Raw genomic sequence first — 57,237 nt, 5'->3', positions numbered from 1 at the left:
TCCAGCACCAGCCCGGCGAGTGCGCTGGCGATGAAGGCCAGCGGCAGCGTCAACAGGAACGGCAGGCCGAGGCTGTTCATGGCCATCACGCACACGTAACCGCCCAGCATCGCGAAGGCGCCGTGCGCGAGGTTGACGAAGTTCATCAGCCCCATCGTGATGGACAGCCCGACGCTGATCAGGAACAGCAGGCTGCCGTAGGCCACGCCATCAAACAGGACACCAATGAAATGACTCAGCATGGAGGATTGCGCTTGCCCGGAGTAGGCGTTTGATGTTGAAACAGATTGTACGTATGATTAAAAGCTTGCTGGCCCTGCGCCAGCCATCCCATTCCCAAGGAGACCTTGAATGAGTTTGACGAAGCACCTGGTGGCAGCCGCGATGATGGCAGGTCTGATGACCTCGGTACAGGCGGCAGAGCCGCTGAAGATCGGATTGATCCTGCCGATGTCGGGGCCCTTCGCGGCGTATGGCAAGCAGATCGAGCACGGCGCCAAGCTCTACCTGCAACAGCACAACAACACACTGGGCGGGCGGCCGGTCGAGGTGGTTCTCAAAAATGACGATCCGGGCACCTCGGGCGAGATCGACAAGCGCCTGGCACAGGACCTGGTGATCCGCGACAAGGTGGACATCCTGGCCGGCTTTGCGCTGACGCCGTCGGGGCTCGCCGTGGCACCGATCGCAACCGAGGCGAAAAAGCCGATGGTCATCATGAATGCGGCCACCTCGATCATCACGACCAAGTCCGACAACATCGTGCGCGTGTCGATGACGCTGCCGCAGACCACGGCACCGATCGCAACCTGGGCCGCGAAGAACGGCATCAAGAAGGTCTATATGCTGGTGGCCGACTACGGCCCCGGCTACGACGCCGAGGCCCAGTTCAAGAAGACCTTCACGGCCGCAGGCGGCGAGATCATCGGCGATGTGCGCACCCCGGTGAAGAGCCCCGACCTGGCCCCGTACCTGCAGAAAATCAAGGACGCCAAGCCCGACGCCGTGTTCCTGTTCCTGCCGCCGGGCGAGCAGACCATCGCCTTCATGAAGGGCTTTGCCGAGCGCGGACTGGGCCAGGCCGGCATCAAGATCATCGCGACCGGCGACCTGACCGACGAGGACCTGCTCAATGCCATGGGCGACAACGCGCTGGGCATCATTACCTCCTTCCACTATGCCGAGGCGCACAAGTCGCCCGAGAACAAGGCCTATGTGTCGGCCTACTACAAGGCGTATCCGAAGGACCGGCCCAACTTCATGTCGGTGGGCGGCTATGACGGCATGTACCTGATCGACGCGGCGCTGAAGAAAACCGGCGGCAATGCCGACGCCGCCAAGTTCATCGACGCCGCCAAGGGCCTGAAGTGGGTCAGCCCGCGCGGCCCGGTCATGATCGACCCCGCCACGCGCGATATTGTGCAGACCCTGTACATCCGCAAGGTCGAAAAGGTGGACGGCAAGCTGCAGAACGTGGAGTTTGACAAGATCCCCGACTTCAAGGATCCGGGCAAGCCGTAACAGCGGCTATTAGCGGTTATTGCCAGCCCGCCTGCTTGCGCAGGATGAAGCCGTGCTCGGTGGGGTCGGGCACGTTCTTCCACACCCCCCGAATTTCCCGGCCGCACGAGCCCTCCACGATCTGGCCCGTCCAGGTGGCCGTGATGGTGTTTCCGTCAATCGATTCCTCAAGGGTGAAGACCCCGTTGTCCACATCGCCCGCCACCAGGGCTCGGGCGCCGTCGCGGGTGATCGTGCCGCCCAGGCTCTCGCTGAGTTCGGGGTTTCGCACCAGCGTCAACGTGGCCTGCCGGGGCGGGCTGCCAGGGCCTGCATCCACCTGCGCCTGCCACGAACCGAACAGGCGTGCATTGCTGACGTCGGCCGCTGCCGGGCACGTGACGGTGGCCGGTGCGTCGGCATTGTTTTGGGCTGTAGCGCCCGTCGCTATTGCGCAGGATGCTATAAAAAGCAGAGTAATTCGGGTGTGCATCATGATCCGGCCTGCGCGGCGGCCGCGGCCGAATCCAGCGCTTTTTTGGCGAACTCGGCGCGCAGCGCCCGGAGCTTCTCGCGCGGGTCTTCGCGCGTGGTGGTTTTGTCGAGCGCCATCTCGGCGATGAAGCGGCTGGGCTGCGCGGCGATCATCTCGCGGCCCTTCTTGCGGCGCCGGGTCCAGCTCACGGCCAGGCTGCGCTGCGCGCGTGTGATGCCCACGTACATCAGGCGCCGCTCTTCCTGCAGCCGCTCGAGCAGGCCCTCGGACATCGGACCGTCGGCGCGGCCGGTCGGGTTTGCGTCGTCGCCGAGCTTGAACGGCAGCAGGCCCTCGGTCACGCCGACCAGCATCACATGCGGCCACTCCAGGCCCTTGGCCGCGTGCAGGGTGGACAGCGTGACCACGTTCTGGTCGGTCTCGCGCTCGCTGATGGTGGAGAGCAGCGAGATGGTCTGCGCCACCTCGAGCAGGTTCTTGATGTCGCTGGCCGTGCCGGCGCCGCTCGCGTCGTCGATCTGCCCGCCGCAGCGCGCTGCCATCCAGTCGCAGAACTCCAGCACATTGGTCCAGCGCGCGGCCGCGAGTTTTTCGCTCTCCTCGCCGTCGTACAGGTGTTTTTCGTAATCGATGACTTTGAGCCACTCCAACAGAAAGGCGCGCGCGTCTTCAAAGCCGTTGGTACGGCGCGCGCGAAATTCAAGATCGTTCACATAGCGGCCGAATTCGTGCAGGCTGCCGACCGCGCGGCTTGAGAGCGCTGCACCCAGGCTGTTGGAAAACAGCGCCTCGAACAGGCTCAACTTGTACTGACCGGCGAAGGTGCCCAGGCTCGCCAGCGTGGTGTGGCCGATGCCGCGCTTGGGGCTGGTCACGGCGCGCAAAAACGCCGGGTCGTCATCGTTGTTGACCCACAGCCGGAACCAGGCGCACAGGTCCTTGATCTCGGCGCGGTCGAAAAAGCTCTGGCCGCCCGACACCTTGTACGGGATCTGCGCGCGGCGCAGCGCCTGCTCGAACACCCGGGCCTGGTGGTTCGCGCGGTACAGCACGGCGAAGTCGCGCAGCTCCTTGTGTGGCGAGTTCTCACGCAGGCTCTGGATGCGCGCCACCGTGCGCTCGGCCTCGTGCGCCTCGTTGTCGGCATCCACCACGCGCACCGGCTCGCCTTCGCCCAGGTCGCTCCACAGGTTTTTCGGGAACAGCTTGGGGTTCGGCCCGATCACGTTGTTGGCCGCGCGCAGGATGGCACCGGTGGAGCGGTAGTTCTGCTCGAGCTTGATGACCTTGAGCGTGGGGAAGTCGAGCGGGAGCTTTTTCAGGTTGTCCAGCGTTGCGCCGCGCCAGCCGTAGATGCTCTGGTCGTCGTCGCCAACGGCGGTGAAGCGCCCGCGCTCGCCTACCAGGTGCTTCAGCACCTCGTACTGCGTGGCGTTCGTGTCCTGGTACTCGTCCACCAGCACATGGCCCAGCAGCCCTTGCCACCTGGCCCTCACCTGCTCATGATTTTGGAGCAGCTTGAGCGGCAGGCCGATCAGGTCGTCGAAGTCCACGCTCTGGTAGGCGATCAGCCGCTCCTCGTAGCGCGCCATGATGCGTGCCGTGATGCGCTCATTGTCATCTTTGGCCTGGGCTTGCGCCTGCGCGGCATTCAGCCCCATGTTTTTCCACAGGCTGATGGCCCATTGCCACTGGCGCGCCGTGGCGGCATCGGTGCTGCCTCCGCAGTCCTTCAGGATGCTGGTCACGTCGTCGCTGTCGAGGATGCTGAACTGCGGTTTGAGGCCCAGCGCCGCGCCGTCCTGACGCAGCATGCGCACGCCCAGGGCATGGAAAGTGCAGACGACGACCTCTTTCGCAGCCCGGCCGATCAGCCCCTTCACGCGCTCGCGCATCTCGGTCGCGGCCTTGTTGGTGAAGGTGATGGCGGCAATCCGTTGGGGTTCCAGTCCGGCCTGGATCAGGCGGCCGATCTTGTGCGTGATCACGCGCGTCTTGCCGGAGCCCGCGCCGGCCAGCACCAGGCAGGGGCCGTGCAGGTAGTTGACGGCTTCTTGCTGGGCCAGGTTCAGGCCGGTGGACGGGGGGGCTGACATGCGGGGAGACTTCGGAACGGGACACAGGGCGAGCGGGCAATGATAACGGCCGGATCCGCGCAGATCGTTCCGTCGGATGTGGTAGTGCCGGCGGCGACAACTGCAGGGACAATACGCACCGTGCTTGACATCCTGCTGGTCACATTCCCGTTTTTCGCGCTGGTGCTGGCCGGCTACATCGCCGCACGCCGGCGCATGCTGCCGCTCGACGCCATTCCCGGGCTCAACAGCTTTGTGCTGTATTTCGCGCTGCCCTGCCTGCTGTACCGCTTTGGCTCGACCACGCCGCTGGCGCAGCTGCTCGACGCCAGCCTGTTCCTCACCTACCTGCTGTGCGCGCTCATCCTGGTGGGTTTCGTGGTGGCCGCCAGCATGAACCGGCGCATCGGCTGGAACGATGCGGCCTTCGGCGCGCTGGTGGCGGTGTTTCCCAATACCGGTTTCATGGGCGTGCCGCTGCTGGTGGCTTTGCTCGGGGCCGCCGCGGCTGGCCCCGTCATCGTCACGCTGGTGGTGGACCTGGTGATCACCTCATCGCTGTGCATCGCCCTGTCGCGGCTCGATGGGGCTGACGAACATGGCGTTGCCAGAGCCACCAAAAACGCGCTCATGGGCATGCTGGCCAACCCCATGCCGTGGGCCATCCTGCTCGGGGCGCTGGCCTCGGCCATCCAGCTCGTGCTGCCCAAGCCGGTGATGCAGACCATCGGCCTGCTGGCGGACGCCGCCTCGCCGGTGGCGCTGTTCACCATTGGCGCGGTGCTGGCGCGTTCGCAGATGCTCGCCGCCGCCCATGAGCATGCGCCGATTCCCCTGCGCGACTATGTGCCGGTGGCTTTCGCCAAGCTCATCCTGCACCCGCTGCTGGTGCTGCTGGTGGGCGCCGCGGCGATCGCCCTGGGGGCGCCGCTGGCCCCGTTTGCCTTGAAGGTCATGGTGCTGGTGGCGGCCCTGCCGAGTGCCAGCAACGTGGCCATGCTGGCCGAGCGCTTCGGCGCCGACAATGGCCGCATCGCACGCATCATCCTGGTGTCCACGGCGGCGGCGTTTTTTACCTTCTCGGGGGCGGTCGCGCTGCTGCACTGAGCCGGGCGACGCGGCTGATGCCCTCGGCCTCCTCCTGAAGCTTGTCATTCCCGCGCGGCCTGCCCCCGACTCCGATCGGGGGGGGGGCGGGAATCCATACGCCGCGAGTCCCAACCCTCTAAATCGCCAGCGGATCCACATCCACCGCCCAGCGGATCAGGCCTTTGCCCCCGGGCTGCTGCCGCGTCGCCTGCAGCACTGCGTGCCAGGCCGACAGGAAGCGCTGCAGCGCGGCGCGCGAGGGGCTCTCGATCAGCATTTGCGCGCGCTCCACATTGGCGATGCGCTGGATCGTCATCGGCACCGCCGGAAACAAGGTGACCTGCGCATAGCCTTCCAACGGCGGCTCCATCGCGCTGGCTGCGGCGCTGGCCGCATTCAAAAAACCCTGCGCCACCTCCTGCGTACGCGCCTCGGCCCGCACCAGCGCCGCGTAGCTGAAGGGCGGCAGACCGGCCTGCTCGCGCTCGCGCAGTTGCCCGGCCGCGAAGGCCGCATAGTCGTGGCGGCGCAGCGCGGCGAACATCGGGTGCTGCGGGTGCAGGGTCTGAATCCACATCTCGCTGGCCGCGCTCTGCGCCGCGTCGCGGCCGGCCCGGCCCGCCGCCTGCATCAGCAGGCTGAACAGCCGCTCGGGCGCGCGAAAGTCGGCGGAGAACAGCGCGCCATCCGGATTCACCGCGGCCACCAGCGTGATGCGCCGGAAGTCGTGGCCCTTGGCAATCATCTGCGTGCCGACCAGCACATCGACCTCGCCCGCATGCACCTGCGCAAGCTGGTATTCGAGCGCTCCCTTGTGCCGGGTAGTGTCGGCGTCGATGCGCGCAATGCACAGGGCCGTACCGTCGGGCCGCCGCACCCCGGTCAGCAGCTCGGCCAGATGTTCTTCGAGCCGCTCGGTGCCGCGCCCCAGCGGCGCAATGTCCACGTTGCCGCAGCTCGGGCAGGCGCGCGGCACACGTTCGGTAAAGCCGCAGTGGTGGCAGCGCAGCGTGCGGTCGATCTTGTGGAACACGCGGTAGGCGCTGCAGTGCGGGCATTCGCTCTTCCAGTCGCAGCTGCTGCAGGCCAGCACCGGGGCGTAGCCGCGCCGGTTCAAAAACACCATGGCCTGCTCGCCGCGCGCCACGCGCTCGGCGATCGCGCTCAAGAGCTGCGGCGAGAACACGGTGTTCTTGGGCTGCAGGTTCATGTCCACCAGGCGCACCCGGGGCAGGGTGCCGCCGGCGCCGATGCGCGAGGGCATCTCCAGCCGCTGGTAGCGCCCGCCCTCGGCCGCGGGGCGCGAATGGTGCCAGCTCTCCAGCGAGGGCGTGGCCGAGCCCAGCAGCACCTTGGCGCCCTCGAGCCGGCCGCGGTACACGGCCAGGTCGCGCGCCGAGTAGCGCGCGCCTTCCTGCTGCTTGTAGCTCGGGTCGTGCTCTTCGTCGACCACGATCAGGCGCAGCCGCGGCAGCGACGCCAGCACCGCCATGCGCGTGCCCAGCACGATGCGCGCCACGCCGCCGTGCGCGGCCAGCCAGCTCTTGAGGCGCTGCGGGTTCGTCATGCCGCTGTGCAGCGAGACCACGGCGGCCTCGCCATAGCGGCCGGCAAAGCGCGCGCGAAAAAGCGCCTCCAGTTGCGGCGTGAGGTTGATCTCGGGCACCATGACCAGCGCCTGCGCCGTGGCATCACGCTCCAGCAGCGCCTGCACGCAGCGCAGGTAGACCTCGGTCTTGCCGCTGCCGGTGGCGCCGAACAGCAGGAACGGCCCGGTTTCGGCATCAAATCGGGCAATGGCCCTTGTCTGTTCTTCGCTGAGCGCTATTAAATCAGGAGTATTGGTGATGTTGTCCGTTGCGCCGCTGGCCGGCCGCTTGAGCCGGCGCGCGAGCTGGGCCGCGCTCAGGTCGCGCAACTGCGGCGGCAGGGCGGCCAGCGCCACCTCGCCGAGCGAGCGCTGGTAGTAGCTGGCGGCAAAGTGCACCAGTTGCCGCCAGGCCTGTGTCAAGGGCGCAACACCCTCCAGCACGGCGGTAATCGCGCGGATTTCGCTCTCGGGCCGGTCCAGGCTGGCCGCGTCCAGGGTGTCCCAGACCACGCCCAAAACCTCGCGGGTGCCGAACGGCACGCGCACCAGGCTCCCCGCCGCGAGTGGAAGCTCACTCTGGTAGGTCAGCGGCCCCGCCACCGCGCTGTGTGCCGGGGTTTGGACCAGGACAGAGAGCCAATGGATCACATGAAACCTCTGGTTGTCATCGTTAGTTGATGTGAACTTGCGAAACAACGCTTAAGTTGTTGATTTGAAAACACTTTCAACGTCATCCCTAATTTCTGTGGATAACTTTGTTGATAGGTTGGCTCAACAGCCTGCGAGGCCTTGAAAATAAAGGCTTCGGCTGGATTGCCCTTAAAAATGGCATTCATTCAAATCCATACAAATCAATGACTTACGATCGCTATTGGTTTTGTAGCATCATTATTGGGGATGTCCCTTATTTTTTGCGCCGCACCAAATTTTTTGTGCATAAGTCGGGCTCCCATAGCCAGGTTTTGTGCTAAACAAAAAGCCAAAACAGGGGTTCAGCGCGGCGTGGGGCCGGCTTTGCACGACCTCGCGCGGCCTGCGGGGCCGCGTTGCGCGCCTTTTACCGCCGCATCTGGCGCGAACAGGCGTGCACTGCGTCCACCAGCACCGCCACGCTCTCGGGCGGCGTGTGCTGGCTGATGCCATGCCCCAGGTTGAAGATGTGCGTCGGGCCGACGACGGGCAGGCTGGTCGCCGGGTCGATGCGGTGCTCCGTGTGCGGCGCGCCAAAACTTTCCAGCACCTTCGCGACCTCGGCCCGGATCTGCGCCGGCGGCGCAAACAGCACGTTCGGGTCCAGGTTGCCCTGCAGGGCCTTGCCGGGGCCGCCCACGGCGCCCCCCACCTGCTGGCGCGCGCGCGCCAGGCTGGCGGTCCAGTCCAGGCCCAGCACTTCGCAATCGAGCCCGCCCATCTCGTCCAGCCACGGCGCGCCGCCCTTGGTGAACACGATGCGCGGAATGCGCTGGCCCTCGTGCTCGCGTTTGAGCTGCCCGAGTACCCGCGCCGTGTACGCCAGGCTGAATGGCTGGAACGCGCCGTCCGCCAGCACGCCGCCCCAGCTGTCGAAAATCATCACGGCCTGCGCGCCGGCCTCGATCTGCGCGTTCAGGTAGGCGGCCACCGCGTCGGCATTCACGGCGAGCATCCGGTGCATCAGGTCGGGGCGGGCATACAGCATCGTCTTGACGAGGCGGTAGTCGTTCGATCCCGCGCCCTCCACCATGTAGCAGGCCAGCGTCCAGGGGCTGCCCGAAAAGCCGATCAGCGGCACCCGGCCATTCAGGGCCTTGCGGATAGCGGTCACGGCGTCGAACACGTAGCGCAGCTTGTCGAGGTCGGGCACTTCGAGCCGGGCCACGGCGGCCTCGTCGCGCACTGGGTGCGCGAACTTCGGGCCTTCGCCCAGCGCGAACGACAGGCCCAGCCCCATCGCATCGGGCACGGTCAGGATGTCGGAAAACAGGATCGCGGCATCCAGCGGATAGCGCTCCAGTGGCTGCAGCGTGACCTCGGTCGCGTAGTCCACATTGGTGGCCAGCCCCATGAAGCTGCCGGCCAGATCGCGCGTGGCGCGGTATTCTGGCAGGTAGCGGCCGGCCTGGCGCATCAGCCAGACGGGGGTATGGTCGGTCGCCTGGCGCAGGCAGGCGCGGATGAAAGTGTCGTTTTGGAGCGGAGCAAACATGGGGGGATTGTCTCAGGTGCGCGGGTGTGGCCCCGCCGATTACCGGCCCTACCCGCTCGCGTGCTCCACCTTGAGGCACCGGTTCTGCACCACCAGCAGGCCGGCGGCCGCGGCCTTGGCGAGGGCATCGTCGTTCTCGATGCCGAGCTGCAGCCACAGCGCCTTGGCGCCGATGGCGATGGCCTCGTCGGCAATCGGTGGAATCTCTTCGCTGTGGCGGAACACGTTGACCAGCTCGATCTGCTCATGGCGCGCGGCCTCGGTGAGGCTGGCATAGGCCCTCTCGCCCAGCACCTCGCGCGCGTTCGGATTCACGGGCACGATGCGCCAGCCGTGCGCCTGCATGTAGCGCGCCACCTCATGGCTGGCGCGGTGTGGCTTGGGCGACAGGCCGACCACGGCGACGGTGCGGCAGCTGGCGAGGATCTCCTGAATGGATTCGGATTCGGTCATGGCGGCCAGTTTAGTGCCTGCGGCCCCGTTTCGCCGGCGTCAAGCGGCACGAAAGCGCAGGGTCACGACAAAGTGCCGGTCCACGCCCCAGCCAAAGCGCATGTCGCCCTGGTGCGCGCGCATGACTTCCTCGACGATGGACAAGCCCAGGCTGGCGCCCAGGCGGCTGCCGTCGCGTGCTGAAAACGGCTTGCGAATGCGCTCCCAGTCGGCCTCGGGAATGCCGGGACCATCGTCTTCGATCGCCAGTTCCCAATGGCTGGCGCTGCGCCGGATGGTCATGTGCAGCACGGTCTTCGCGCCGTATTTGAGCGCGTTGTCGAGCACGTTTTTCAGCGCCTCGCGCAGGCTGACCGGGTCGCCCAGGATCAGGCACGGGTGTTCCGGCACGTGCAGCGCGATGTCGAGGTGGCGCTGCGCGTGGTGCGAGAGCATGTCGGTCATTTGCTGACGCGCCAGGCTCGCCAGATCGATTGGCTCCAGCGCGGCCGAGTCGGCCCGGTGCTGCACCATCGCGTGGTTGATGAGCTGGTTCACCAGCTCGCCCAGGTGGTGCGTCAGCTCCTGCAGCCGCGCCTGGTGCAGTGCCCGGCCCGCATCATCGTGTTGCATGGACAGCAGCTCCATTTGCGACAGCAGCGCCGCCACGGGTGTGCGCAACTGATGCGCCGCATCCCCGATGACGCGGCGCATGAGTGCGCGGTGCACGCCCAGGCGGCGCATGAATTCGTTGATGGAAGCCACCAGCACATGAATCTCGGCCGGTACTTCCTGCGTCAGCGGCGACAGGTCGTTCAGGTCGCGGCGCTGGATGGCGGCACCGATCTCCTTGAGTGGCGCCAGCGCCTGATACAGCGTGAACAGCGCCGCGATCACCGTCAGCAGACCCATCACGGCAATCACCAGCGAGGCGTTGCTGCCCAGATTCCTGGCAAACGAGGTGCGCGCGTTGTTGGTCTGGGCCAGGATGACCACCGCCCAGGGATTGGGCCCCGCCACCGGCATGTGCCGGCCGACGAAGGCAATGCTGACCGGCAGGTCGAGGTACGTGCCCTGAACCACCACGGGCCCCTGGACCAGCTTCTGCCACGGGATGGCCGGCCGGAACTCCGGGTCGCCCGCGACCACGCGGCCCTCGGGGCCGAGCACGACGTAGAACACCTGGTCGTTGGCGGTCAGCATGGAAAAGGCCGACAGCGGCGCATCGACGTTGACCGTGCCGTTCTGGTACCAGGTGTTCTCGGCAATCTGCAGCGCGCTGCCCGTGAGGATGCGGTCGTAGGCGTCATTCGCCGCCAGCCGGGTCGAGAGCACGATGGCGATCAGCAGCACCAGCCCGCTGACTGCCAGCACCAGGCCGACGCGCAGCGCCAGCCGGGTGTAGAGCGAGCGCCCCAGCAGGGTCACGGCAGCACGACCTGGTAGCCCAGCCCGCGCAGGGTGCGGATCTCGAAATGCGCGCCCGAGAGCTTCTTGCGCAGGCGCGCGATGTACTGCTCCACCGTGTTGGCGTTCGGGTTGTCGTCCAGCGTGAACAGCTTGTCGAGCAGTTCGTCCTTGCCGTAAATGCGCCCGGGCCGCGAGATGATGATCTCCAGCAGCGTGACCTCGCGACGCGTGAGTTCCAGCGGCACATCATCGATGCGTACCGTGCGGCTCTTGCGGTCCAGCGTCAGGTTGGCGCAGCTGAGCAGGTTGGTCGAGTCGCCGCCGACGCGGCGCAGCAGCACGCGGATGCGCGCTTCGAGCTCGCGAAAGTCGAACGGCTTGATCAGGTAGTCGTCGGCGCCCAGGTCCAGCGCCTTCACGCGCTCCTCGATTTCGGCGCAGGCCGTGAGCATCAGCACCTGGGTGCGCAGTGGCACATTGCGCACGCGCTGCAGCAGCGCGTAGCCATCGAGTCCGGGCAGCATGACGTCCAGGACGATGAGGTCGTAATGGTCCGCCACCACCATCGCGGCGGCCTTGGTGCCGTCGGCCTCCCAGTCCACCGTGTGGCCCAGGCGCACCAGGTGCGCGCTGATGGCATGCGCCACGTCTACCGAGTCTTCGACCAGCAGCACGCGCATGGGGGAGGCCTTTGGGGGTTCAGGTTCATTACAGGTTCGCAGACTAGCATTGCCACGCAGACACAAGAGCAAAATTTTAGGAGACAAGCATGAGTCACGACGATCGCGCCGGCCCGGGCGCAGGGGCCGCCTTGAGCGCGCCCGCGCCGCTGCTGGAAATTGACAACGTCACCTTGCAGTACAAAACCAGCGAGCACCTGGTGACGGCAACCAAACAAGTCAGCTTCAAGGTCTATCCCTCGGACCGTTACATTCTGCTCGGCCCCTCGGGCTGCGGCAAGTCCACGCTGCTCAAGGCCATCGGCGGCTACATGGCGCCCGTGCATGGGTCCATCCGCCTCAAGGGCCAGACCGTCACGCAGCCGGGCCCGGACCGCATGATGGTGTTCCAGGAGTTCGACCAGCTGCTGCCCTGGAAGACGGTGCGCCAGAACGTCGAGTTCGCGCTGCACGCCAGCGGGCGCCTGAAGGGCAAGGAAGCCGCCGAGCGCGCCGCCTACTACATTGAAAAAGTCGGGCTGGCCGGATTCATCGACAGCTACCCGCACCAGCTCTCCGGCGGCATGAAGCAGCGCGTCTCGATCGCGCGTGGCATGGCCATGGAGCCCGATGTGCTGCTGATGGACGAGCCCTTTGCCGCGCTCGACGCGCTGACGCGCCGCAAGATGCAGGACGAGCTCTTGCGCTTGTGGGACGACACGCGTTTCACCGTGCTGTTCGTCACGCACTCCATCGAAGAAGCGATCCGCATCGGCAACCGCATCCTGCTGCTGTCGCCGCATCCGGGTCAGGTCAAGGCCGAGCTCAACAGCGTGCCCGCCGGCGAGATGGGCACGGCGAGCCAGGCCCAACTGGAAACCCGTATCAACGACATGCTGTTCGCGCACTGAGGCTTGACATGACCACATCTACCACTGCGACAACTGCCATCGAGCCCTTCGTTCGTCCCGAGTTCGTGCTTGACACCCAGCGTCCTGAGACGACGGAAGTTTTGCGCCCCCTGACGGTGTTCGAATCGCTGTACCGCCTGGGCTGGCTGCGCAAGGCCGTGATCCTGGCCGTGCTCGCCGTCATCTGGGAGATCTACGGCCGCTGGCTCAACAACCCGCTGCTGTTTCCGAGCTTTTCTGAAACCGTGCACGCCTTCGGCGCGGGCATTTACAGTGGCGTGTTGCTGGAGCGCGCCGCCGTGTCGCTGCAGACCTTGCTGATCGGCTACGGCCTGGGCATTGCGCTGGCTGCGTTGCTGACCACGGTGGCGATCAGTTCGCGCATCGGCACCGACCTGCTGGAGACCCTGACCTCGATGTTCAACCCGCTGCCGGCCATTGCGCTGCTGCCGCTGGCGCTGATCTGGTTCGGCCTGGGCACGGGCAGCATCATCTTCGTGCTGGTGCACTCGGTGCTGTGGGCCGTGGCGCTGAACACGCACGGCGGCTTTCGCTCAGTGTCCAGCACCTTGCGCATGGTCGGCCAGAACTATGGCCTCAAGGGTTTCTCGCTGGTCGGCTCCATCCTGATCCCCGCGGCCTTCCCGAGCATCCTGACGGGGTTGAAGGTGGGCTGGGCCTTTGCCTGGCGCACGCTGATCGCGGCCGAGCTGGTGTTCGGCGTGTCTTCGGGCAAAGGCGGCCTGGGCTGGTACATCTTCGAAAACCGCAATCAACTGGAGACCGCCAACGTTTTCGCGGGCCTGTTCTTCGTCATCATCATTGGCCTGGTGGTCGAGAATTTTGTTTTTGCCACGATTGAAAAACGCACCATTCACCGCTGGGGCATGCAGCACTGAGCGCCGCGCCACCCACCACCTTTTCGACAACGTAAAACAGGAGACTTGAGAATGAAACGACGTGTATTTACCACCGCGGTCGCCGCCGGTGCGCTGGCCTTGTCCACCTTCGCGGGCAGCGCCCGTGCGGAAGTATCCGCCATCCGCATCTCGCACGGCTACGGCATTCTGTACCTGCCGCTGATGGTCATGCGCGACCAGCAACTGATCGAGAAGCAGGCCAAGAAAATGGGCCTGGGCGATGTCAAGACTACCTGGCTCACGCTCGATGGCGGCAACGTCATCAACGACGCCATGCTGGCCGGCAACCTCGACATCGCCGGCACCGGCGCGCCCGGCTTCATCACGCTGTGGTCCAAGGCGCAGGGCATTCCGCGCTCGGAAGTGATCGGCCTGGGGGCACTGAGCACCTCGTCGCTCTGGCTCAACACCAACAACCCCAACGTCAAGTCGCTGAAGGACTTCACGGCCAAGGACAAGATCGCCATTCCCGGCATCAAGACCTCGCTGTCGGCCGTGGTGCTGCAGATGGCGGCGGCCAAGACCTTCGGCATCGAGAACTATGCCAAGCTCGATCCGCTCACGGTGAGCCTGAGCCACCCCGATGCGGTCGGCGCGCTGCTGGGCGGCAAGACCGAGCTCACGGCGCACTTCACCTCGCCGCCGTTCTCCTACCAGGAAGCCAAGGACCCGAAGATCACGCGCGTGCTGAATTCGTCGGACCTGCTCGGCAACATCACACTCGACGTGGTGTTCGCGCCCAAGCAGTTCACCGAGGCCAACCCCAAGCTGACGGCCGCCTTCATGGCGGCGCAGGAAGAGGCCAATGCTTACATCGTCGCGAATCGCAAGGGCGCGGCCGAGACCTTCTTGCGCATCTCCAAAATCAAGATGACCCAGCCCGAGGTGGAGCAGATCCTGGCCGACAAGGACACCCAGTTCAGCACCACGCCCAATGGCCTGATGGACTACGTGACCTTCATGGACAAGGCCAAGACCATCAAGACGCGACCGGCCAAATGGTCGGACATGTTCGTGCCCGCGTTCCAGACCCGCAAGGGCAGCTGAGTTTTCAGAGCCGGGCGATGGCCGAACGCACCTCGTCCACGCTCAGCACTTCCGACAGCACCTGCGGGGCGCTGCCGGGCTTGTACATCACATAGACCGGCACGCCGCTGCGGCCCAGCCGGCCGATGGCGGCGCTGATGGCCGGGTCGCGCCGGGTCCAGTCGGCGCGCAGCAGCACCACGTTCTTGGCCGCCAGGTCGGCCAGCACGGCGGCGTTGGCCAGCGTGGTCTTCTTGTTGTACTGACAGGTCACGCACCAGGCGGCAGTGAAATCGACAAACACCGGCTGGCCGCGGGCCACGATCTGGTCGACCCGGCCCGGCTCCCACGGCTGCCAGCGCTCAGTGGCCGCCACGGTCGGCGCGGTCTCCAGGGGTTTGATGATATTTGGCCCGATAGCCGCCGCCAGTAAAGCGAAACCAGCTATCGAAAGCGTAGCAATCGCGATGCGCGAACGCCCCGCCAGCGTGAAGGCCCAGAGCACCGCGCTGAGCGCCACCAGCAGCGCCAGCAGCGCGCCGGCGCCGTCGATGCCGCTTTGCTGGCCCAGCACCCAGACCAGCCAGGCCACCGTGGCAAACATCGGAAAGGCCATAAGCTTGCGAAAGGTGTCCATCCACGCGCCGGGTCGCGGCAGCAGGCGTGCCGCCGCCGGTACCAGGCCGACCGCCAGGTAGGGCAAGGCCATGCCGAAGCCGATGGCGCCGAACACCGCCAGCGCCTGCGCGGCGGGCAGTGCGACGGCCAGGCCGAGCGATGCGCCCATGAACGGGGCGGTGCAGGGCGAGGCAATCGCCACCACCAGCACGCCCGACAGGAACGCGTTCGCCGCGGGGTTTTTGGCTTCCAGCAGCATCACGCGGTGGGGCACGAAGCGCCCGAATTCAAACAGCCCCGCCAGGTTCAGCCCGATCACGGTAAACAGTACCGCCAGCGCCGCCACGACCGCGGGCGACTGCAGTTGAAAGCCCCAGCCCAACTGCTCGCCGGCCGCGCGCAGGCCCAGCATCAGCGCGCCCAGCGCCAGAAACGAGGCCAGCACGCCCGCGGTGTAGGCCAGCGCGCTGATGCTGTGGGCGCGCCGGTCGCCCGCGTGGCGCGTGAAGCCGACCACCTTGATGGCCAGCACCGGGAACACGCAGGGCATCAGGTTCAGCAGCAGGCCGCCGAGCAGCGCGCCCAGCAGGGCGGCCGCCAGGCTCAAGGGGCCGGCCGGCCCCGTCGGGCTCGCGCCGGCGCCGGCGTTGGCCTTGAGCGCGGCATCCAGTGCGGGCGAAACGGTGGCTGCTGCGGCGAGCTTTGGCCAGGTGCCCAGGACCTTGGCCTCGGCCCGATAGCCCGCAACGGCGTCGCCGCTGCGGTATTCGAGCACCACAGGCATCACGGCCGGGCTGTTGCTGCGCTGGCTGGAGAGCGGCACCTGCGCGGTCCAGACATTGCCCTGCCAGGCTTGTGTGAAGGGCGCCGCCGTCTCGATCACCTCGGGCGTCTCGGGGAACAACGCCAGCGTCTTGCCTTGTAGCGCGGCAGGCAGGCCGGCCACGCTTACCTTGAGGGTGTCGCCCGCAATCTGCACCTGGCTGTCGCCCACGAGCGGTTTCGGGTGGGCCGCCAGCGCGGCCTCAAACGCCGCCCGGTTGAGCGCGGTCGAGCCCTTGAGCGGAATCTTGAGCACAAACTCGCCGTCTTCGGGAATGCATTCGGTGCGGCACACCAGCCACGAGGCCTTGAGTTTGACCTCGAGGTCGCTGGCGAACAGCGGCGGCTTGAAGTCCGGCGCGATGGTGAGCGGCACCGGCAGCAGCACCGTGCCCTCGTAGCCGTAGTTGGCGAGCGTGCCGATGGTGATTTTTTGCGGCGCCGGCCAGGCAATGTCGCCGGCCGTCACGCCGGGCGGCAGCGTCCACTGCAGCTGGGTCGGCAGGCCCGAGTCGCCCGCGTTCTTCCAGTAGGTGTGCCAATGGGGCTGGTGCGCCAGTTGCAGGCCGACCCAGACCGACTGGCCCGGCACCACGCCGTCCGGCGCCTGCGCCATGAGCTCGGCGCGCACGCGCTCGGTGCTGACCACGGTGCCAGCCTTGGTTTGTGGCGTGATTTGGGCCTTGGCCCCCGTGGATAAAGCGCTGCCGGCTATGAAAGTAATAGCTAACAGAAAACGGAAGAAGCGTTGAAAAACAGTCATTGCCATATAGGAGCGCGCGCGGCGCCTTTGGTTCAGTCGCGCGGGCGGGTCAAGTCATTCCACAAAGCCCAGCACCACGCGGCGCGTGGTTGCCGATTTCTTCTCGATCTTGGTGACGACGACCTGGCCGATCTCGGCCGTGTTCGCCACATGCGTGCCGCCGCAGGGCTGAAAGTCGATCGGCGTGTCGGCGCCGATCCGCCCGGCGTCCGCGGTCGCGGCGCCGATCCGGATCGTGCGGATGCGCCCTGTGCCGCGTGGCGGCTGCACGCTCATGCTTTTGACCAGTGCCGGGTTGGCGTCGAGTTCCTCATCGGTGATGCTGCCCACTTCAATCGGGTGCGCACCGGCCACCAGCCGCGCGATGCCGGCGCTCAATACTTCCTTGTCCAGCGGCTCGGTCATGTTGAAGTCGAGCCGCGCATAGTCCGGCGTGATCGAGCAGCCGTTCACCAGTTGCGGCACCAGGTGGCACAGCAGGTGCGTGGTGGTGTGAAAACGCATCAGCCGGTGGCGCCGCGCCCAGTCGATGCGCGCCGTCACGGCATCGCCGGGTTTCAGTTTTGATAGCGAATTCTGCTGATCCGGTCCGGGCAAATGGCAGATATCGTTGGTAAATTTACCGTCGGCATCCTTGCCCTTGCGGGTATCGGCAATCGCCAGTTCGCTGCCGTCGGCCAGCACCAGCACGCCGGCGTCGCCCGCCTGGCCGCCGCCCAGCGGGTAGAACACGGTGCGGTCCAGCACGATGCCCTGCCCGGAAATGGCGGTGACGCTCGCGCTGCACTCGGCCAGGTAGGCATCCTCGCGGAAAAGGTCTTGGGTCATGCGGGAATGATAGCGGCGGGGCTTTTTTCATGCCCCCGCGGGTGTATTGCGGCGCTGGTGCCGTTTCCGCGCAGGCAGCGTGTGTCAGTTCCCGGGTGGCAGCGGCAGCGCCGTCTTGTAGCGCACCTGCTTGAGCGCAAAGCTGGATCGGATCTTCTCGATGCCGGGAATCGGCGTGAGCTGCTCGAGGATGAATTTCTCCAGCGCGCCAATGTCGGCCACGGCCACGCGGATCAGGTAGTCGCTGTCGCCGGTCATCAGATAGCACTCCATCACCTCGTCGTGCTCGGCGATGCGGCGCTCGAATTCGGCCAGCGACTCCTTGCCCTGGCTGCGCAGGCTGATCGAGATAAACACGTTCAGGCCCAGCCCGAGCGCGGCCGCGCTCGCGATCGCCACGTAGCGGTCGATCACGCCAAAGGCCTCCAGCGCCTTGACGCGCGCCAGGCAGGGCGAGGGCGACAGGTGCACGCGCCGCGCGAGTTCCACATTGGTCAGCGCGCCGTCGCGCTGCAACTCGTCGAGTATGCGCAGATCAAGGCTGTCCAGTTTCATGTTTGGCTTTGAATCATGGAAATGACGGCATTTTATGCCGGCGTCCTTGCCATCAGGGGCCTACTGGCGAACCACATTTCGCGGCCGCTGGCCTAAAGTGCCTGTACGAAGCTCCCCATCTTTGTCACACTGCTTTTGCCACACCGCCATGAACGCGCCCATTCCCTCTCAAGTCCTGCTCTCAGCCATGCCCAACGAATCCCTCGCTGTCGACACCGACCCTGATCCCCAGGAAACCGCCGAATGGCGCGAGGCGTTCCTCGCGCTGGTGGCCAGCCAGGGCCCGGCGCGTGCGCGCCAGATGCTGGGTGAACTGGCCCGGCTCGCCCGCGCCGGGCGCATCGGCTGGCGGCCCGAGCTGTCCACGCCCTACTTCAACACCATCGCCGTCGATCAGCAGCCGGTGTTCCCGGGCGATCTTGCGATCGAGGAGCGTCTCGGCTCGCTGATGCGCTGGAACGCGCTGGCCATGGTGGTGCGCGCGAATCAGGCCTATGGCGAGCTCGGCGGCCACATCGCGAGTTACGCGAGCGCGGCCGACCTGTTCGAGGTCGGCTTCAACCATTTCTTCCACGCGCGCAATGACGGTGCCGCCGCGCTGGGCCGCCCCGAGCAAGGCAGCGCCCCCTCGGGGCTAAGCCCCGCGGCTCCCGATGTGCCTGCGCACATCGGGACGGGGCGAAGAGCCGCTGTCTCCGGCAGCGGCACGTCCATCGCAGCACTTGCGTCATCGGCTGCCGCCGATGCCGGGGAAGTGGCAAGCGTGGGGGCCAATCATCGCGGCGACCTGGTGTTCTTCCAGCCGCACAGCTCGCCCGGCGTGTACGCGCGCGCCTATCTGGAAGGGCGCCTGACGGAGCAGGACTTGATGCACTTCCGCCAGGAACTCACCGCCCCCGCGGCCCAAACGGGCCAGGGCGCGCGCGGCCTGACCAGCTACCCGCACCCGTACCTGATGCCCGATTTCTGGCAGTTCCCGACCGGCTCCATGGGCATCGGGCCGATCAGCTCGATCTACCACGCGCGCTTCATGCGCTACCTCACGCACCGCAAGCTCTTGAATTGCGAAGGCCGCAAAGAGAACGGAATACACGTCGACAAGCGACGCGTGTGGGGCGTGTTCGGCGACGGCGAGATGGATGAGCCCGAGAGCATGTCGGCGCTGACGCTGGCCGCGCGCGAGCGGCTCGACAACCTGGTGTGGGTCGTCAACTGCAACCTGCAGCGGCTCGACGGCCCGGTGCGCGGGAACGGCCGCATCATCGACGAACTGGAAAAGCTCTTCGCCGGTGCCGGCTGGAACGTGATCAAGCTGGTCTGGGGCTCGGACTGGGACGGCCTGTTCGCGCGCGACACCACAGGCGCGCTGACGCGCGCCTTCGCCCACACCGTGGACGGCCAGATGCAGACCTTCGCCGCGAAGGACGGGCGCTTCAACCGCGACAACTTCTTCGGCCAGAACGAGGAGCTGGCGCGGCTCGCGCAGGGCTTGAGCGACGAGCAGATCGACCGCCTCAAGCGCGGCGGCCACGACCTGGTGAAGATCCATGCGGCCTACAGCGTGGCGGCGGCTCACACTGGCCAGCCCACCGTGATCCTGGCGCACACCAAGAAGGGCTACGGCATGGGCAGCGGCGGCCAGGGCAAGATGACCACGCACTCGCAAAAGAAGTTCGACGAGACCGACCTGATCGAATTCCGCAACCGTTTCAACCTGCCGCTGTCCGACGAGCAGGTCACCTCGCTGAGCTTTTACAAGCCGGCCGCCGACAGCCCCGAGATGCAGTACCTGCACAGCCACCGCCAGCAGCTCGGCGGCTACCTGCCGAAGCGCGAGACGGCGTGCGACGTGGTGCCCGTGCCGGCCATCGACAGCTACGCCGCGTTCGCGCTGCAGGCGCAGGGCAAGGAGATGAGCACCACCATGGCCTTCGTGCGCCTGCTCGGGGGCCTGCTGAAAGACAAGGCACTGGGGCCGCGCATCGTGCCGATCGTGGCCGACGAGGCGCGCACCTTCGGTATGGCGAATCTGTTCAAGCAGATCGGTATCTATTCCAGCGTGGGCCAGCGCTACGCGCCCGAGGACATCGGCTCGGTGCTGAGCTATCGCGAGGCGCTCGACGGCCAGATTTTGGAAGAAGGCATCAGCGAGGCCGGCGCCATCGCGAGCTGGACGGCCGCCGCCACCAGCTACAGCGTGCACGGCCTGGCGATGCTGCCGTTCTACATCTACTACTCGATGTTCGGCTTCCAGCGCGTCGGCGACGCGATCTGGGCCGCGGCCGACCAGCGTGCGCGCGGCTTTTTGCTGGGCGCCACCTCGGGGCGCACGACGCTGGGCGGCGAAGGGCTGCAGCACCAGGACGGCACGAGCCACCTGGTGGCGGCCACCATCCCGAACTGCCGCGCCTACGACCCCGCGTTTGCGGGCGAGATGGCGGTGATCGTCGACCACGGCATGCGCGAGATGCTGGTCGAGCAGAAGGACGTTTTCTACTACGTCACGCTGATGAACGAGAACTACGCGCAGCCCAGTCTGCCGGCCGGGGTCGAAGCCGAGGTGATTCGAGGTTGCTATAAGTTCAATAGCTACTTGCCAGCGCCCGATAAGGGATACAGCACTAAAACATCCAAAAACGTGACGTTGCTCGGTTCCGGCGCGATCCTGACCGAGGTCGTCAAGGCGGCGCAACTGCTGGCCGCGCAGGGCATCGCGGCGGAGGTGTTCAGCATCACCAGCTGGAGCGAACTCGCGCGCGACGGCCAGGCCTGCGAGCAGTGCGCGCTCGACACCGCTCGGGCTGAGCCCTTCGGCTCAGCTCAGGAAAAGCCTGTCGAAGCCCTTCGACAAGCTCAGGGCGAACGGGATACCCCCTTCATCGCGCAGCAGTTGCAGGCCAGCCAAGGCCCGATCGTTGCGGCCACCGACTACGTGCGCGCGGTGCCGGAGAGCATCCGCGCCTTCGTACCTGCGGACCGGCGCTACCTCACGCTCGGCACCGACGGTTTTGGCCGCAGCGACACGCGCGCGGCGCTGCGCGAGCACTTTGGTGTGGATGCGAAGAGCATCGTGCGCGTGGCCCTGCATGCCCTTGCAAAGCACGGGTAGCGCGCGCCGTTTATTTAACCCGAACGAGCCAATAGCATGCTCAAGCGTACTCGCCGATGGCCGATGGGGGCGATTCATGAGGGCCACTTCGACCCCGCACGGACCATGAGGTAACAATTTTGCATGAGGGCCTTGGTGAAGCAACTGCAACCCGCTCAGCGGCTTCGACGCGCGGCTTTCGGACCGGCGCTTGCTCCCGCCCTGCGGATTGCGCGTGCGAACTCCTGTACCACTGCCGGCTGCCCAATTGCTCCGCGGCGTGTGAAAAGACCCAGCGACGGCAGCGATATCGCCGGTAACACCGGCACCCTGCGCACGTTGCCCCGTGCCACCTCGTCGCGCGCGTGCTCGAAGCGCACCGCGCACAGGAGCGACGGGTCCATGCGCAGCAGCGCGCCAACGGTGACTGACGACATCGCTTCGATCACTGGCTCAGGCGGCTCGACCCCGTCGTTCAAGAAGGCGGTCATGAAGGCCTGGCGCACCAGAGTCTCTTTCGGCGGCGCCACCCATTGCGCCGATCGCAGGTCGGCCCAGCGCAGCCCGCGCCGCCGCACGTTCACATTGGAGGCTGCGGCCAGCACGCAAAGCTGGTCCTTGAGGAGCAGCTCCGACTGCAGTAACGGCAGGAGGTCGCTCGACAGCAGCTGCGGGGTGACGGCGCCGAACACGCAGTCGAGCTCGCCGTCGAGCAATCGCTCGATCAGCTCGCTCACCCGCCCTTCGCGTATCTGCACCGAGGCGGCGGGCATGCGCGCGCGCAGCAGCACGACCGCTGCCGGCACGGTGACAGTCACCGACGGCGCTCCCACGCGCAGCACCGCAGCTGCCCCGGCGCGCAGCGCGTCGATCTCGTCCTGAGCCCGCGCAAGTTCGCTCAGGATCACGCGAGCCCGGTAGACGGCTGCCACCCCGAACGCATTCGCCTGGACTCCCTGATGGCTGCGATCGAAAAGGCGTGCTCCAAATCCGCCCTCGATTTCGTTCAGCATCTTGCTGATCGCGGGTTGGCTCAGGTGCAGACGGTCGGCAGCCCCACGCGTGGTGCCCGTCTCGGCCAGCGCGACCAGCAACTCTAGGTGCCTTAGCCGCAGCCTGCGAACCAGGTAGTCAACGCCGCCGGTCATGCGTCTTCCCTCGCGCCCTCAACCGCGAATGCTCGACGCCAACCCTGGATGAAGCAATCACTATTGGTAATCATGAGATCAGGATTATTGAGTTTTCACGAATGGCTGTGGAGCCTATTATCAGTGCCGATGAACACCGAACAAACAGTCGATTCGCTCGAACCCGCCGCGCCCCTGAGTGGGGTGCGCGTAGTTGACCTCGGCCAGTACATCGCTGGCCCCGGCGCCGCCATGGCACTCGCCGATCTCGGCGCAAGTGTGATCAAGGTGGAGCCACTCGCGGGCGACCAGGCCCGACATATCGGCCGATACGGTGAGTCCATGATTCGTGCCTACAACCGAGGCAAGCGGTCGATCGCGCTCGACCTCAAGAGCGATGCGGGCCGCGAGGCAGCATTGCGCCTGATCGCACGCAGCGACGTTGTGATCCAGAACCTGCGTCCTGGCGTTGTCGACAAGCTCGGCATCGGCCCGCGCGCCGTGCGCGAGCGATTCCCGCGGGTGATCTACCTCTCGATTTCCGGCTTTGGCAGTCGCGGGCCCTCGCGCGACCGCGCGGGCTACGACATCGCGGCGCAAGCGGAGAGCGGCCTGATGTCGGTTACCGGGGAGCCCGACCGGCCGCCGCAGAAGGTCGGCGTGCCGATCATCGACGCCGCGGCGGCACATCTCGGCGCGCAAGCGGTGCTCGCGGCTCTGTACGGCCGCGAGAAGAGCGGCGTCGGCGAGACGCTCGATACCTCGCTGCTTGAAGTCGCGATGCATTTGCAGGCCACCACCTGGTGCGACTACCTGGGCGGCGCGCCGGAGCCGACTCGCATCGGCGACGGCCAGCCGAACAACGCACCGGCCGCCGAGGTTATCTCGACGCACGATGGGCACATCGTGCTCTCGGCTTATGCCGACGAGCATTGGGCACGCTTGTGCCGCGTGATGGGCCGCGAGGAACTCGTCACCGATCCGCGCTTTTGCACGAACGCACGCCGGGTCGAGCACCGCGTCGCGCTGCGCGCAGTGTTGCGCGAGTGCTTCTCGGACATGACCAGCGACGAATGCGTGACGCTGCTCGGTCGCCACCAGATCGTCGCAGGCGCGGTTCGCACGTACGGCCAGGTACTGGCGAGTCCCGACATCGAGGGGAGCGGCATCCTCGTCGAGGCCAAGGCCGTCGACGGCACACACTACCGCGCCCTGGGCCTGCCCTATCGCCTCGGCAATGCGCCGCATGCCATTCTGCCGGCCGCCCCCGCGTGCGGCGCGGACACCGACGCCGTGCTCGCCGAGGCTGGCTACAACGACACCGAAATCGCGGAACTGCGGCGCGCGGGCGTCGTGGCCTGAAAACATGAACGACGAATCAATCCTTCACAACGCACCGATCGACGCGACCATCCGCGGCGCGGTCATTCAGACGTTGCCGCTCTTCGAGATGATGCGCATGCGCGCGGTGACAACGGCGCGCCGGCACGCCGTGCTCGGCTTCGCCTCCGACGACCGTGCGTTGCCTCTGCGCTGGGTCAACCAGTTCACGCACACGCATCGGCGGCTCGGACCGAACGACCGCGAGGTCGTGAGCCCGAACAACGACACCGTTTACAGCAATGCGTGGCTGGACTTATCGGAAGGCCCGGTACTGATCGATTCGCCCGACATGGGCGAGCGGTACTGGACGCTCGGGCTGCTTGATGCCTGGACCAACCCGTTTGCTTACGTAGGCCGCAGGACCACGGGCAGTCACCGCCAGCGCACGCTGGTCCACAGCCCGGGTTGGCACGGCACTTCATCGGACGACGTCACCCATGTGATCACGGCGCCCGGCGCCGACGTCTGGATCATCGGGCGCATCCTGGTCGACAGCGACGAAGCCGATATAGCGCGCGTGCGGGTGCTGCAGGATCAACTGCGGATTTCGCGCCTCGACGGACGCGACGCAGCGACGCGCGTTGACACACGACTCGACGGCCACCCCGTCGAGGTGCCGTCGGCGACGCTGTACGAGGCCCTCGTCGATGAGGCGCTTGCGCGCAATCCCCCACCAGTCGGCGAGCGGCCGGACTGGCCCGTGGCGCCCGAGGCGCTCGCGGCTTTGTTGCCCCGTGTTTTCGATGAGTTGCGCCGGCACGCCCAGCCGCACGAGCTTGGCGGCGGCTGGGCGATCCCGGTCACCGTGCGCACCAGTTGGGGCCAGGACTACTTGACCCGGGCACGGGTGGCGCGCAACTTCATCGGCGCTCTCGGCGTCGAGGAGGCGATGTACCCCACCGCCGAAATCGATGCCGACGGCAAGCCGCTCGACGGCACCTACGCTTACGAGTTGCGCTTCCCACCGGGCGCAGGCCCGAAAGTCGGCGCCTTCTGGTCGCTCACCCTGTACCGCCGCAGCGACTGTCTGTTCGTGGCCAATGCCCTCGGCCGATATTCAATCGGCGACCGCACACCGGGCCTCAGCTATGACGCCGACGGAAGCCTGGCGATCCGCCTGCAGGCTGCCGACCCCGGCCCCGGCGTTAACTGGCTCCCCGCGCCACCCGGCGAGCTCTTCTACGTCGTGCTGCGCCTGTACCAGCCGCACGCCGACCACCTCGAGTACCGCTACGCCTACCCACCGCTGCGACGCCTGTAAGTGACCGGAAAATATCAAAAGGAGACAACCATGACCATCAACCGCCGGCGCCTTCTGGGCGCCACCGCCACCGCGCTCGCCTCTTCCTTCGACCTGCCGGCTTTCGCACAGGCATGGCCGTCGGGCCCGATCCGTCTGGTGTCGCCTTATGGCGCCGGCGGCGCGAGCGACATCCTGACGCGCCTGCTCGGCCAATACCTGTCGGGCAAGCTTGGGCAAAGCATCGTCGTCGAGAACAAGGCGGGCGCCGGAACGAGGATCGCGAACGAGTACGTGTCGCGCGCGGCGCCCGATGGCTACACGATCCTGCACGCAGCCGCGCCGATCGCGATCGGCGCGGCGCTCTACAAGAAGCTGCCTTACGACGTGCACAAAGACTTCGCGCCAATCGTGAGCACCGCCATCGCGCCGCTGTTTCTCATTGTCAACGCCGATGCACCCTACAAGACGCTGGCCGAATTCATCCAGTACGGCAAAACCAAGCCTAAGGGTCTGACGTTCGGCTCGCCGGGCGTCGGCTCTGCTCCGCACCTCACGGCCGAACTGTTCTTGCGGGCGGCTAGCGTCAAGGGCATCAACGTCCAGTTCCGCGGCGACGCGCCCGCCTACATCGAGTTGCTGGCGGGTCGCATCGACGCGACCCTCACGGCGATCTCTGCCGCGCTGCCGCACATCCAGGCGAACAAGCTGCGCGTGCTCGCGGTCGCCACCGAGGAGCGGACGTCCGTGTACCCGCAGGCGCCGACCTTTCGCGAGCAAGGCCATCCAGCCGTCGTGGGTTACGGCTGGTACGGACTGATGGCGCCCGCTGGCACGCCCACCCCTATCATCGCGCGGCTCAATACCGAGACCAACGCGGCACTCGCTGACGCCGAGATCCGCAAGAAGGTCGATGCCGTCGGCCTGCAGCTGCGCGGCGGCACGCCCGCCGAGTTCGGCGCGTTCATCGACGGCGAAACCCGTAAGTGGGCGCAGCTCATCAAGGCGGCGAATATCACCGTCGACGAGTGAGGGGGTCTGCCATGACGCGCATCTTCCTGGCGGGCGCGATTGCCGCGCTTGCGCTCCTACACGGCTGCGCCCACTTTGCCGGCACGCGAAACGCCCTGCAGCGCGACACATCGTTCGGCCCGGTCGTCGGCGCCGACGCCTCGACCTCCGAAGGCACGTACAGCTGGAAGGGCGTGCCGTTCGCCCGGCCGCCGGTGGGCGATCTGCGCTGGAAGGCGCCGGTGGATCCTGATCGCTGGACCACGGCCCGGCCGGCTACTGCGTTCGCCCCGGCCTGCGTGCAGACCGGGCGCCTGTACAGCCCCGGCGCAAGCAACGGCTACGACGGGACGATCGGCAGCAGGCTCGGGAAGACAGTCGGCTCCGAGGACTGCCTCTACCTCAACATCTGGGCGCCATCCACGCCCTCGGCCACACCGCGCCCGGTCATCGTCTGGGTCTATGGCGGCAGCAACATCACCGGCTACACCGCCGACCCCGTCTATGACGGCGGTGCACTCGCGAAAAGCCAGAACGCGGTGGTCGTCTCGGTCGCCTACCGGGTCGGCATCTTCGGGTTCCTGAACATGGCGCAACTCAAGACCGGCAACGCCGAGAACGATTCCGGCGACTTTGCGCTGCTCGACATTGTCAAAGGCCTTGAATTCGTCCAGCGCAACATCGCCAGCTTCGGCGGCGACCCAGGCCGCGTCACGCTGATGGGACAGTCGGCCGGCGCCGTGAACGTTTACGCCCTGCTCGCCTCGCCGATGCTCGCCGCGCGGGCGTCGCCGCTCTTTCAGCGTGTGGTCGTGTTGAGCGGCGGCATCTCGACCGCGGCCACGCTGCCCAAGGGCTCAATCCCGGGTGTCCTGCCGGCGTCGGTCTGGGCGACGCGCGGCAACACCTTGCTGTTGCAGTCGCTTGTCGCGGACGGCCAGGCGGCCGATGAGGCCGCTGCGCGTGGGCTCGTCGAGACGCACGGCGCGAAGGTGATGGCGGCGTACCTGCGCGGGCGCTCCGCCGACACGCTCCTTACCACCGTCCACACGGGGCTCGCGCCGCGGGGCATGGCGACGTCGAACCCGATCCCGGATGGGTGGGTCGTCGCTCCAGACCCGATCGCCGCCATCCGCGCAGGGCACTACGTCAAGGTACCCGTCCTCGCGGGCAACACGCGCGACGAGACAAAACTGTTCCCGCAACTGCTCGCCATCCGCCCCAACCTTGGCGGCGTGAGCGGCCGCCTGCTTGACGATGCGGCCGTGTTCGCCCTTGTCTCGCACTACATCCCCGAGGCACCACCGGTAACAACCATCGAGCAGTGGATCCCGCCGGCCTACCTGCCGGCCAACAAGCCGGGCACCGGTTTCAACGCTCGCACGGCCGAGCTCGGCCGGATCTGGTTCGAGGCAATCCGCGACGACGCGCTGAATGCGTTGCGGTCGCGGCAGCCCGACGTCTGGTTCTACGAGTTCGACTGGGACCGGCTGCCCAAGCCCTTCGACACGATTTATGGCGCCGCGCACACATTCGATCTGCCCTTCGTGTTCGGCAACTTCGAACCTTCGCTGTATTCGAACATCATGTTCACGAAGGCAAACCGGTCGGGTCGCCTGGCCCTCTCCAGGGTGATGATGAAAACCATCGGTGCCTTCGCACGCACCGGTGACCCGAACAACGACGCGCTAGGCACGGTCTGGAAGCCCTGGCCCTCACGCATCGTCTTCAACGCCGACAACGACGCTGCGCGCATATCGGCGAAGTAACGAGGTGGCCCAGGTCAAAAGAGGTAGGCGCCGAAATCGACCGTGCCCGTGGGGTGAGCTACCTCACTCTTGGGCTCACGGATTCGGGTAATAAAATATAAATATGCTACTCAAATCCCGCTTCTGGGCCGACCTGAACACGCGCGACTTCGCGCGGCTTGACGCCGCCAGTACCGTGGCCGTGCTGCCGGTGGCCGCGACCGAGCAGCATGGGCCGCACCTGCCGCTGTCCGTGGACCAGACGCTGGTCGATGGCGTGATCGCGGCCGCGCTGCCCCATCTGCCCGCAGAGCTGCCCGTGCTGTTCCTGCCAACCCAGGCGGTGGGCTACAGCCCCGAGCACCAGGCCTTTGCCGGCACGCTGACGCTGTCTTTCGCCACGGTGACGGCGAGCTGGATCGAGCTCGGCGAATGCGTGGCCCGCGCGGGCGTCAAAAAGCTGGTGCTGTTCAATGCGCACGGCGGCCAGGTCAGCCTGATGGACATCGTGGCACGAGAGTTGCGCACGCGCGCCGGCATGCTCGTCTACAGCGCCAGCTGGTACAGCCTGCCGCTGGGCGAGGCGGTGGACGGCCTGTTCAGCGCCGACGAGCACCGCTTCGGCATCCATGCGGGCGAGATCGAGACCTCGATGATGCTGGCGCTGCGACCGCAGTTCGTGGACATGGCGCAGGCGCGCGATTTCAAGTCGACCTCGCAGGTGCGCGCGGCGCAATACCCGATCCTGGGCAACGGCCGCAGCGCCAAGCTCGGCTGGGCCATGCAGGACTACAACGCCGCGGGCGCGGTGGGCAACGCGGCGGCGGCCACGGCCGACAAGGGCCGGGCCGTAGTCGACGCGGCGGGACGGCAGCTCGCACTGCTGCTGCAGGAAGTCGCGGCGCTGCCGCTGTCCACGCTGGTGGATGGTCCGGTGCTGCCCGGCTGAATTTGCTCATCCAGCGCGGCCCTTTGCTGCACTAGCGGTAGCGCGCCTCCATCAGGTCGATCTCGCGCACCAGCCGGCGTGAGGTCTCGTCGGAGATCCGGCGATGTCGTGCCAGGTTGAAGACCACCTCGCGCTCCGCTTGCAGGGCCGCCACACGCAGCGTGCGCTCGATCTGCTCGGCCTTGCGCAGTTGTCCGGCGCTCTCGCCGGTGGCACCGCCATCGAGCCGGCGCTGGTACAGCGCGATCACGCGCGCGGCGGCCTGGGTGTGCAGGTCGGCGTCAAACGTTTCGCGCAGCTCGGCACGCTGCACCTTCTCGACGGCGGCGATCGCGGCGATGGCGGCATCGTGGCGGGCCAGGTCTTCTTCCTGGCTGGCGGTGGGCTCTTCCGGCAGCACCAGCCCCTTGAGCAGCCGCGGCAGTCCCACGCTGGCCATCAGCAGCGACAGCAGGATCACCGCGGTGGCCAGGAACACGGCCAGGTCGCGCGCCGGGAACGGCGTGCCATCGGGCATCAGCAGCGGCAGGGTCATCACGCCGGCCAGGGTGATGGCGCCGCGCACCCCGGCCAGCGAGGTCGCCAGCAGCAGCCGCCAGTGCGGCCGGGTTCCCGGCGTGCCGCGCCGGCGCGCCTTGAACAGGGCCCGGCGCAGCGACACCCAGACCCAGATAAAACGCAGCAGCGCCAGCCCCAGCGTGATGGCCAGCGCATAGACCGCCAGCCACCCCGGATTCAGATGGCCGCTTTGCCTCACCGATGCCACCGCACCGCGCAGCATGTCGGGCAGTTGCTCGCCCAGCAGCACAAACATGGTGCCGTTCAACGCAAGCTGCACCGTGTTCCAGACCGCTGCGCGTTGCACCCGCGTGGTCGCCAGCGCGCGGCCGGTCAGTTCGACGTAGCTCATGGTGACGCCCGCCGCCACCGCGGCCAGAATGCCTGAGGCCTGCAACTGCTCGGCCAGCAGGTAGGCGCCGAACGGGATCAGCAGGCTGATCAGGATGGGCGAGCCACTTTCCTCGCCGACATGCTGCGACAGCCAGCGCTGCGCGGAACTCACCACCAGCGTCACGCCGACGCCCAGCCCCAGGCCCGCCAGCGCCAGCCACAGGAAAGTGAGTGAGGCCGAGGCCAGCGAGAAGCTGCCGGTCACGGCCGCCGCCACCGCGAAGCGAAAGCAGACCAGTCCGGTCGCGTCGTTGAGCAGCGATTCGCCCTCCAGGATATGCAGCAGCCGCTTCGGGATCGGCGCCCGCGCCGTGATCGACGACACGGCCACCGGATCGGTCGGCGACACGATGGCGGCCAGCGCGAAGGCCACCGCCGCCGGCATGGCCGGGATCATCCAGTGGATCAGGAAGCCGGCCCCGACCACAGTGAACACTACCAGCCCCAGCGCCAGCGCCAGGATCGCGCCCCGGTCGCGGAACAGGCCGTCCTTCGGGATGCGCCAGCCGTCCAGGAACAGCAGCGGCGGCAGGAACAGCAGGAAGAAGATTTCCGGATCCAGTGTCACGCCATGGTGGAAGCCGCCCGCGATCAGCGCGCCGAGCGCGATCTGCACCAGCGGCAGCGGCAGCGAGAACGGCGCAACGCGCACCAGGTAGCCGCTGGCAACCACCGCCAGCAACATGACCAACACCAATTCGACCGATTCCATTCCTGATCCCTGCTTGCTGGATCGGCCGCGCCGGAACTTGCGGTGGGGCCCTTGATCCGACACATTTGTGGCGTACTCTTCGCTGTCTTTATCAAATCACCATCCAAGGAGTCTGCCATGGCGTTGCATCAATCCCTGGTTTCCAGCGTTGATGGGCTGCTCGCCGCGGCTCGAAAGGCCGAGCCGCACACCATCGTGGTGCAGGGCCATCTGGCCGACGTTCCGGGTTTTCGCCTGGCCCCGGGCCAGGTCCTCGAAGGTGAGAGTAGCCAGGCCGCCATCACCTTCGCAACCAACCAGGACGGCCTGCAGCTGTCCACCGACAACACGGTGCGCCGCCTGCGCCTGGAGGCGGCGCCCGAGCGCCGGGCCATCTACAACGACACCGGGATGGGCAGCCTGGGCGTGATCCGGCTGGCCGACCTGGTGACGGTCGGGCAGGTGCAGATCCTGGCGCACGACAAGGTGCGCAGCGGGCATGTGGAGGTTGCGGGGCTGGATGTCGCCGCCGCCGACACGCGCGCCCAGGGCGACCGCCCGCAGGGCTTCGGCGTGTACGTGATCCAGGGGGCCTTCACGCTGTGGAACATGCAGGCCGACCCGCAGGTGGTCATCACGGCGGACCTGATCGGCCTGTCGGCGGGGCGCGCGTCGGCCCCGGTCATCGGCAGCGGCATTTTTGTCAGCGGCCCGGGCTTCGGCCAGGGCGGTCTCAGCGTGCGCCGGCTGGAGACCGGGCCGGTGTACAGCGACGGGCGCATTGCGCCCGGCACGCCGGATGTGATCACCGGTGGCGTCTTCACGGTGCACGGCGCCTATGTGGACAGCGTGCGCAACCTCGGGCCGGTCACGACCTATGGCGTGAACGACATGGTGCTGGACAACTGGGGCCAGGTCGATCGCTGGGAGGCACAGGAAAAACTCACCTCGTTCGGCCCGAGCGGCATCGGTTTTGTGAACTTCGGCGGCTTGAGCGAACTGAACGTTCAGGCCCCGATCGAAACCTTCGGCCAGGGCGCGCGCGGCTTCAACCTGTATGCGGGCACCCTCGGCCGGGCCGTGTTCGACCGCATCACCACCCATGCCGACGGCGCCGTGGGCGTGCAGGTCAGCCAGCCGATGGGCTCGCTGCACGTGCACCGTGGCATCGAGACGTTTGGCGCCACCGGCGATTCGCTGGTCAAGGGCGTGGTGGTATCGCTCAGCGCCATTGCCCTGAGCATCAAGCCGGGCGGCTCGGTGGCCGAGGTGGTGATTGCGGGCGGCGTCGTGACCCACGGCAAGGGCATTGCACCGGTGGAGCTGCAGGGCGAGATCGGTTCGCTGCAAATCAGCGGCGGCGTCCGCGCCACCACCCACTAGCCATCCATTCACCAGCGAAGGATCCGCACCATGACACGCACCATCACCAGCGTCCTGCCGGGCCAGCGCGTGATCGACGACGGCGACATGCTGCTGTGGCGCGCCTTGCCGACGAGCGGGCGCGACCACTTGGGGCCGTTCGTCTTCATCGATCACTACCGCCACCAGAGCCGGCGCGGTATCGGCGACCGGCCGCACCCGCACGCGGGCATCGAGGTGCTGAGCTACCTGCTGGAGGGCAGCGTCGAGCATCGCGACAGCATGGGGCGCACCGACCGGCTGGGGCCCGGCGACGCGCAGCACATCCGCGCCGGCCGCGGCACGATCCACGCCGAACAGCCGCAGGGCGGGCGCCACGGCCTGCAGCTCTGGACCGCGCTGCCCCCGGCACAAAAACTGGTAGAGCCGGCCTATGCCTCGTTCCGTGCCGCCGCGATTCCGGAAATTGCGCGCGACGGCGCGCAGGTGCGCGTGCTGGCGGGCCGGGTCGACGGCGTCGAAGGCCCCATGAAGCTGGCCTCGCCTACCACCTGGGCGGTGCTGCGGCTGGCGCCCGGCGCCAGCATCACGCTGACGGTCGATGCCACCGCCGAGCTCGGCCTCTACGTGCTCGATGGCTTCCTCGAACGCGGCGCGCAGCCGCCCGTCGGGTCCGGTAGCCTGGCGCTGCTGACATCGGGCGACGCCAGCGTGCGCATCGCCGCGACCGCGCAGCAGCCGCTCGATGTCGCCCTGCTCGGCGGCGCGCCGGTCGAAGGCCCGATCCTGTTCTCCGGCCCCTTCGTGATGGACACGCCGGAACGTCTGGCCCAGGCCCGGCGTGACTATGCGAGCGGGAAAATGGGCACGCTGGACGGCGTTCCGTTCTGAACGTCAGCGACTGGCAGGACGTCCCTGGCTTCAGTTCCCAAAAAAGTAGTTCTTCAAGCCGGCCAAAATCATCTCGACCGCGATCGCGGTCAACACCAGCCCCATCAACTTCTCGATGGCGCTGACCATCGAGTTGCCGAGGAGCCGGCGGATCTGGTCGGCAGCGAGCAGCATCCCGCCCGAAACCACCATGGCCGCGGTCAGCGCGCCAGTCCAATAGAGTATGTGTTCGGGCTGGCGCGAGGCGAGCAGCAGCAGCAAGATGAATGCTGACAGGAATATATGGTCCATCGGCAGGGCTTCGCGCGTAGGGGGTCAGGCTGCCAGATGGTCCAGCGCCGAGAAGCCGGCCGCGCGCTCGATGATCTCGCCGGCGCGCAGCGCGAGGTCTTCGCGAAAGCGCGAGCTCACGAGTTGCACACCGATCGGCAGGCCGTCCACCAAACCGGTGGGCACGGCCAGGCCGGGCAAGCCCATCATGGCCGTGCCCAGCAGCGGGCTCTGTGCGGCAATCAGTTCGTGTACGCGCTGCGCCGAAACGCGGTCGGCATCGACAGGAAACTGACGCTGCCACGAATTGGGCATCAGCAGCACCGGGTATTGTTCGAGGAACACGGCCCAGTCGCGGCAGATGTTGAAGCGGCGCGTCAGCGCATCGAGGTAGGCATCGCGGTCCCAGACCGGCAGGCCTTTCATGTAGCCGCGCAGCGCTGCCTTCGTCCCGGCGTCAGCCATGGCCTCTATCGCGGGCTGGCCGCCGCGGCGCATGTCTTCCATGACCAGATGGCGCCACAGCCGCGCGCCTTCCTCGAAGTGCGGCGGCTCGACCTCCTCGACCTCGCAGCCTGCAGCGGCCAGCCAGCCGGCGGCCTGCTCGACCGCGGCCACCACCGTCGGGTCGGCGTCATAGGCGGCATGCCGCTTGAACAATGCCACTTTGAGCGGACGATGAGTGTCCGGGTACTCCAGCGGCGCGGGGGTCCATTGCGGGTCCAGCGGGCTGCCCTGCGCCATCACCTGCAGCGCCAGCCGCGCATCGGCGACGGTGCGGGTGAGCGGGCCCTGCACCGACATCTGCTGGTTGCTGATGATGCGGTTCGGGGCGCTGGCCTTGTACGACGTGACACGGCCGACGGTGGTGCGCAGGCCCACCACGCCGCAGGCCCAGGCTGGGTAGCGGATCGAGCCGCCGTAGTCGTTGCCGTGCGCGATGGAGCCCATGCCCGTCGCAACCGCGGCCGCGGCGCCGCCGCTCGATCCGCCGGGCGTGGCCTTGGCATCGAACGGGTTCAGCGTGCGGCCATGCAGCTCGTTGTCGGTGAACCACCGCAGCGAGAATGCCGGCGTGTTGCTGCGCCCGACAATCACCGCACCGGCATGGCGCAGGTGGGTGACCAGCGGCGAGTCGGTCGTGGCCAGGTTGTCCCTGGCCGCGACGACGCCGTCGGTGGTCGCGTGGCCGGCGGTATCGATGTTGACCTTGATGGTGACCGGTACGCCGTGCAGCGGCCCCAGAGTGTCGCCGCGAGCCAGGGCACGGTCGGCGGCGTCGGCGGCGTCGAGCGCCTCCTCGGCCAGCACCTCGGCCAGCGCGTTGACGCGCGGGTTGACTTCGGCAATGCGGGCCAGCACGCTTTGTGTGGCTTCGCGCACGCTGAACCGTTTATTCCTGATGGCCTCGGCCAGGTTGGTGGCGCTCCAGCGCCAAAGGGGTTGCGTCATGGGTGTCTCTCCGGGTTTTGGGTTGAATCAGGCAAGCTGCACTGCGGCGATGCAAGAAGCATCGGCCGGCGGCTCATGAAAGCGCGGCGCGGCCATGATCAGTTCGCGCGTATAGGGGTGGCGCGGCGCCTGCAGCACCTGTGCGGTGGCGCCGATCTCGACGATCGCGCCGCGCTGCATCACCGCGATGCGATCGCACATCTGTGCCGCGACGCGCAGGTCGTGCGTGACGAACAGCATCGCCAGGCCGAACTCGCGCCGCACCTGGTCGAACAGCTCTAGCACCTGAGCCTGCACCGAGACATCGAGTGCCGATACCGGCTCGTCGGCCACCAGCAGCTGGGGGCGCATCGCCAGCGCGCGCGCGATGCAAATGCGCTGGCGCTGGCCGCCGGAAAATTCATGCGGGTATCGCCCGGCAGCGTCGGGCTGCAAGCCCACCTTTTGCAGCAGCTCCGCGGTTAGCGCCTGCGCCTCGGGGCGTGAGCGGCCCTGGGCGATGGGCCCTGCGGCGATGGCCGAGCCGACCGTATGGCGCGGGTTCAGCGAGGCGTACGGATCCTGGAACACCATCTGGATGCGCCCGCGCAGTGCTGGGCCGCGGTGCTTCAGTTCAGGTGCGAGTGGCTGGCCGTCGAAGCACATGGTGCCACTGTCGAAGGGCAGCAGGCCTGCAATACAGCGGCCCACGGTGGACTTGCCCGAACCCGATTCACCGACCAGCCCCAGCGTTTCGCCGGGGTCCAGTGTGAAGCTCAGATCCCTGGCCGCCGCCACCGTGCGGCCGCGGCGCAGCAGGCCGGCGCCGCTGCGATAGGTCTTGACCAGTGCCTGCACTTCAAGCAATGGTGGTTTCGCGGCCGCCGCGGCGCCGACGCGCGCGCTGCCGTGCGGAATGGCCTCGATCAGGCGCCGCGTATAGGAGTGTCGCGGTGCGCGCAGCACCTGCGCCGCTGGACCGGTTTCGACAATGCGGCCGGTCTGCATCACCGCGACGTCGTCGGCAATCTGCGCCACCACGCCGAAATCATGGGTGATGAACAACACCGCCATGCCGCGTTGGGTCTGCAGGTCCCGGATCAGCGCGAGGATCTGGGCCTGGGTGGTGACGTCGAGCGCCGTGGTCGGCTCGTCAGCAATCAAGAGCGTCGGCTCGAGAATCAGGGCGGCGGCGATCATCACGCGCTGGCGCTGGCCGCCCGACAGGCGAAACGGAAAGCTATTCGCGATTTGCGCGGGGTCGGGCAGCCCGACGTCGCGCAGTGCCGCCAGCACGCGTTGGTGGCGCTCGGCGCGCGGCAAGGGCCGGTGCGCATCGAGCACCTCGCCGATCTGTTCGCCGATGCGCATCACCGGGTTCAGCGAGGTCATCGGTTCCTGGAAGATCATGCCGATGCGCCGGCCGCGCAGCATACGCCAATCGCGCTCGGGCAGCGCGAGCAGGTCGCGTCCTCCAAAGGTGATGCGCCCGGCAACGGGAGCCACCTGCGGCCGGGGCAATAGGCCTATCACCGCATTGGCGATCATCGACTTGCCGGAGCCGCTCTCACCCACCACGCACAAGGTGCGTCCAGCCTCGATTGTCAGGCTGGCAGCCTCGACCGCGAGCACGCGGTCGGCGCCGTCCGGCAACCGGATGCTCAAGGCCTGAATATCAAGGATCGGGTTCATCGGACTCTCCCGTGCAGGCGCGCGTTCAGCGCGTCGTTCAAACCCTCGCCCACCAGGTTCAACGCCAGTACCGTGAGCGCGATAGCCACGCCTGGCACCACAGCAATCCACCACGCTTCGCGCAGCGCGGTGCGCGCGGTACCGACCATGTAGCCCCAGCTCATCATGTTCGGGTCGCCTAGACCCAGGAAGCTGAGCGCGGACTCGAGCAGGATCGCCCCGGCCACCATCAGCGAGGCCATCACAATGATGGGCGAGACCGCATTGGGCAAGATCTGTGTGAAGATGATGCGCCAGCTGCCCTGGCCGGACAGCAGCGCGGCCTGCACGAACTCACGCTGGCGCAGGCTCAGGAACTCGCTGCGCACGAGGCGCGCCACCGGTGGCCACGAGATGGCAGCGATGGCAGCAACGACCGAGTAGATGGTAGGCTGGAAAATCGCCACCAACACCACCGCCAGCGCAAATCCCGGCACGGCAGAGAACAGCTCGGTGAAACGCGTGATCGTGGTGTCGATCCAGCCACCATGGTAGCCGGACAGCGCGCCCAGCGTGACGCCAATCAGCAGCGCGGCCGAGGTGGACACCAGGCCGATCAGCAGCGAGACCCGCGCGCCGTAGATGAGTCCTGCAGCGACATCGCGACCCATGGTATCGGAGCCAAAGAGGAGACCGTTGACCGTGAAGGGTGGCACGAACGGACGATCAACCATCGCCCAAGGATCGTGGACGACGAAGAGGGGACCCAAGAGCGCCATGAGCGCCACGACGGTGAGCACCCCGAGCCCGGCGACTGCGCCATGATTGCGCCGGAACCGGCGGACGAAGGCGCCCAGGAAAGGATTCTTCATGACAGCTCGATCCGCGGGTCGACCAGCGTGTACACCACGTCGGTCAACAGGTTGAACAGCACGGCGATCGCTGCCGTGACGAGGAAGGTACCGAGCAGCAGCGCGTAGTCACGCTGCGCCAGCGCCTCGTATAGCAGCCGGCCGATACCGGGCCAGGCGAACACGGTTTCGATCAGCACGGCGCCGCCAACCATCGCGCCGGCCTGCATGCCGGCCAGCGTGATTACCGGCAGCAGCGCGTTGCGCAGGATGTGAGCGCGCAGGATGCGGCCTTCACTGATGCCCTTGGCCCGTGCGGTCTTCACGAAATCCTGGTGCGCCACCTCGAGCATGGAGGCACGAGTCATGCGGGCATAGATCGCCATGTACACCGTCGCCAGCGACAGCGCTGGCAGCGCCAGGTGGGCCGCAATATCGCGCACGCGCGCCCAGCCGGTGAAGCCAGCGCCGATGGCCTCGTAGCCGAAGCCCGGCAACCACTGCAGCCAGACCGAGAACAGGAGCACAGCCATCAACGCCAGCCAGTACAGCGGCGTCGCGTAGAACAGCATCGACAGGGTGCTGATCGCATTGTCCTGCCAGCGCCCTGCATGCCGGCTCGCCCAGGCGCCCAGGGCCACGCCGAACAGCAGCGACAGCACGAAGGCGCTGCCGGTGAGCAGCAGCGTGGCGGGCAGTCGGTCCATGATCAGCTCGAGCACCGGTTGTTGCTGGCGGTAGCTCTCGCCCAAGTCGCCGTGCGCCAGATGGCCCAGGTAGGTCGCCAGCTGTTGCGGCAGTGGGCGGTCTAGGTCGAAGCGCTGGCGCAGCTGTTGCAGGAGCTGCGCGTCGGCGGCACCCGACTCGCCGGCCAGTACCGTGGCCGGGTCGCCGGGCGCGGCGCGGATCAGCACGAAGTTCATGATCGCGATCAGCAACAGCGTCGCCAGCCCATGGCCAAGCCGGCGCAGCACGAAACGGAGCTGGTCCATGGCGGTGTGTTCCCTGTGATGGCGCCGGGCCTGCTCAGCGCCCGGTGAAAGAGGCCCGGCCCAGGCTGTCATTGAGCCCAATGCCGGAGTTGACCAGGTTGGCGATCTTCGTGCGGTACACGGTGGGGAAGTTCAGGTCCAGCAGCCAGACCGCGGCCACGTCATCGACCAGCGTCTTTTGTGCCTCGGAATATGCTTCGAGGCGTTTCTTCGGGTCCGTGGTGCCCGCAGCGCGGTAGAACATCGCGTCGACCTTGGCATTCTGATAGCCGCCCACGTTATTGAACGCCGAACCCTTCTTGATCTCGCTGCTCACGTAGTTGCGGCTGACCCCCAGCGCCGGATCGCCATACTGGTACATGTACGTCAAGGCCAGGTCGAAGTCCCAGTTGGACGCCCTGGTCACCGCACCGGCCAGGTCCGTGGCGACCAGTTCCACCTTGAGTCCGGCTTCGAGCAGGTTCTGCCGAATCAGCTCGGCCGTGCGATTCCAGGCTTCGCCGAAAGGCAGGCCGAGCAGGCGCACCGGCTGACCCTTGTAGCCTGACTCGGCCAGCAGCTTGCGGGCCTTGTCCTTGTCACGCCTGGGTTGCGCGGCCGCGGCGCTGTAGAAGGCGGTCTGGCGGTTGAAGGGGCCGGTGGCCGCCGGCGCAAAGCCCTGCCAGACCACTTTGGAGAGCGCGTCGCGGTCGATCGCCAGTTCGATCGCTTGGCGCATGCGCAGATCCTGGAACAGCGGATTGCGGTGGTTGATCCACATCCAGGCCAGCGGCGAGAACTTCTCCCACCCCTTGCTGGTCACGGCTGCGCCGGGCAATTTGGCCAGGCGGGCAACGTCGAAATACTCGATCGTGCCGCCGGGCAGCACATCGATCTTGCCCGACTCGAAGGCGGCGGCGCGCGAGGCCGCATCGGGGATGACCTGGAAGTACACATTGTCGATTTTCGGCACGCTAGGCTCGTGGTACTTGTCGTTGCCCACCAGGTGGATGTATGAGCCGCGCACCCATTCCTTGAATTTGTAAGGGCCCGTGCCGATGATCGCGCTCGGGGGCGGCTTGCCTGTGAGGTCCGTATTCTCCAGCAGGTGGCGTGGCGCGATCGGGTTGGTGCTGACGTCGAACAGGCCGATAAAAGGGGCAAACACCTCCTTGAGTCGAATTTCCACCGTGTGTGCATCCAGCGCCTTGATGCTCTCGACCGATTGCAGCGCAACGCGCACCCTCGGGTTCTGCGCGCGATTGAGCTTGTCGATGCTGAAGATCACGTCCTGCGCGTCAAAAGGCTTGCCGTCGTGCCAGGTCACGCCGCGCTTGAGCGTGAAGGTGTAGACCAGCGAGTCCTTGCTGATGGTCCATGCCGACGCCAGGCCCGGCATGGGGTTGAGCTTCTCGTCGTAGCGCAGCAGGCCATCGTAGATGTTGCCATTGACAAGTTGTGACGGGCCGGTCTGGCCCCACCCCACCATGATGCTGGTGGGCTCGGGAAAGAGTGCTATGTTCAGCGCTCCGCCAGTACCACTTTGGGCTTGTGCGATTGCGGCCAGCGGCAGCGAGCTGGCCAGCCAGCCGGCGCCAACGGCGGTGCCGGCAATCAATTCACGACGGGTAATGCTCATGGGTATCTCCTGTGCGGGTGTTGTGAGAAAGTCAGTCGACAAGGAAGCGTTCGGCGAGCAGCGCCCAGTAGGCGGCGCCGACACTGACGTTGTCGTCGTTGAAGTCGTAGCCCGGGTTGTGCACCAGGCAGCTGCCCTCGCCGGCGCCGTTGCCGATCATCAGATAGCTGCCGGGGCAATGCTCGAGCATGACGGCGAAGTCTTCGCTACCGGTGAGCGGCTCGGCCTGCGGCGTGATGCGGTCTTCGCCGACCAGTTCGATGCCGACGCGGCGCGCTAGCGCGGTCTCCTCGGCCGTGTTGACCAGCACCGGGTAGTCGCGCTTGTAGTCGATGCTCGCCTTGACGCCGAAACTCTCGGCCTGGGCTGTCACCAGCGCGCGGATGCGCCGCTCGAGCAGGTCGCGCACCTCCCGGTCGAGCGCGCGCACGCTCAGCTCCAGCTGCGCCTGCTGAGGGATCACGTTGTTGGCACGCCCCGCGTTGATGGCACCGACGGTCACCACGGCGGTTTGCAGCGGATCGACGTTGCGCGAGACGATGGTCTGCAGCGCCAGCACAATGCCCGCCGCCGCCACCACCGCGTCGGTCGCCTTGTGCGGCATCGCGCCGTGCCCGCCCATGCCGGTCAGCGTGATCGTGACATCGTCGCTCGAGGCCATCGTCGGTCCTTCGCGGAACACCAGCTGCCCCTGCGGGAAGCCCGGCATGTTATGCATGGCGAAGATCGCGTCGCAGGGGAAGCGCTCGAACAGGCCCTGCTCGATCATCAGCCGCGCGCCGCCTGGATGCTCCTCGGCCGGCTGGAAGATCAGGTTTAGCGTGCCTGAGAAGTGGCCCTGCTCGGCAATGTATTTGGCGGCGGCGAGCAGCATCGTGGTGTGGCCGTCGTGGCCGCAGGCGTGCATCACGCCGTCATGCACGCTGGCCCAGGGCAGGCCGGAGGCTTCCTGGATGGGCAGCGCGTCCATGTCGGCGCGCAGGCCCAGGCGCCTAGCGCTGCTGCCGCGCCTGAGTTGTCCGACGACACCGGTGCCGGCCAGGCCGCGGTGCACGGCATAGCCCCAGGAATTGAGGCGGTCGGCGATCAGCTGCGAGGTGCGCTGTTCGGCCAGCCCGAGCTCCGGGTGGCGGTGGATGTCGCGCCTGAGGTCGACGAACTCGGGCGAGTGCGCATGCAAGGCGTCGATGAGTGGGTGGGTCGGGGACTTCACAGGAGGGATTCCTTTGGCGATGTCGCCAGCGTCTTGATGGCCGTCATCGTAGGAAATCAGATTGGCAACCGCAAGGCTATAATTGATCGTCATGACGACCATTGGTTGTCAGATTGGGAGATTGACGATTTGGCAGAATATCTCCAAGTTAACTAGTAAAAACCCTATGTTTGCCTCTCAAAATCACCCCGTGCAGATTCTTACCAAAAGTCTCATGAAAGAGATACTGGCGCCAGATGGTTGCTGGTTGTCGAGGACGGCGGCTGAGCCGTGAAGCTGCAGCAGTTGCAGGCGCTGGTCGCCGTGGTCGATACCGGCGGCATCCGCGCAGCCGCCAAACAGCTGCATCTGTCGCAGGCCGCCGTGACGAAGTCCATGCGCCTGCTCGAAGAGGAGGCGGGCGTGCCGCTGTTGCTGCGTCGCTCGCGCGGCGTCGACTTCACCGAGGCCGGCCATCGCCTGCTGGCGCGTGCGCAGCTGATCACCCGGCAGGTTGCACTGGCGCGGGAGGATCTGCGCCAGGCGGGTGGTGATGACAGTGGCACGGTACGCATCGGTGTCACGCCGTTCCTGACGCTGACGGTGCTGGGGGAAGCCTTCCGCTGGTTCCGCCAGCGCTACTGCAATGTCGAGGTGCAGCTGATCGAAGGCCTGATGGCACGCGTGCTCCCCCGCTTGCGCGACGGCACGCTGGATATCGCAGTGGTGGCGGCCGACGTTGGTGAATTGCAGGACGATGAATTCGATTCCACGCGCATTCTGCAGGCACGCCAGCGCATCGTCGCGCGCGAGGGGCATCCGGTGCTGGCCGATCCGACCGCCCGCGCGCTGACCGAACTCGAATGGGTGTTCACGGGCCCGATCACCGATGGCCGCCAGCCACGCGTGGATGCGATGTTTGCGCTGGCCGGCGTGGCCCCGCCACGGCGCGTGGTGCAATGCGAAACGCTGGCCGCGATGATGCTGCTGCGCAGCTCCGATGTGGTCAGCATCTTCCCCGAGCCCCTGCTCGGTCACCCCGAGTCGCGCGGGATTGTCGCCGTGGAAAACACGCAGCTTCGCCCGTGCGACATCGAGTTGCTGCTGCTGACCCGGCCCGACGTCCCCCTGACGCCCGCGGCGGCGTTCTTTGCGCACTGCCTTACCGAGGTGAGCCGCCCGGCGTCGCCCAATCGGACACCACCCGCGGGGACGACGGATCAGCGGTAAGTCGCAAGGTGGATGCTGGTCTCGGTGCTGCGGATCCCGCTGATCAGGCGGATCCGCTCGAGTACCTGCGACAACTCCGCCATGGACCGCGCCTCCAGTTCGGCCAGCAGATCCCAGCGACCATTGGTGTCGTGCAGGGCCGAGACGCCCGGCTCACCCAACAAGCTGGCAATCACGCTGCGGGTCTGATTGCCCTCTACCAGCACACCCATCCAGGCGCGGATGCGCTCGGGTTCGGCATCCGGCCGCAGCCGCACGGTGTAGCCGACGATGGTCTGCCGATCCTCCAGCTTGCGGATGCGATTCGTCACCGTGCCGCGCGACACCTTCAGCTTGTGCGCCAGATCTGCCACGTTCATACGCGCGTTCTGGCGTAACAGCCCTATCAATTCGTGATCGGTCTCATCCATAGAACAAAGTGGCAGTTGTTGTTGTCAAAACGACAATAAATTTATATTTTTAATATGTTCTTATCTATTTTAATTGTTCCAGATCAGAAAGAAACTCTCTTCATCCCGCGAAACAAACTCTGGAGACACACATCATGAACGCTAGCCTGAACGCCACCCCCTCGGTCGAGACCCTGTATCTCAGCGCACCGGAAGCCGCGGAACTGATCCGCCGCAAGGGTCTTGCGACCTGCCTGGCCGGTGTGGCCGACTACATCCGGCAGGACTTCGGGCGCTGGACGGCATTCGACAAGTCGGCCCGCGTGGCCAACCACTCGCGCGACGGCGTCATCGAATTGATGCCGATTGCCGATGACGTCACCTACAGCTTCAAATACGTCAACGGGCACCCGAAGAACACGCGCGCCGGCTTGCCTACGGTCATGGCCTTCGGCGTGTTGGCCGATGTGGACACCGGCATCCCGAAAATGCTCAGCGAGCTGACTTTGACCACGGCACTGCGCACCGCCGCAACCTCTGTGGTAGCGGCCCGTGTGCTGGCCCGTCCCGACAGTCAGGTGATGGCGCTGATCGGCAATGGTGCGCAAAGCGAGTTCCAGGCGCTGGCCTTCCATCACCTGGTGGGCATTCAGGAAGTGCGCCTGTTCGACGTGGACCGCGTTGCGACCGCCAAGCTGGTGGCCAACCTGCGGGACTCCAGCTTGAGCGTGACAGTGTGCAGTAGCACCGCCGAGGCGCTGCGCGGCGCCGACATCGTGACCACCGTGACGGCCGACAAGACCAACGCCACCATCTTGACGTCGGACATGATTGCGCCCGGCATGCACATCAACGCCATCGGCGGCGACTGCCCCGGCAAGACCGAGTTGCATGCCGACGTGCTGATCGGCGCCTCGGTGTTCGTCGAATACGCGCCGCAAACCCGCATCGAAGGCGACATTCAGCAGCTCCCGGCGGATTTCCCGGTCACCGAGCTGTGGGAAGTGCTGGCCGGGCAGCGGCCCGGTCGCGTCGGGCCAGAGCAGGTCACGGTGTTCGACTCTGTCGGCTTCGCGCTCGAGGATTTCTCGGCGCTGCGCTTCATGCGCGATGCGGCGGCCGAGTTGGGGCTGGGCGAGCGGATTTCCCTGATCCCCGTCATGGCCAATCCCAAGGACCTGTTCGGCGTGCTGCACCAGCCTGCGCGCGCGACCTGGCCTGCCGATCTGCGCGGTGCCATGGCGCCCGCCGCGGCGCATTGACCAGCTGGCACACCTTGCCTGCCCCCCGCGACCCGTGGGTCACGCCAGCTTGGGCACGGTCGGATCATCGGCAACGGGACGCGGCTGAATTTGCAGGCAGTCGTGACGTATCCTGCGGCGCCGATGCCGGAATGCCAATGCGGAGCCGGTAGTGCCGCTATAGTGACGGAGAGTGCCGCCGCGCCGGTCCGCGCGAGCCGCACCTTCGAGCAGGAGACACAGCATGCATTTGCAGCAACGCGAGCATATTGCGACGGTCATGCAGGTGGCCGGCGACGGGCTCGCATCGGGCCACGCGACGGTGCACGACGAGATCATTCGCGCCTCTTGGCAGCGCTGCGTGCACGAACACCGGCTGGATCCCACGCGCATGCAGGAAGCCGTCATCCTGCCCCGCGAGCGCCTGCGTGAGCACCAGGACCAGATGGAAGAGTTCCTGCATATTGCGCGCCATGGCCTGGAGACGCTGTACCAGCAGGTGGCCGGCATGGGCTACTGCGTGCTGCTCACCGATGCGCGCGGCGTCACAGTGGATTTTCTCGGTGATCTGGTGTTCGAGCCGAGTCTGCGCAAGGCGGGCCTGTACCTTGGCGCGGACTGGAGCGAACATCATGCCGGCACCTGCGGCGTGGGCACCTGCATCGCCACCGGCGAGGCGCTGACCGTGCACCTCGACGACCACTTCGACGCGACCCACATTCCGCTGACCTGCACCACGGCCCCGGTGTACGACGCCCTCGGCCAGCTCAATGCGGTGCTCGACATCTCCGCGCTCACGTCGCCCAGCGCCAAGCAGAGCCAGCACCTCGCGCTGCAACTGGTCAAGGTGTATGCCAATCACGTGGAGAATGCGAGTTTTCTGCACCGCTTTCGTCATGACTGGATCCTGCGCCTGAGCGGCGCGCCCCAGTTTCTCGACATGAATCCCGAGTACCTGCTGGCCGTGGACACCACAGGCCGCGTGATCGGCCACAACCGGCGCGCCCAGTTGTTGCTGGAGGCGGACACGAACGGCCCGCCGGTACTGGGCCAGCCGTTCGAGCGGCTGTTCAATGCCTCCTTCAATGACCTCGGGCGCTTCGTGCACGTGCGTCCGAGCGACCAGCGGGCCATCACCCTGGCCGGCAGTGCGCGGCTGCTGTTCATGCTGGCCGCACCGCCGCCGGTGCGCTGGGCCGCGCCGGCCCAGGCCCTGGAGCGCAAGCTGCCGTCTCCGCTGGCGGGCCTGTCGGGCGGCGACCCGGCGCTGGACCGGCAGATCGAGCGGGCGGCCCGGCTCGTCAATTCACCGGTCAGCATGCTGCTGACGGGCGAGACCGGCACCGGCAAGGAGTATTTCGCGAAGGCGCTGCATGAGAGCAGCGAGCGCCGGCGCCAGCCGTTCGTGGCGGTGAACTGTGCTGCCATTCCCGAAACCCTGATCGAGAGCGAACTGTTCGGCCACCTGCCTGGCAGCTTCTCGGGCGCGGGCCCCAAGGGCAAGCGCGGCCTGATCCAGGAGGCCGATGGCGGCACGCTGTTCCTCGACGAGATCGGCGACATGCCGCGCGCCCTGCAGGGCCGCCTGCTGCGCGTGCTGGCCGAGCGCGAGGTGCTGCCGATTGGCGCGACGCGGCCGATGCCGGTGAACCTCCGTGTGATTGCCGCGACCCACTGCGACCTGGAAGCGTTGGTGCGCGAGGGCTGTTTCCGCGACGACCTGTACTACCGCCTCAACGGCGCCCACATCATGCTGCCGCCGCTGCGCGAGCGCCACGACCTGGGCTGGATGCTGGACCGCATGCTGGGTCGGGATGTGTCGGGCGCCGCGCTCAAGGAGGTGCCGGAGCTCGCGCCCGCCGCGCGGGCCTGGCTGCTGGCACACCGCTGGCCGGGCAATCTGCGCGAGCTGCGCAACGTGATCGAATACGCCCGCACGGTCTGCAGCCAGGGCTACATCGAGCTGGGCGACCTGCCCGATACGCCGGGTGCGGCGGCGACTCTGCAGGCACTGGCGCCGCGCGCAGCGGCCGCCACCAGCGAGGCGACGCAACTGCTGCAGCACTTGCGCGCCGCGCGCTGGAACGTGACTGCGGTGGCGCGCCAGCTGGGCATCTCCCGCATGACGCTGTACCGGCGCATGAAGCGCTGGGGCATCAGCTCGCCCAACCAGCGGGACGATCAGGTGTTGCCTTGAGCCGCCGTTCAGGTGTCACACCCAGGGCTGTGACACCTGTCTCAGTGTGACGCCTGCACACGCCAGCGTGTTGCACCGCAGCAGAGCTGCCAGGACCGGAAAAATCCAATGCCATCTGGCAGTTAAACGCGCGGGCCGGCGCGTTGGTACGACGGGCACGGGCCTTGCACTCCCTGATGCGCCGGGATCTTCCGGCGTTGCACATCACCGGAGACAAGAAGCATGACGGACAGTGTGAATTCACCGACCCAGCAGGCAGCGCAATGGCTGGCACGGCTGGCAGCGGCGCTGGGCCAGCGCGACATCAACGCCGCGCTGGCGCTGTTTGCCGAAGAGAGTTATTGGCGCGATCTGGTCTCATGGACCTGGAACATCAAGACGATGGAGGGCAAGGACGCCATCCGCAGGATGCTCGAGGCCCGCCTGGCCGACACCAAACCGTCGAACTTCGCATTGGAAGGCGAGGCGACCGAGGCCGACGGCGTGACGGACGCCTGGTTCACCTTCGAGACCGGCGTGGCGCGTGGCCGCGGGCACCTGCGGCTGAAGGATGGCAAATGCTGGACCCTGCTGACGACCATGACCGAACTCAAGGGCTTCGAGGAACGCAAGGGCGAGCACCGCATCAAGGGTGCCGAGCACGGCGTGCAAAAGGGCCGCAAGAGCTGGCTCGAGAAACGCCAGGAAGAAGCAGAAACCCTGGGAACGACCGAGCAGCCTTATGTGGTGATCGTCGGCGGCGGCCAGGGCGGCATTGCGCTGGGCGCGCGGCTGCGCCGGCTTGGCGTGCCGGCCATCATCGTCGAGAAGAACGAGAAGCCCGGCGACTCCTGGCGCAAGCGCTACAAGAGCCTGTGCCTGCACGATCCGGTGTGGTACGACCATCTGCCCTACCTGCCTTTTCCGGACGACTGGCCGGTGTTCGCGCCCAAGGACAAGGTTGGCGACTGGCTCGAGATGTACACCAAGGTGATGGAGCTGAACTACTGGGGCTCGACCACCGCCAAAAAGGCAAGGTACAACGAGGCCGCACAGGAGTGGGAAGTGGTGGTCGAGCGCGCTGGCCGGGAGATCACGCTGCGGCCCAAGGAACTGGTGTTCGCGCTGGGGGTGTCGGGCCGTCCCAACGTGCCCAAGATCGCCGGTGCCGAGAACTTCAAGGGCGAGCAGCATCACTCCAGCCAGCACCCCGGACCCGAGGCCTACCAGGGCAAAAAATGTGTGGTGCTGGGCTCCAACAACTCGGCGCATGACATCTGTGCCGCACTATGGGAAAACGGCGCCGACGTGACCATGATCCAGCGCAGCTCGACCCACATCGCGCCCTCGAATTCGCTGATGGAACTGGCGCTGGGGGGCCTGTATTCCGAGCAGGCGGTGAAAAATGGCATCGACCACCACAAGGCCGACCTGATCTTTGCCTCGGTCCCCTACAAAATCATGCACACCTTTCACATCCCGGTGTATGAGGAGATGAAGAAGCGCGATGCCGACCTGTATGCGCGGCTGGAGAAGGCCGGCTTCATGCTCGACTTCGGCGCGGACGGCTCCGGCCTGTTCATGAAATACCTGCGCCGCGGTTCGGGCTACTACATCGATGTGGGCGCCTCGGAACTGGTGGCCAACGGCAGCGTCAAGCTCAAGAGCGGCGTGAACATCGAGCGGGTCAATGAACACTCGGTCACGCTCTCCGACGGCACGGAACTACCGGCCGACCTGCTGGTTTACGCGACGGGCTATGGCTCCATGAATGGCTGGCTGGCGGACCTGATCTCGCCGGAGATTGCCGACCAGGTGGGCAAGGTCTGGGGTCTTGGTTCGGACACGCCCAAGGACCCCGGCCCCTGGGAGGGTGAGCTGCGCAATATGTGGAAGCCGACTCAGGTGCCGCACCTGTGGTTCCACGGCGGCAACCTGCACCAGTCGCGCCACTACTCGCAGTTCCTGTCGCTGCAGCTCAAGGCGCGAAAAGAAGGCATCGAGACACCGGTCTACGGGCAGGCCGAGGTGTATCACCTGCGTTAGTAGCGCATCGCGGCTTCATGAATACGTGACCCAGTCCGCGTGCTCCGGCGCGTCCAGGTGCGGCAGCGTGTTGTAGGTCAGCAGCATGTGGCGCTTGGGCGTGAAGGCGAATTCGGTCACAGAAGCGTTGCGGATGCGCAGGTTCAGCTCGATCGTGGTCTCGGGCGTGGTGCCCAGCACATGGCCGACCGCGGTGGCAATCGGGCCACCGCTGGAGACGATCAGCACCTTGCCGCCGTGATGCCGGGCGCGCACATGGTCGAGCGCGCTGGTCACGCCGGCCACGAATTCCGTGTAGCTCGGCATGCCCCTGGGGCTGACCACGCCGGCCATCCACTGGGCCAGGCCGTCGCGCAGCAGGCGGAAATGGTGCCGGTACATCTCGGGCGAGTCGGGCTTCTCCAGCTTGTGCGGATGGATCGCGCCAATCACCGCTTCGCTGTCGTATTCGTTCAGCCCGGGCCAGGGCAGCGCCTCGGTCGTGAAGCCGCCACCCTCACGGATGCCTGCCCAGGTTTGCGCATGGCGGCGCAGCGTGCCGGTCAGCACGGCATCGAAAGTGAGGCCCTTGTCGCGGAAATACTCGCCGAGGCGCACGCTCTGCTTCTTGCCCAGATCGCTCAGGTTGTCGTAGTCTTCGGCGCCAAACGAGGCCTGGCCGTGGCGCACGAGGTAAAGGGTTCCCATGCCTGCAATTTAGGGCAAACGGGTCGGCGCCCCTTGTCCCGGGGGTGACCTCAAGCGGCGTTCATGAGCACCTTGGCGACAGTCCCGCTGTCCACATTGCCGCCGCTGAGCGCGATGCCGACGACCTGCCCGGACAGTTGGCTGCGCTCCTGCATGGCGGCGGCAAAGGCGGCGGCGCCCGCACCCTCGGCCACGTTGTGGGTGGCGGTGTACAGGTCGCGCATGGCCTGCGCTACCTCCAGGTCGGTGACCTTGACGATGTGGTCGAGGTGCGCGGCCAGGATGTCGAGTGCGACGGGGTCGGCGACGCGGCACGCCATGCCGTCGGCCAGCACGGTGGTCACGGGTGCCTCCACCACGCGGCCCGCGGTCAGCGAGTCGAAGTAGGTGGTGGCGTGCGCGCTGACCACACCGATGATCCTGGCCCGGTGACCCAGCGCCAGTTTGGCGGCAATCGCTGCGCATGCGCCCGAGCCCTGGCCGATCGGCACGTACGCCACACCCAGCTGTGGCACGGCCTTGAAAAATTCCCACCAGTAGGTGCTGACGCCGCGCACCAGGTCCAGGTGGTAGCTCGGCACCATGTGGGCGCCGCGATCAAGCGCCAGCCGCATGGCGAACTCGCGGCTTTCCTGGAAGTCCTGCCCGTGCTCGATCAATGTGACGCCGAGCGCGCGCATGGCCGCATTTTTCTCCAGCGAATTGCCGTGCGGAACCACGATGGTGCAGGCCACGCCATGCGCGCGCGCGGCCCAGCCGATGCTCTGGCCATGGTTGCCGCGCGTGGCGCTGACGACCTCGCCCGGCAGTTCGCCGCGCTGCTTCAACTGGTCGAAATAGGTCAGCCCGCCGCGCAGCTTGAAGGCGCCCACCGGCGTGTGGTTCTCGTGCTTGACCCAGCACTCGGTGCCCAGCCGCTCGGACAGCAGTCCCCAGCGGTATTGCGGCGTGGCCTGGAATTCGCGGTACACCACTTGGGCGGCGGCTTCGATGTCGGGCAGGGTGGGCAGGTTCATGGGTGGATCTCCAGCAGGCCGTTCGCTTACAGCGTCACCGTGCCATCAATGCAGGTCACCGACTCGCCGCCGACCCAGACCTGGCCGCCTGCATCGCGCTCGATGTGCACGCGCCCGGCGCGGTCCAGGCAGCTGCCCTGCGCCGCCAGATAACGCGCGGGTGCCAGGCCGTCGGCAATCAGCCACTGCGCCAGGCTCGCATTGAAGCTGCCGGTCACCGGGTCCTCGTTGATGCCGATGGGCGCGGCAAAAGCCCGCACCTCGAGGTCAGGCGCGGCCGCGGCGGGTTTGGTGTGGCCCACAAAGGCGCGTGCCTCGCGATTCGAGCGCGCTATCAAAGGCGTAGCGTGTTGCGCAGTATAGGCGCCGGCTACACCCACTTTTTGTCCCAAAGTCTTGAGCCGGGCGTGGTCGGGCGTGAGCGCCAGCACGCTTTCGCTGCTGTCCAGCCACAGACCGAGCCAGACCGGGCCGTTGTCCAGCAGTTGCGCGGCCACGACCTGCGCGGGCCGCAGGCCCAGCGCCTGGCTGACCTGGGCCAGCAGGGCCGGCGCCGGGTTGCTGCGCTGGAGTGGCGGCGCGGCAAACGCCAGCCGCTGGCCGTCGCGGCGAATCTTCACCAAACCCACCTGGCATTCCTGCGTGATGACGTCAGCCGCTTGCGGCTGGCCTCCGGCCTGCAGCCACGCGTGGCAACTGCCCAGCGTCGGGTGCCCGGCAAAGGGCAGCTCGCCGCCGGGCGTGAAGATGCGCACCCGGTAGTCGGCGCCCGCTGCCCGGCCCGCAGCGGTCGGCTCCAGCACGAACGTGGTCTCCGACAGATTCGTCCAGCGCGCAAAACGCTGCATCTGCGCGTCGTCGAGGCCCGCGCCGTCCAGCACCACGGCCAGCGCGTTGCCGAGGTAAGGCTCGGCGGTGAACACATCGACCTGTTTGAACGGGCGCTGCATCGTGCTATTCCTTACCGGCCTGCCGGATGGCCTGTGCCAGCGCGGCCACGCCGGTCTTGATTTCGTCCACGCTGGCGGTCACGAAACTCAGGCGCAGGGTGCGCGGGTCGCTATGGTCGGCATAGAACGCCGCGCCCGGCACAAAGGCCACGTTGTGCTCGACCGCCCTGGGCAGCAGCCGGACGGCGTCCATGCCCTCGGGCAGGCGCGCCCACAGGAACATGCCGCCGGCCGGGGTGTTCCAGCTCACGCCCGCGGGCATGTGCTCGCGCATCGCGGCCAGCATGGCACCCTGCTGCGACTTGTAGAGCGCGCGGATGGTGGGCACGTGACGCTCCAGAAAGCCGTCCGCCATGACTTCGGCGACCACGCGCTGGTTGAAGCCGGCGCTGTGCAGGTCGGCCGCCTGCTTGGCCTGCAGCAGCTTGGGGTACAGCCCCTTTGGCGCCACCAGGTAGCCGAGCCGCAGCCCCGGCGCCAGTACCTTGGAAAACGAGCCGAGGTAGACGCAGCCGTCGGGGTTGCGCGCCGTCATGGGCGCGGGCGGCGGCGCGTCGAACCACAGGTCGCCGTACGGGTTGTCTTCCACCAGCGGCAGGCCCAGTTCGGCCGCGCGCCTTGAGAGCGCCGCGCGGCGCGCCTCGGTCATGGTGCGGCCGGTCGGGTTCTGGAAGTTGGGCAGCACGTACAGGAAGCGCGCGCCTTTGGATTTGCCCACGAGGTCGTCAATCACCACGCCCTCGTCGTCGCTTTGCACACTGACCACCTCGGGCTGCATCGGCGCGAAGGCCTGCAGCGCGCCCAGGTAGGTCGGTGTCTCCACCAGAATGCGGCTGCCTTCGTCGATCAGCACCTTGGCCAGCAGGTCCAGTCCCTGCTGCGAGCCGGTGGTGATCAGCACCTGCGAAGCCTCCGCCGGCCAGGGCAGCGCGGCGGCGACCATCTCGCGCAGCGGGCCATAGCCCTCGCTGGCCGCGTACTGCAGCGAGGCGTGCGCATCCTCGCGCAGCACCTTGGCGCAGGCCGCCGCAAACTCGGCGACCGGAAAGGTCCTGGGCGAGGGCAGGCCGCCGGCAAAGCTGATGATGCCGGGCTTCTCGGTCACCTTCAGGATCTCGCGGATCACCGAGGGGTTCATTTTTTCGGCGCGGGCGGCCAGTTGCCAGAAGCCGGGTTGATCAAGCAGGTTCAAACTCATGGGGTCACTCCAGTTGCCATTTGTGTGGCGGTTCCAACGGGCATTTTCTTGCCGATAAAGACGGTGGCGATGACCGCCAGCCCAAACGCGACCGTCACCGCGTCCAGCGTCTCGCCCAGCAGCGGCACGGCAAACAGCATGGACAGGAACGGCTGGATCAGCTGCACCTGGCTCACGCGCACGGTGCCGCCGAGCGCCAGGCCCCGGTACCAGGCAAAAAAGCCGATCCACATCGAAAATACCGCCACATAGCCAAAGGCCCACCACGCCTGCGGTGTGATGGCGTTCTGCGGCCATGCCGCGAGGACGGCGGGCAGGCTGAGGGGCAGGGCGATCACCAGCGCCCAGCAAATCACGTGGTCGGCGCGCATGCGGCCTGCAAGTTTGGCGCCCGCGCCATAGCTGACCGCGGCGCACAGCATGGCGAGCAGCAGCAGCGCGTCGGCCCAGTGCACGCCCATGCCGGCTGCGGCGATGGCGTTGCCCGAATGCAGCATCGAAAAAGCCGCCACCAGCGCGCTGCCGACCACGGCGCAGAGCCAGAACCCCGCCGAGGGGCGCTGGCGGTGCAGCCAGGCCCCGACCATGGCGGTGGCCAGCGGCAGCACGCCCAGCATGACGCTGGCATGCACTGCCTCCACATAGCGCATGGCGATCGAGGTGAACAGCGGAAAGCCGAACACGGCGCCCAGCGAGGTCGCCAGGATCAGCGGCCAGTCGCCGCGCCGCGGCCGCGGTGCACGTGTGGCGAGCAGAAAAAACAGGCTTAAGGTTCCCGCCACCGCGGCGCGGCCCATCGCGATGAACACGCCCGAGAGTTGCGGCTGCGCGACCGAGCCCACCGCCATGCGCGTCAGCGGCAGCGTGAGCGAGAAGATCAGCACGCCCAGCGTGCCGAGCCACAGGCCCTTGCTGGTGGCGTTCATACCGTGAGCATCCAGCCGGCGGTCAGCACCAGCACCGCGGCCATGGCGCGGTTGAACCAGCGCAGGCGCATCCCGGTCTGTGCCGGGCCGGCCAGCCAGTCGCGCAGCAGCGAGCCCATCAGCGCGTAGCTCAGGGTGCTCGCGAAGGTAAAGACCAGCAGCACCGGCAGCACGATGGCGAAGCGCGCGCCCGGATGCTCGCGCCCGGCGATCCAGCCGCCCATGATGGCCAGCGCCAGCATCCAGCCCTTGATGTTCATGAACTGCAGGCTCGCGCCCTGCCAGAAACCGACGTTCATCCGCGCCGCATTGGCCGAGGCCAGCCCGGTGGCCTGCGTCAGCTTCCACGCCAGCCACAGCAGATAGGCCACGCCCACGAGCTTCACGACCCAGCCCAGCAGCGGCAGCGCCAGCAGCAGCGCGCCCAGGCCGAGCGCGCACACGCACAGCAGCGCACCGAAGCCGATGGGTACCGAGCAGACAAAGGGCAGCGCGCGTTTGAGGCCGTGGTTGGCCGCGAGTGCGGTGGACAGCGTGGTGTTCGGCCCCGGCGTGAAGCTCATGGCGGTGGCGAGCACGAGCAGCGCGGTGAATTCGGCGGCGTTCATGGAAGATTCCGGGTCGTGAGGGCGTGAAGGGCTTGCCTGTGCAGGCGGCCTACTTTATAGTCGAAACCAGTACACAGCCAATACAGTTAATCGCCTCACTTGAGAATCTGTATGGTCCGCCGTGGCAGCACAGCGCCACTTTAACGCCTGCCCCAGCGGTCTTGCAAAGGTCTTGCCATGCTGATGAAAACCGCCGCCCAGTCGCTCACGGAGCAGCTCGCCACGCGCTTTGGCGAGCGCATCCGCAACCGCCTGCTGGCGCCCGGCGCGCGCCTGCCTTCGGTGCGCCAGTGCGCGCAGCAGCAGGGCGTGAGCCCGTCCACGGTGGTCGCGGCCTATGACCAGCTGCTCGCGCAGGGCCTGGTCGAGGCCCGCAAGAACCGCGGCTTTTTTGTGCGGGAAATGGCTGCAGCCCTTGATACGCATGCACCAGGCGCTATGAATCAAGTAGCATCTGCAAAAATCACAGCCGGCGCACCCTCACCCCACGCACCGGTCAACGCCACCGCGCTGATTCGCGGCATGTTCCACGGCTCCAGCGACAAGCCGCAGCCCGGCATGGGCGTGCTGCCGCCGCAGTGGCTGGAGAGCACCTTCATGCCGGCGGCGGTGCGCAAGGTCACCGGCACCCGGGCGCTGCAGGAGTTCTCGCTGCAATACGGCGAGCCCGCGGGCGACAGCGGCCTGCGCCGGTCGCTGTCCAAGAAGCTGGCGGGACTCAATGTGCCAGCGTTGCCGGCGCAGATCGTCACTACCGTGGGCGCCACCCATGCGCTCGATGTCGTGAGCCGCACGCTGCTGCGCCCTGGTGACCACGTGATGGTGGAAGAGCCCGGCTGGGCGGTGGAGTTCGCGCGTCTGGCGGCGCTGGGCATGCGCATCCTGCCGGTGCCGCGCCGTGCCGACGGGCCCGACCTGGCCGTGATGGCGCAGTACTGCGCGGCGCATGCGCCCAAGCTGTTCGTCAGCGTCAGCGTGTTCCACAACCCGACCGGCTACTGCCTCACGCCCGGCAGCGCGCACCGCGTGCTGCAGCTGGCCAACGCGCACAACTTCCACATCGTCGAAGACGACACCTACAGCCACCTCGCGCCCGTGCACGCCACGCGGCTGTGCGCGCTCGACGGCCTGCAGCGCACGATTTATGTCAGCGGCTTTGCCAAGATCCTGGCGCCGAACTGGCGCGTCGGCTTTCTGGCGGCGCCGCCCGACCTGGTGGAGCCGCTGCTGGACACCAAGCTGCTGGCCACGCTGACCACGCCCGCGCTCTTGGAGAAGGCGCTGGCCTGGTGCATCGACCAGGGCCAGTTGCGGCGCCACGCCGAGCGCATCCGCACCCGGCTCGATCTGGCGCGCGCGCGCAGCGTGAAGCTCGCGCTGGCGCACGGCTGCACGTTCGCGGCCGAGCCGGCCGGGCTGTTCGGCTGGGTCGAGACCTTTGTGGACACCGACGCGCTGTCGCAGCGCATGCTCGACGAGGGCTACCTGCTGGCGCCCGGCGCGCTGTTCCACGCCAGCCGCCAGCCCAGCACGCTGATGCGCATCAACTTCGCGACCACGCAGGAGGTGGCGTTCTGGAAGGTGTTTGCGCGGCTGCGCGATGCGATGAAGTAGTGCCGTTACCCGGCGCTGCCCAGCGCTTCCCAGCGTTCCAGCGCCGTCATCAGTTCCTGCTCGATCTGCGCGTTGCGCGCGTTGAGCGCGGCGGCGCGCGCGGCATCGCTGGCGTACAGGCTGCCGTCGGCCAGCTGCTCGGCAATCGCCAGCTGCTCGGCCTCGAGCCCGGCAATCAGCGCGGGCAGGCCGTCCAGCTCGCGCTGCTCCTTGTAGCCCAGCTTCTTTTTTGATAGCGTGGTGCGCCCGTCCGCATTGGGCTTGGGGGTTATTTGGCTCTGAACGGGGGCGGGCTGCACCTGCTGCGCCAGTTCGCGCGTGCGCTTGGACTGCACCAGCCAGTCCTGCACGCAGCCTTCGTACTCGCGCCAGAAGCCGGGGCGGGCGGGCTCGGCCTCGCAGGCGATGATGCTGGTGACCACGTTGTCCAGAAAGGTGCGGTCGTGGCTGACCAGGAACACGGTGCCGTCGTAGTTCTGCAGCAGGTCTTCGAGCAGCTCCAGCGTGTCGATGTCCAGGTCGTTGGTCGGCTCGTCGAGCACCAGCACGTTGGCCGGGCGCGCAAACAGGCGCGCCAGCAGCAGCCGGTTGCGCTCGCCGCCCGACAGCGAGCGCACCGGCGAATTGGCGCGTGCCGGCGAAAACAGGAAGTCGCCCAGGTAGCTCTTGACGTGCTTGCGCTGGTTGCCGATCTCGATCCACTCGCTGCCCGGGCTGATGAAGTCCTCCAGCGTGGCGTCCAGATCGAGCGTATTGCGCATCTGATCAAAATACGCCACCTGCAGGTTTGTGCCCTGGCGCAGCTTGCCACTGTCGGGCGCCAGCTCGCCCAGGATCAGTTTCAGCAGGGTGGTCTTGCCGGCGCCGTTCGGGCCCAGCAGGCCCACCTTGTCGCCGCGCAGGATGGTGGCGCTGAAATCCTTCACGATGATCTTGTCGCCGAAGGCCTTGCTGACGTGGCTCAGTTCCGCCACGATTTTGCCGCTGGACTGGCCGGTCGCGACATCCAGGTTGACGCTGCCCAGCGCATCGCGCCGTGCCGCGCGGCTCGCGCGCAGTGCCTGCAGCCGTCCGATGCGGCTCTGGCTGCGGGTGCGGCGCGCCTCCACGCCCTTGCGGATCCAGACTTCTTCCTGCGCCAGCAGCTTGTCGGCCTTGGCGCTGATGACGGCTTCCTGCGCCAGTTGATCTTCCTTCTGCAGCAGGTACTGGCCGAAGTTGCCGGGGTAGGAGCGCAGCTGGCCGCGGTCCAGCTCGACGATGCGGGTCGCCACGCGGTCCAGAAAGCTGCGGTCGTGCGTGATGGTGACGATGCTGCCCTTGAAATCGACCAGCAGATCCTCCAGCCATTCGATCGAGTCCAGGTCCAGGTGGTTGGTCGGCTCGTCGAGCAGCAGCACATCGGGCTTGGCCACCAGCGCCTGCGCCAGCGCCACGCGCTTGCGGGTGCCGCCCGACAGGGTGCTGATGACAGCCTGCGGGTCCAGGTGCAGGCGGTGCAGGGTTTCTTCCACGCGCTGCTCCCAGTTCCAGGCGTCAAAAGCCTCGATCTGCGATTGCAGGGCGTCCAGGTCGACCCCGTCGGCGCCCGACAGATATTGCTCCCGCACGCCAATCACCCCCGCCAGTCCTGCGCTGGCAGCTACGAAAACCGTAGCGTCCGGATCCAGCACGGGTTCCTGCGCGACAAAGGCGATGCGCAGGCCCTGCTGCACCTGCAGCGTGCCGTCGTCGGGCTTTTCGAGCCCGCCCAGGATTTTGAGCAGCGACGACTTGCCCGCGCCGTTGCGGCCGATCAGGCCCACACGTTCCGCGGATTCAAGGGAAAAGCCGGTTTTATCGAGCAGTGCGACGTGTCCAAAGGCCAGTTGGGCGTCGAGAAGGGTAATGAGTGCCATGTGGGGAGCGATTATCCGGTGCGTTTACCGGGAGCCCTCCCTATCGCCGCCATCAGGGGCGTTCTATAGTGGATTGTCAGCGCCTTGGCGCGCCGCTTAACTTGAGGAGATTCTGTGGAATTGCAAATCAACGGCCAGCCGGTCCAGGTCGATGCCGATCCCAATATGCCGCTGCTATGGGTGCTGCGCGACGTGCTGAACATGACGGGCACCAAATTCGGCTGCGGCGTGGCGGCTTGCGGCGCCTGCACCGTGCATATCGACGGCCAGGCCGTGCGCTCGTGCGTGTTGCCGGTGTCCGCGGTGGCGGGCAAGCGCATCCAGACCATCGAGGCGCTGGGCACGTCGCAGCAGCCGCATCCGCTGCAGGTGGCCTGGATTGCCGAACAGGTGCCGCAATGCGGCTACTGCCAGAGCGGCATGCTGATGGCCGCCGCCGCGCTGCTCGAAGCCAAGCCGCAGCCGACCGATGCCGACATCGACGAGGCCATGACGAATATCTGCCGCTGTGGCACCTACCAAAGAGTGCGCGCGGCGATTCACCGGGCGGCCGAGAGCCGCCCGCCAGCGCGTTCGCCCGCGGGCCCGCCCGCCGTGGCGGTGGCGTTGCTGGATGCCGGGAGTCATTCATGAGGCGCCGCACCTGGTTGTTGAGCGCCGCCGGCGCCGCCGGCGCGCTGGTAGTCGGCTGGAGCATCCTGCCCGCGCGCTCGCGCCTGGGCTCGCCGGATCTGATGCTGCCCGAGGCGGGCGACGTCGCGCTGAACGGCTGGATCAAGATCGCCGCGGACGGCAGTGTGGTGCTGGCAATGGCGCGCAGCGAGATGGGCCAGGGCGTGTACACCGCGCTGCCCATGCTGGCCGCGGAAGAGCTCGATGTGCCACTCAGCAGTGTGCGCATCGAGCAGGCAG

General features: G+C 66.9%; 49 protein-coding genes (2 of these 49 running past the window's edge). 20 read left to right on the top strand and 29 right to left on the bottom strand.

Annotated features, from left to right (window positions below; genetic code table 11):
* Window positions 1-242, bottom strand: partial view of a branched-chain amino acid ABC transporter permease gene (locus tag B0E49_RS19310; RefSeq protein ID WP_077564328.1) — the start only. 625 nt of this gene lie to the left of the window's left edge; 242 of the gene's 867 nt are visible here — the first part of the coding sequence; the start codon lies at window positions 240-242; its stop codon lies beyond the left edge, outside the window.
* A gap of 109 nt (window positions 243-351) precedes the next feature.
* Between B0E49_RS19310 and B0E49_RS19305 the strand changes: the two genes are divergently transcribed.
* Entirely contained in the window at window positions 352-1,521 is a 1,170-nt protein-coding gene (locus B0E49_RS19305; RefSeq protein ID WP_077564326.1) for an ABC transporter substrate-binding protein, read from the top strand.
* A 16-nt stretch (window positions 1,522-1,537) separates the two neighbouring features.
* Here the strand turns inward: B0E49_RS19305 and B0E49_RS19300 are convergent, their stop codons facing one another.
* Window positions 1,538-1,996: a hypothetical protein gene (locus B0E49_RS19300; protein ID WP_077564324.1), complete on the bottom strand. Its 459-nt coding sequence runs from the start codon at window positions 1,994-1,996 to the stop codon at window positions 1,538-1,540.
* A complete protein-coding gene (locus B0E49_RS19295; RefSeq protein WP_077564322.1) occupies window positions 1,993-4,092 on the bottom strand; it encodes an ATP-dependent helicase in 2,100 nt (699 codons plus the stop codon). The genes B0E49_RS19300 and B0E49_RS19295 overlap by 4 nt, the downstream gene beginning before the upstream one ends.
* A gap of 120 nt (window positions 4,093-4,212) precedes the next feature.
* Between B0E49_RS19295 and B0E49_RS19290 the strand changes: the two genes are divergently transcribed.
* A complete protein-coding gene (locus B0E49_RS19290) occupies window positions 4,213-5,178 on the top strand; it encodes an AEC family transporter (protein WP_077564320.1) in 966 nt (321 codons plus the stop codon).
* 118 nt (window positions 5,179-5,296) lie between these two features.
* Here the strand turns inward: B0E49_RS19290 and priA are convergent, their stop codons facing one another.
* The 6 genes from priA to B0E49_RS19265 form a co-directional block, all read right to left on the bottom strand.
* A complete protein-coding gene (gene priA / locus B0E49_RS19285) occupies window positions 5,297-7,399 on the bottom strand; it encodes a replication restart helicase PriA (protein WP_174571114.1) in 2,103 nt (700 codons plus the stop codon).
* The gene (locus B0E49_RS20380; RefSeq protein ID WP_144264631.1) at window positions 7,396-7,587 is read right to left on the bottom strand and encodes a hypothetical protein; all 192 of its coding nucleotides are present in this window, start codon (window positions 7,585-7,587) and stop codon (window positions 7,396-7,398) included. Before B0E49_RS20380 ends, priA begins: the two co-directional genes overlap by 4 nt.
* Window positions 7,588-7,808: 221 nt before the next feature.
* Entirely contained in the window at window positions 7,809-8,936 is a 1,128-nt protein-coding gene (gene hemE, locus B0E49_RS19280; protein WP_077564318.1) for a uroporphyrinogen decarboxylase, read from the bottom strand.
* A 48-nt stretch (window positions 8,937-8,984) separates the two neighbouring features.
* Window positions 8,985-9,389: a CoA-binding protein gene (locus B0E49_RS19275; protein ID WP_077564316.1), complete on the bottom strand. Its 405-nt coding sequence runs from the start codon at window positions 9,387-9,389 to the stop codon at window positions 8,985-8,987.
* 39 nt (window positions 9,390-9,428) lie between these two features.
* Window positions 9,429-10,796, bottom strand: coding sequence for a sensor histidine kinase (locus tag B0E49_RS19270; RefSeq protein WP_077564314.1), 1,368 nt, complete (start codon window positions 10,794-10,796; stop codon window positions 9,429-9,431).
* Window positions 10,793-11,458 carry a response regulator transcription factor gene (locus B0E49_RS19265; RefSeq protein ID WP_077564312.1) on the bottom strand — a complete coding sequence of 222 codons (666 nt, stop codon included), beginning with the start codon at window positions 11,456-11,458 and terminating at the stop codon, window positions 10,793-10,795. Before B0E49_RS19265 ends, B0E49_RS19270 begins: the two co-directional genes overlap by 4 nt.
* 89 nt (window positions 11,459-11,547) lie before the next feature.
* Here B0E49_RS19265 and B0E49_RS19260 point away from each other — a divergent pair, with 89 nt between their 5' ends.
* From B0E49_RS19260 to B0E49_RS19250, 3 genes are read left to right on the top strand one after another with little or no spacing between them, the layout of a single operon-like run.
* Window positions 11,548-12,348, top strand: coding sequence for an ABC transporter ATP-binding protein (locus tag B0E49_RS19260; RefSeq protein ID WP_077564310.1), 801 nt, complete (start codon window positions 11,548-11,550; stop codon window positions 12,346-12,348).
* Between the two features lie 8 nt (window positions 12,349-12,356).
* A complete protein-coding gene (locus tag B0E49_RS19255) occupies window positions 12,357-13,247 on the top strand; it encodes an ABC transporter permease (protein ID WP_077564308.1) in 891 nt (296 codons plus the stop codon).
* A 51-nt stretch (window positions 13,248-13,298) separates the two neighbouring features.
* Window positions 13,299-14,315 carry an ABC transporter substrate-binding protein gene (locus B0E49_RS19250; protein WP_077564306.1) on the top strand — a complete coding sequence of 339 codons (1,017 nt, stop codon included), beginning with the start codon at window positions 13,299-13,301 and terminating at the stop codon, window positions 14,313-14,315.
* 4 nt (window positions 14,316-14,319) lie between these two features.
* Here the strand turns inward: B0E49_RS19250 and B0E49_RS19245 are convergent, their stop codons facing one another.
* The 3 genes from B0E49_RS19245 to B0E49_RS19235 all read right to left on the bottom strand — a co-directional run bounded on the left by B0E49_RS19245 (window position 14,320) and on the right by B0E49_RS19235 (window position 17,880).
* Window positions 14,320-16,497, bottom strand: coding sequence for a protein-disulfide reductase DsbD family protein (locus B0E49_RS19245; protein ID WP_077564304.1), 2,178 nt, complete (start codon window positions 16,495-16,497; stop codon window positions 14,320-14,322).
* Between the two features lie 54 nt (window positions 16,498-16,551).
* The gene (locus tag B0E49_RS19240; RefSeq protein ID WP_077564303.1) at window positions 16,552-17,325 is read right to left on the bottom strand and encodes an alanyl-tRNA editing protein; all 774 of its coding nucleotides are present in this window, start codon (window positions 17,323-17,325) and stop codon (window positions 16,552-16,554) included.
* 84 nt (window positions 17,326-17,409) lie between these two features.
* Complete coding sequence (locus B0E49_RS19235; protein ID WP_077564301.1) at window positions 17,410-17,880, bottom strand: Lrp/AsnC family transcriptional regulator; 471 nt, start codon at window positions 17,878-17,880, stop codon at window positions 17,410-17,412.
* Window positions 17,881-18,028: 148 nt separating this feature from the next.
* On the opposite strand from B0E49_RS19235, the gene aceE reads away from it, so the two are divergent.
* Window positions 18,029-20,989: a pyruvate dehydrogenase (acetyl-transferring), homodimeric type gene (gene aceE, locus B0E49_RS19230; protein WP_286138146.1), complete on the top strand. Its 2,961-nt coding sequence runs from the start codon at window positions 18,029-18,031 to the stop codon at window positions 20,987-20,989.
* Between the two features lie 155 nt (window positions 20,990-21,144).
* Here the strand turns inward: aceE and B0E49_RS19225 are convergent, their stop codons facing one another.
* On the bottom strand, window positions 21,145-22,116 hold the full coding sequence (locus B0E49_RS19225) for a LysR family transcriptional regulator (RefSeq protein ID WP_077564300.1): 972 nt from the start codon (window positions 22,114-22,116) through the stop codon (window positions 21,145-21,147).
* Between the two features lie 129 nt (window positions 22,117-22,245).
* On the opposite strand from B0E49_RS19225, the gene B0E49_RS19220 reads away from it, so the two are divergent.
* From B0E49_RS19220 to B0E49_RS19200, 5 genes are all read left to right on the top strand, one after another.
* Window positions 22,246-23,457 carry a CaiB/BaiF CoA transferase family protein gene (locus B0E49_RS19220; protein ID WP_077564298.1) on the top strand — a complete coding sequence of 404 codons (1,212 nt, stop codon included), beginning with the start codon at window positions 22,246-22,248 and terminating at the stop codon, window positions 23,455-23,457.
* Between the two features lie 4 nt (window positions 23,458-23,461).
* Window positions 23,462-24,739 carry a DUF1254 domain-containing protein gene (locus tag B0E49_RS19215; RefSeq protein ID WP_077564296.1) on the top strand — a complete coding sequence of 426 codons (1,278 nt, stop codon included), beginning with the start codon at window positions 23,462-23,464 and terminating at the stop codon, window positions 24,737-24,739.
* A gap of 30 nt (window positions 24,740-24,769) precedes the next feature.
* Window positions 24,770-25,750 (top strand): Bug family tripartite tricarboxylate transporter substrate binding protein, encoded by a 981-nt coding sequence (locus B0E49_RS19210; protein ID WP_077564294.1) that lies wholly within the window; start codon window positions 24,770-24,772, stop codon window positions 25,748-25,750.
* A gap of 11 nt (window positions 25,751-25,761) precedes the next feature.
* A complete protein-coding gene (locus B0E49_RS19205; RefSeq protein WP_077564292.1) occupies window positions 25,762-27,498 on the top strand; it encodes a carboxylesterase/lipase family protein in 1,737 nt (578 codons plus the stop codon).
* 103 nt (window positions 27,499-27,601) lie between these two features.
* A complete protein-coding gene (locus B0E49_RS19200) occupies window positions 27,602-28,426 on the top strand; it encodes a creatininase family protein (protein ID WP_077564290.1) in 825 nt (274 codons plus the stop codon).
* Window positions 28,427-28,457: 31 nt separating this feature from the next.
* Here the strand turns inward: B0E49_RS19200 and B0E49_RS19195 are convergent, their stop codons facing one another.
* Window positions 28,458-30,089 carry a Na+/H+ antiporter gene (locus tag B0E49_RS19195; RefSeq protein ID WP_077564288.1) on the bottom strand — a complete coding sequence of 544 codons (1,632 nt, stop codon included), beginning with the start codon at window positions 30,087-30,089 and terminating at the stop codon, window positions 28,458-28,460.
* Window positions 30,090-30,206: 117 nt separating this feature from the next.
* On the opposite strand from B0E49_RS19195, the gene B0E49_RS19190 reads away from it, so the two are divergent.
* Together B0E49_RS19190 and B0E49_RS19185 are read left to right on the top strand one after the other, a co-directional pair.
* Entirely contained in the window at window positions 30,207-31,451 is a 1,245-nt protein-coding gene (locus B0E49_RS19190) for a hypothetical protein (protein WP_077564286.1), read from the top strand.
* A gap of 30 nt (window positions 31,452-31,481) precedes the next feature.
* Complete coding sequence (locus B0E49_RS19185) at window positions 31,482-32,321, top strand: pirin family protein (protein ID WP_077564284.1); 840 nt, start codon at window positions 31,482-31,484, stop codon at window positions 32,319-32,321.
* A 30-nt stretch (window positions 32,322-32,351) separates the two neighbouring features.
* Here the strand turns inward: B0E49_RS19185 and B0E49_RS19180 are convergent, their stop codons facing one another.
* Genes B0E49_RS19180 through B0E49_RS19150 form a run of 7 tightly spaced genes read right to left on the bottom strand, consistent with a single transcriptional unit; the run spans window position 32,352 to window position 40,367 of the window.
* Window positions 32,352-32,582, bottom strand: coding sequence for a MarC family protein (locus B0E49_RS19180; RefSeq protein ID WP_286138145.1), 231 nt, complete (start codon window positions 32,580-32,582; stop codon window positions 32,352-32,354).
* A gap of 54 nt (window positions 32,583-32,636) precedes the next feature.
* On the bottom strand, window positions 32,637-34,043 hold the full coding sequence (locus B0E49_RS19175; protein ID WP_077564280.1) for an amidase family protein: 1,407 nt from the start codon (window positions 34,041-34,043) through the stop codon (window positions 32,637-32,639).
* A gap of 27 nt (window positions 34,044-34,070) precedes the next feature.
* On the bottom strand, window positions 34,071-35,714 hold the full coding sequence (locus B0E49_RS19170; RefSeq protein ID WP_077564278.1) for an ABC transporter ATP-binding protein: 1,644 nt from the start codon (window positions 35,712-35,714) through the stop codon (window positions 34,071-34,073).
* Entirely contained in the window at window positions 35,711-36,565 is an 855-nt protein-coding gene (locus B0E49_RS19165; protein WP_077564276.1) for an ABC transporter permease, read from the bottom strand. The genes B0E49_RS19170 and B0E49_RS19165 overlap by 4 nt, the downstream gene beginning before the upstream one ends.
* A complete protein-coding gene (locus B0E49_RS19160; RefSeq protein WP_077564275.1) occupies window positions 36,562-37,536 on the bottom strand; it encodes an ABC transporter permease in 975 nt (324 codons plus the stop codon). The genes B0E49_RS19165 and B0E49_RS19160 overlap by 4 nt, the downstream gene beginning before the upstream one ends.
* A 34-nt stretch (window positions 37,537-37,570) precedes the next feature.
* Complete coding sequence (locus tag B0E49_RS19155) at window positions 37,571-39,154, bottom strand: ABC transporter substrate-binding protein (protein ID WP_144264630.1); 1,584 nt, start codon at window positions 39,152-39,154, stop codon at window positions 37,571-37,573.
* A gap of 31 nt (window positions 39,155-39,185) precedes the next feature.
* Entirely contained in the window at window positions 39,186-40,367 is a 1,182-nt protein-coding gene (locus tag B0E49_RS19150; RefSeq protein WP_286138142.1) for a M20 aminoacylase family protein, read from the bottom strand.
* 270 nt (window positions 40,368-40,637) lie between these two features.
* On the opposite strand from B0E49_RS19150, the gene B0E49_RS19145 reads away from it, so the two are divergent.
* On the top strand, window positions 40,638-41,576 hold the full coding sequence (locus B0E49_RS19145; RefSeq protein WP_077564273.1) for a LysR family transcriptional regulator: 939 nt from the start codon (window positions 40,638-40,640) through the stop codon (window positions 41,574-41,576).
* On the opposite strand, the gene B0E49_RS19140 is transcribed toward B0E49_RS19145, so the two are convergent.
* Window positions 41,567-41,986: an Lrp/AsnC family transcriptional regulator gene (locus tag B0E49_RS19140; RefSeq protein WP_077564271.1), complete on the bottom strand. Its 420-nt coding sequence runs from the start codon at window positions 41,984-41,986 to the stop codon at window positions 41,567-41,569. The two genes, B0E49_RS19145 and B0E49_RS19140, sit on opposite strands and share 10 nt — an antisense overlap.
* A 134-nt stretch (window positions 41,987-42,120) precedes the next feature.
* Between B0E49_RS19140 and ocd the strand changes: the two genes are divergently transcribed.
* The 3 genes from ocd to B0E49_RS19125 all read left to right on the top strand — a co-directional run bounded on the left by ocd (window position 42,121) and on the right by B0E49_RS19125 (window position 47,428).
* Window positions 42,121-43,227, top strand: a complete 1,107-nt coding sequence (gene ocd / locus B0E49_RS19135) for an ornithine cyclodeaminase (RefSeq protein WP_077564270.1) — start codon at window positions 42,121-42,123, stop codon at window positions 43,225-43,227.
* Between the two features lie 223 nt (window positions 43,228-43,450).
* Window positions 43,451-45,403 carry a sigma-54-dependent Fis family transcriptional regulator gene (locus B0E49_RS19130; RefSeq protein WP_077564268.1) on the top strand — a complete coding sequence of 651 codons (1,953 nt, stop codon included), beginning with the start codon at window positions 43,451-43,453 and terminating at the stop codon, window positions 45,401-45,403.
* A gap of 222 nt (window positions 45,404-45,625) precedes the next feature.
* Entirely contained in the window at window positions 45,626-47,428 is a 1,803-nt protein-coding gene (locus B0E49_RS19125) for an NAD(P)/FAD-dependent oxidoreductase (RefSeq protein ID WP_077564266.1), read from the top strand.
* A 15-nt stretch (window positions 47,429-47,443) separates the two neighbouring features.
* On the opposite strand, the gene B0E49_RS19120 is transcribed toward B0E49_RS19125, so the two are convergent.
* From B0E49_RS19120 to B0E49_RS19095, 6 genes are read right to left on the bottom strand one after another with little or no spacing between them, the layout of a single operon-like run.
* A complete protein-coding gene (locus B0E49_RS19120) occupies window positions 47,444-48,115 on the bottom strand; it encodes a histidine phosphatase family protein (protein WP_077564264.1) in 672 nt (223 codons plus the stop codon).
* A 50-nt stretch (window positions 48,116-48,165) separates the two neighbouring features.
* Window positions 48,166-49,131 (bottom strand): threonine dehydratase, encoded by a 966-nt coding sequence (locus tag B0E49_RS19115; protein ID WP_077564262.1) that lies wholly within the window; start codon window positions 49,129-49,131, stop codon window positions 48,166-48,168.
* 26 nt (window positions 49,132-49,157) lie between these two features.
* Window positions 49,158-50,081: a PhzF family phenazine biosynthesis protein gene (locus tag B0E49_RS19110; protein ID WP_077564260.1), complete on the bottom strand. Its 924-nt coding sequence runs from the start codon at window positions 50,079-50,081 to the stop codon at window positions 49,158-49,160.
* Window positions 50,082-50,085: 4 nt separating this feature from the next.
* Window positions 50,086-51,279 (bottom strand): aminotransferase-like domain-containing protein, encoded by a 1,194-nt coding sequence (locus B0E49_RS19105; RefSeq protein WP_077564258.1) that lies wholly within the window; start codon window positions 51,277-51,279, stop codon window positions 50,086-50,088.
* The gene (locus B0E49_RS19100) at window positions 51,276-52,205 is read right to left on the bottom strand and encodes a DMT family transporter (protein WP_077564256.1); all 930 of its coding nucleotides are present in this window, start codon (window positions 52,203-52,205) and stop codon (window positions 51,276-51,278) included. Before B0E49_RS19100 ends, B0E49_RS19105 begins: the two co-directional genes overlap by 4 nt.
* Window positions 52,202-52,813 (bottom strand): LysE family translocator, encoded by a 612-nt coding sequence (locus B0E49_RS19095; protein WP_077564254.1) that lies wholly within the window; start codon window positions 52,811-52,813, stop codon window positions 52,202-52,204. Before B0E49_RS19095 ends, B0E49_RS19100 begins: the two co-directional genes overlap by 4 nt.
* A gap of 177 nt (window positions 52,814-52,990) precedes the next feature.
* Between B0E49_RS19095 and B0E49_RS19090 the strand changes: the two genes are divergently transcribed.
* Window positions 52,991-54,427 carry an aminotransferase-like domain-containing protein gene (locus B0E49_RS19090; protein ID WP_077564252.1) on the top strand — a complete coding sequence of 479 codons (1,437 nt, stop codon included), beginning with the start codon at window positions 52,991-52,993 and terminating at the stop codon, window positions 54,425-54,427.
* Between the two features lie 5 nt (window positions 54,428-54,432).
* Here B0E49_RS19090 and B0E49_RS19085 read toward each other — a convergent pair whose 3' ends face one another.
* Window positions 54,433-56,325, bottom strand: coding sequence for an ATP-binding cassette domain-containing protein (locus B0E49_RS19085; RefSeq protein WP_077564250.1), 1,893 nt, complete (start codon window positions 56,323-56,325; stop codon window positions 54,433-54,435).
* A 114-nt stretch (window positions 56,326-56,439) separates the two neighbouring features.
* Between B0E49_RS19085 and B0E49_RS19080 the strand changes: the two genes are divergently transcribed.
* Together B0E49_RS19080 and B0E49_RS19075 are read left to right on the top strand one after the other, a co-directional pair.
* The gene (locus B0E49_RS19080; protein ID WP_077564248.1) at window positions 56,440-56,958 is read left to right on the top strand and encodes a (2Fe-2S)-binding protein; all 519 of its coding nucleotides are present in this window, start codon (window positions 56,440-56,442) and stop codon (window positions 56,956-56,958) included.
* Window positions 56,955-57,237: the start of a xanthine dehydrogenase family protein molybdopterin-binding subunit gene (locus tag B0E49_RS19075; protein ID WP_077564247.1), read on the top strand. Its footprint extends 1,985 nt past the window's final position; the window shows 283 of its 2,268 coding nt (coding positions 1-283); its start codon is at window positions 56,955-56,957; its stop codon lies off the right edge, out of view. Before B0E49_RS19080 ends, B0E49_RS19075 begins: the two co-directional genes overlap by 4 nt.

The organism is Polaromonas sp. C04 (assembly GCF_002002705.1).
Classification (GTDB): domain Bacteria; phylum Pseudomonadota; class Gammaproteobacteria; order Burkholderiales; family Burkholderiaceae_C; genus Rhodoferax_A.
Note: the sequence above shows the minus strand (reverse complement) of the source record. Positions and strands in the feature narration are given on the sequence as shown.

Bases quoted from the DNA above. Each gene is read 5' to 3' on its own strand.
- B0E49_RS19305 (WP_077564326.1), top strand. From the start codon at position 352: ATGAGTTTGACGAAGCACCTGGTGGCAGCCGCGATGATGGCAGGTCTG.
- B0E49_RS19300 (WP_077564324.1), bottom strand. From the start codon at position 1,996: ATGATGCACACCCGAATTACTCTGCTTTTTATAGCATCCTGCGCAATA.
- B0E49_RS19295 (WP_077564322.1), bottom strand. From the start codon at position 4,092: ATGTCAGCCCCCCCGTCCACCGGCCTGAACCTGGCCCAGCAAGAAGCC.
- B0E49_RS20380 (WP_144264631.1), bottom strand. From the start codon at position 7,587: ATGAATGCCATTTTTAAGGGCAATCCAGCCGAAGCCTTTATTTTCAAG.
- hemE (WP_077564318.1), bottom strand. From the start codon at position 8,936: ATGTTTGCTCCGCTCCAAAACGACACTTTCATCCGCGCCTGCCTGCGC.
- B0E49_RS19275 (WP_077564316.1), bottom strand. From the start codon at position 9,389: ATGACCGAATCCGAATCCATTCAGGAGATCCTCGCCAGCTGCCGCACC.
- B0E49_RS19265 (WP_077564312.1), bottom strand. From the start codon at position 11,458: ATGCGCGTGCTGCTGGTCGAAGACTCGGTAGACGTGGCGCATGCCATC.
- B0E49_RS19260 (WP_077564310.1), top strand. From the start codon at position 11,548: ATGAGTCACGACGATCGCGCCGGCCCGGGCGCAGGGGCCGCCTTGAGC.
- B0E49_RS19255 (WP_077564308.1), top strand. From the start codon at position 12,357: ATGACCACATCTACCACTGCGACAACTGCCATCGAGCCCTTCGTTCGT.
- B0E49_RS19250 (WP_077564306.1), top strand. From the start codon at position 13,299: ATGAAACGACGTGTATTTACCACCGCGGTCGCCGCCGGTGCGCTGGCC.
- B0E49_RS19245 (WP_077564304.1), bottom strand. From the start codon at position 16,497: ATGACTGTTTTTCAACGCTTCTTCCGTTTTCTGTTAGCTATTACTTTC.
- B0E49_RS19240 (WP_077564303.1), bottom strand. From the start codon at position 17,325: ATGACCCAAGACCTTTTCCGCGAGGATGCCTACCTGGCCGAGTGCAGC.
- B0E49_RS19235 (WP_077564301.1), bottom strand. From the start codon at position 17,880: ATGAAACTGGACAGCCTTGATCTGCGCATACTCGACGAGTTGCAGCGC.
- aceE (WP_286138146.1), top strand. From the start codon at position 18,029: ATGAACGCGCCCATTCCCTCTCAAGTCCTGCTCTCAGCCATGCCCAAC.
- B0E49_RS19225 (WP_077564300.1), bottom strand. From the start codon at position 22,116: ATGACCGGCGGCGTTGACTACCTGGTTCGCAGGCTGCGGCTAAGGCAC.
- B0E49_RS19220 (WP_077564298.1), top strand. From the start codon at position 22,246: ATGAACACCGAACAAACAGTCGATTCGCTCGAACCCGCCGCGCCCCTG.
- B0E49_RS19215 (WP_077564296.1), top strand. From the start codon at position 23,462: ATGAACGACGAATCAATCCTTCACAACGCACCGATCGACGCGACCATC.
- B0E49_RS19210 (WP_077564294.1), top strand. From the start codon at position 24,770: ATGACCATCAACCGCCGGCGCCTTCTGGGCGCCACCGCCACCGCGCTC.
- B0E49_RS19205 (WP_077564292.1), top strand. From the start codon at position 25,762: ATGACGCGCATCTTCCTGGCGGGCGCGATTGCCGCGCTTGCGCTCCTA.
- B0E49_RS19200 (WP_077564290.1), top strand. From the start codon at position 27,602: ATGCTACTCAAATCCCGCTTCTGGGCCGACCTGAACACGCGCGACTTC.
- B0E49_RS19195 (WP_077564288.1), bottom strand. From the start codon at position 30,089: ATGGAATCGGTCGAATTGGTGTTGGTCATGTTGCTGGCGGTGGTTGCC.
- B0E49_RS19190 (WP_077564286.1), top strand. From the start codon at position 30,207: ATGGCGTTGCATCAATCCCTGGTTTCCAGCGTTGATGGGCTGCTCGCC.
- B0E49_RS19185 (WP_077564284.1), top strand. From the start codon at position 31,482: ATGACACGCACCATCACCAGCGTCCTGCCGGGCCAGCGCGTGATCGAC.
- B0E49_RS19175 (WP_077564280.1), bottom strand. From the start codon at position 34,043: ATGACGCAACCCCTTTGGCGCTGGAGCGCCACCAACCTGGCCGAGGCC.
- B0E49_RS19170 (WP_077564278.1), bottom strand. From the start codon at position 35,714: ATGAACCCGATCCTTGATATTCAGGCCTTGAGCATCCGGTTGCCGGAC.
- B0E49_RS19165 (WP_077564276.1), bottom strand. From the start codon at position 36,565: ATGAAGAATCCTTTCCTGGGCGCCTTCGTCCGCCGGTTCCGGCGCAAT.
- B0E49_RS19160 (WP_077564275.1), bottom strand. From the start codon at position 37,536: ATGGACCAGCTCCGTTTCGTGCTGCGCCGGCTTGGCCATGGGCTGGCG.
- B0E49_RS19155 (WP_144264630.1), bottom strand. From the start codon at position 39,154: ATGAGCATTACCCGTCGTGAATTGATTGCCGGCACCGCCGTTGGCGCC.
- B0E49_RS19140 (WP_077564271.1), bottom strand. From the start codon at position 41,986: ATGGATGAGACCGATCACGAATTGATAGGGCTGTTACGCCAGAACGCG.
- ocd (WP_077564270.1), top strand. From the start codon at position 42,121: ATGAACGCTAGCCTGAACGCCACCCCCTCGGTCGAGACCCTGTATCTC.
- B0E49_RS19130 (WP_077564268.1), top strand. From the start codon at position 43,451: ATGCATTTGCAGCAACGCGAGCATATTGCGACGGTCATGCAGGTGGCC.
- B0E49_RS19125 (WP_077564266.1), top strand. From the start codon at position 45,626: ATGACGGACAGTGTGAATTCACCGACCCAGCAGGCAGCGCAATGGCTG.
- B0E49_RS19120 (WP_077564264.1), bottom strand. From the start codon at position 48,115: ATGGGAACCCTTTACCTCGTGCGCCACGGCCAGGCCTCGTTTGGCGCC.
- B0E49_RS19115 (WP_077564262.1), bottom strand. From the start codon at position 49,131: ATGAACCTGCCCACCCTGCCCGACATCGAAGCCGCCGCCCAAGTGGTG.
- B0E49_RS19110 (WP_077564260.1), bottom strand. From the start codon at position 50,081: ATGCAGCGCCCGTTCAAACAGGTCGATGTGTTCACCGCCGAGCCTTAC.
- B0E49_RS19105 (WP_077564258.1), bottom strand. From the start codon at position 51,279: ATGAGTTTGAACCTGCTTGATCAACCCGGCTTCTGGCAACTGGCCGCC.
- B0E49_RS19100 (WP_077564256.1), bottom strand. From the start codon at position 52,205: ATGAACGCCACCAGCAAGGGCCTGTGGCTCGGCACGCTGGGCGTGCTG.
- B0E49_RS19095 (WP_077564254.1), bottom strand. From the start codon at position 52,813: ATGAACGCCGCCGAATTCACCGCGCTGCTCGTGCTCGCCACCGCCATG.
- B0E49_RS19090 (WP_077564252.1), top strand. From the start codon at position 52,991: ATGCTGATGAAAACCGCCGCCCAGTCGCTCACGGAGCAGCTCGCCACG.
- B0E49_RS19085 (WP_077564250.1), bottom strand. From the start codon at position 56,325: ATGGCACTCATTACCCTTCTCGACGCCCAACTGGCCTTTGGACACGTC.